Here is a 53,674-nt window from a genome sequence, read left to right as displayed (position 1 = left end):
CTGGTGGTGGTTGGGGTGGGTGCAATGTTGATGTTCCAAATACTGGTCAACATCTTCATGACGATTGGCCTGGGCCCCGTAACTGGCATTCCCCTGCCCTGGATGAGCTACGGGCGCTCGGCCATGCTAGTGAACTTCGCCGCCCTGGGCTTTTGCTCCTCCGTGGCCCGGCGCGGCAGGGCCAACACAGAGCCATGGTGAACCCAAACGGGTCAAACCCAAGCAAGGTAAACACCGAGCTCAGCCTGGCCGCCCTGCGCCGCAGCCTGGCCGATGGGGTGCCCGCCGGAACGGGTGATGAAGACAGCGTCAGGCGCCAGTGGTGGGCAGCCCTGGCCACCCTGCAGGACGACCTCCTCCAGCAGGAGGGCCTACAGGGGGTGTGGCTCGCCGCTCCCCTGCCAGCCCTCTATGAACCGGGCCTGCTGCAGCAGCTCCAGGGCTGGGTATGGGCCCCTTCCGAACTGGAGGATCTACTACCGGCAGCCTCCAGCCTCCTGCCCATCGGCCGCGGCCCAGCAACTGGCATGCCCTCAGGGGGCGGCTTCCAAAGGCTGCCCCTCGGCGATGACGACGGCACCGATCCCCTGCTGCTGGTCATTACCCCCAAGGTGCAAGTGGCCCTCTGCCTGGATGGCCCTGCCAAGGCCCGCCGACTGGTGGTGCGCTTTGACCCCCAGGTGCTCTCCTCCGCCCTGGGCCTGATCAACCGTCGTCTGCAGGCCAGCGATCCAGCGGCCGCGGAGATCCTGCGCAGCAACCTCCAAAAACTCGGCTCCCTGCAGAGCGATGAACAGTTGGTGCTGCGCTTCTGGCCCCGCCTAGCCGAACGCCTAGCCGCCATCGCCCCCAGTGTCACCCTCCAACCCCTGGTCCATGGCGGCGGCGACCCGGGCAAAGCAGCCAGCAGTGAACTGGCCCTGCTCGAGGCGCTCACCCATGAGGTGCGCACGCCGCTTGCCACGATTCGCACCCTGATTCGCTCCCTGCTCAAGCGCGGCGACATGCCCCCGATCGTTCGTCAACGGCTTGAGCAAATCGATGGGGAATGCAGTGAACAAATCGACCGCTTTGGCCTGATCTTCCTGGCCGCCGAGCTCCAGCGGCAGCCCGGCAGCGAAGTGCCCCTAGGCCCCGATGCCCTAGCCCGCACCGATCTCAGCGCCCTGCTGGGCCAACTCGAGGAGATTTGGCAAAAGCAACTAGCCCGTCGCGACCTCCAACTGGAGCTGGAGATTGCCGTGGACCTACCGCCCGTACTCAGTGATCCCACCCGCCTGGAGACGATGCTGGGTGGCCTGATCGATCGATTCAGCCGCAGCCTTCCCTCCGGCAGCACGGTAAAGGTGGCGCTTCAACCGGCCGGGGCAAAGTTGAAATTGCACTTGAGCAGCACCGATTCCCCCAGCGGCGGCAACCCTCCTGGCGGCAGCCCCACCAGCGGCACCTCCAGGGAGCTGGTGGGGCCCGTTCTGAGCTGGAACCCGGCCACCGGCAGCTTGCAACTGAGCCGTCAGGCCACCCAACGGCTCTTCGAGCGCCTGGGCGGCCGTCTCACCGAGCGCAGCGGCAATGGCCTGACCGTTTTCTTCCCGATTTGTTGACGGGTGTGAAGACTCAGCCGCCAGGGGCCAGGAGCCCAAAAACACGGTGCTAGCTTCAGTTTGAAACGATCCAAAGCAATGGCAGCTACTGCGCTGAGCGGTCAACTTCCCAAGTACATCGGCAGCACGGGTGGCCTGCTGAACGCTGCAGAAACAGAAGAGAAGTACGCCATCACCTGGTCCAGCTCCACTGAGCAGGTTTTTGAGCTGCCCACCGGCGGTGCCGCCCACATGAACGCCGGCGAGAACCTGATGTATTTCGCCCGCAAGGAGCAGTGCCTCGCCCTCGGCACCCAACTGCGCACAAAGTTCAAGCCCCGGATTGAGGACTACAAGATTTACCGGATCTTCCCCGGCGGCGACACCGAATTCCTCCATCCCAAGGACGGCGTCTTCCCTGAGAAGGTCAACGAAGGCCGCCCCATGGTGGGCCACAACCCCCGTCGGATTGGCGCCAACCCCAATCCTGCGAACCTCAAGTTCACCGGCAGAAACACCTTCGACGCCTGATCGTCAGGCCTCGCACCAACTAGCACCTATAAAGGCGGGGCCCAAAGCCCCGTTTTTTTTGCCCACCGGTTGCCCGATGTCCAGCTCCGTTGGCCTAGCCAAGCAAGCCTTCCTCGACCAAGTGGCGGCCGGCAAAAGCTTCATCCCCCTGTGGAAATGCTGGCCGGCCGACTTGGAAACACCCCTCAGCACCTGGCTGAAGGTGGGGGCTTCCAGTAGCCATGGGGCCCTGCTGGAATCGGTGGAAGGGGGCGAGCGCATCGGCCGCTGGAGCTTTGTGGTCAGCGATCCCCTCTGGACCCTCAAAAGCCGAGGTGGGGTGAGCGAGCGCCAATGGCGCGATGGCCGCTCTGAGCAGCTCGAGGGCAACCCCTTTGACCTGCTCCAGGAGTGCCTGGCCCCCCTGGCCACCGTGCCGGTGCCGGGCCTGCCGCCCGTGGGCCAGCTGTTTGGCTTTTGGGGCTACGAATTAATCCGCTGGATTGAACCGAGCGTGCCGGTGCACGCCAGCGACGGCGACTCCCCGCCCGACGGCTGCTGGATGCTGGCCGACAGCCTGCTGGTTTTCGACCAGGTCAAACGCCAGATCACGGCGGTTGCCTATGCAGACCTAAGCGGCGGCCAGGATCCAACCACGGCCCATGGCGCGGCGGCAGCCCGCATCGAGGCCCTGGAGCAGCGCATGCACCAACCCCTGTCCACGGGGATTGTTCCGCTCAAATGGCACGACGCCAGCGCCGCCGAGATCGCCAACAACCTAGTAACCAAGAGCAATGTGGGGCAGGAGGCCTTCGAGGCATCCGTGCGCAGTGGAGCCGCACACATCGAAGCTGGTGATGTGTTCCAGCTGGTGCTTAGCCAACGGCTGGAAACCACGATCAACCGCGATCCCTTTGACCTTTACCGCAGCCTGCGGATGGTCAACCCTTCGCCCTACATGGCCTTTTTCAACTTCGGCGGCTGGTATTTGATCGGCTCGAGCCCCGAGGTGATGGTCAAGGCCGAACCGGCCAGCGACGGAACGGGCGCAGTGCACGCTTCCCTTAGGCCCATTGCCGGCACCCGTCCAAGGGGGCAAAACGAGGCAGAAGACCTGCGGCTAGAGGCTGATCTGCTGGCGGATCCAAAGGAATGTGCCGAGCACGTGATGCTGGTGGACCTGGGCCGCAACGACCTGGGCCGCGTCTGCCGCGCAGGCAGCGTCAAAGTGGCTGAATTGATGGTGATCGAGCGCTATTCCCACGTGATGCACATCGTCAGCCAGGTGGAAGGGCTGCTGGCCCAGGGCAAAACTGTCTGGGACCTCCTGATGGCCTCCTTCCCTGCAGGCACCGTCAGCGGAGCACCGAAGATTCGCGCCATGCAACTAATCCACGACCTGGAGCCCGATGCCCGGGGTCCCTATTCCGGGGTCTACGGAGCCGTCGATCTCACCGGCGCCCTCAACACGGCGATCACCATCCGCACGATGGTGGTGCTGCCAAAAAGTGATGGGGAGTGGCGCGTGCAGGTGCAGGCCGGTGCCGGGGTGGTGGCCGATTCCAAGCCAGAGGCCGAATACCAAGAAACCCTCAACAAGGCCCGGGGCATGCTCAAGGCCCTGGCCTGCCTGCAATGAATATGTCCAATGGGTCAGACACTTTTGCCATGGGCACGACCCGTCTGCTGAAGGGCTTCGAGGTGGAGCTCTACACCGGTCGCCCCGATGGCACCGTGGTGGGCTGTGCGGCCGATGCGGCCCGGGAGCTGGAGGGTTTCGTCACCGAGCCCGACCAACGCAACCTCGAATACATCACCGCCCCCGACGCCAGCTACACCAGCCAAAGGAAGCTGCTGCTGGAGCCCCGCAGGCGCCTGCGCCAGTGGCTTGCCCCCAGGGGCCTAACCCTGCTGCCGGGCAGCACCTTGAGCCTGGGCGACAGCCACCGCTTTGAGCGCTCAGACCCCCTAAACGACTACCACGGCTACATCGAGAGCACCTATGGCACCAGGGTGGTCACCGCCAGCGTGCACATCAACCTGGGGGTCCCATCGATGGACGCCCTGTTTGCGGGCCTGCGCTTGCTGCGCTGTGAGGCGGCCCTGCTGCTTGCCCTAAGTGCCAGCTCCCCCTTCCTCGATGGGGCCCCCACCGGCGCCCATTCCCAGCGCTGGCTGCAATTTCCCCTAACTCCAGCCCAGGTGCCCCTGTTCAAGGACCAGGCCCACTACATCGAATGGATGGATGAACAGCTGGCGGCGGGCACGATGCAAAACGTGCGGCACCTCTGGACCTCCGTGCGGCCCAATGGCGACAACAGGCCCCATGACCTCAACCGCCTAGAGATTCGCATTTGCGATTTGGTCAGTGATCCCGACCTCCTGCTGGCCATCACGGCCTTTATTGAGCTGAGGCTCCAGCAGCTGTGGCAGGAGAGCGGGCGCTGGGATCCGCTCCTGGCCAGCAGCCTGGGCACCAGCGAATTGGCCGCCCTCGCCGATGCCAACGATCAAGCCGCGGCCCGCAGCAGCCTGGATGCCCAGCTGCAGCAGTGGAGCAATGGGGAGCCCATCGCTGCCCGCGACTGGCTGGCTTCCCTGCTGGCCTCAATGGCGCCCCTGGCCGAACAACTGGAGCTCACAGGCCGGCTCAGCCCCCTGCAAAATGTGCTGGAGCAGGGCAACCAGGCCATGCGTTGGCTCAGTCGCCATCAGGCCGGAGAAGGGATCGGCGCAATCTTGGCCAGCGAAGTCCGCTTGATGGACAGCCAGGAGAGAGATCCTTTGGGATGATCAGCTCCACGAGCACTGGCCTTCCGGCCCCCATGCCGCAGAAACTGCCCAACCCAACCCCGCCAGCCAGCGACCCATCCCCCCGGGTGACTCGTCTGCTGGGCGAGCGGCTCGAGCTGGTAGAAGACCTGTGGCAAACCGTGCTGCGCAGTGAATGTCCGCCTGAGCAGGCCGAGCGGCTACTGCGCCTCAAACAACTCAGCGAACCGGCGGAAGCCGCCGATGCGGCCGCGGCCATCGTGCAGCTGATCCGGGAGATGGATCTGGCCGAGGCGATCGCCGCCGCCAGGGCCTTTTCCCTTTACTTCCAGCTGGTCAACATCCTCGAGCAACACATCGAGGAAGACAGCTACCTCGACAGCCTGAAAACCCTGGTCGAGCCCGTTGACACCGATCCCTTTTTGCCGGCCCTGGCCAGCCAGAGCGATCCGGCCACCTTCCGCCAATTGTTTGAACGCCTACGGGCCCTGAATGTGCCGCCGGCCCAGCTGGAAAACCTGCTGCGCGACCTGGACCTACGCCTGGTGTTTACGGCCCACCCCACCGAAATCGTGCGCCACACCGTGCGGCACAAGCAAAGGCGGGTGGCAAACCTGATCCAAAAGCTGGAGCAGGACGAACTGCTCAACAGCCTGGAGCGCCGCAGCCTAAGGATGCAGCTGGAGGAGGAGATCCGCCTCTGGTGGCGCACCGATGAGCTGCACCAGTTCAAACCCACCGTGCTCGATGAGGTGGATTACGCCCTGCACTACTTCCAGCAGGTGCTGTTTGATGCGATGCCCCAGCTACGGCAGCGAATTCGCACGGCCCTGGGCGTCAGCTATCCGGATGTGGAGCCGCCCCGGGATGCCTTCTGCACCTTTGGCTCCTGGGTTGGTTCAGACCGCGATGGCAACCCCTCGGTAACCCCGGAGATCACCTGGCGTACGGCCTGTTATCAGCGGCAGCTGATGCTCGAGCGCTACATCAAATCGGTCGGTGAACTGCGCGACCAACTGAGCATTTCAATGCAGTGGAGCCAGGTGAGCCCGGCCCTGCTCGAATCGCTGGAGATGGACCGGCTGCGCTTTCCGGAGATTTACGAACAGCGCGCCGCCCGCTACCGCCTGGAGCCCTACCGGCTCAAGCTCAGCTACACCCTTGAGCGCCTAAGGCTCACCCACAGCCGCAACCAACACCTCGCCGAGGTGGGTTGGGAATCCCCCTGGGATGGCCAGGGCAACTCAAGCCAGGAGCTGCACTACAGCACCGTTGATGAATTCAGAAGTGATCTGGAGCTAATTCAGGGGAGCCTCGAGGGCACTGGCTTGAGCTGCGAAGCACTGCAGCATCTGATCAGCCAAGCCCAAATCTTTGCCTTCTGCCTGGCGAGCCTGGATATTCGCCAGGAGAGCACCCGCCACAGTGCCGCCCTAGATGAGCTGAGCCGCTACCTCCAACTGGCCGTGCCCTACGGCGAGATGGATGAGCAGCAGCGGGTTACCTGGCTGCTCTCGGAGCTGCAAACCCGCCGCCCCCTGATACCGGTGGCAGCCAGCTGGAGCGAAGCCACCTCAGAAACGATTGCCGTGTTCCGAATGCTGCAACGGCTGCAGCAGGAGTTTGGCCAGCGCATCTGCCGCACCTACGTGATCTCGATGAGTCACACGGTCTCCGACCTCCTGGAGGTGCTGCTGCTGGCCAAGGAGGCCGGCCTGGTGGATCCGATGGCCCAAATGGCCACACTGTTGGTGGTCCCCCTATTTGAAACGGTGGAAGACCTTCAGGGAGCGCCCGAGGTGATGGAGCAGCTATTCAGCCAGCCCTTCTACCGCCGCTTACTTACCAGCAACGAGGCCAACCAGCCCCTGCAGGAAGTGATGTTGGGCTACTCCGACAGCAACAAGGATTCCGGCTTCCTTTCCAGCAACTGGGAAATCCACAAGGCCCAGATCGCCCTGCAGGCCATCGCCATCGGCAATGGGGTGGCCCTGCGGATCTTCCACGGCCGGGGGGGCTCGGTGGGACGCGGCGGCGGCCCTGCCTACCAGGCAATTCTGGCCCAACCCGGCGGCACCCTGGGCGGCCGGATCAAGATCACCGAACAGGGGGAGGTGCTCGCCTCCAAGTACTCCCTGCCGGAGCTGGCCCTCTACAACCTCGAAACGGTCACCACCGCCGTGCTGCAAAACAGCTTGGTGAGTGCACCGGTCGATGGAAACCCCAGCTGGAACTCCCTGATGGGCCGCCTGGCCGCCCGCTCCCGCGACCACTACCGCGCCCTGGTCCACGACAATCCAGATCTGGTGGCCTTCTTTCAGCAGGTCACCCCGATCGAAGAGATCAGCAAACTGCAAATCTCCAGCCGGCCGGCCCGCCGCAAGGGGGGAGCCAAGGATCTCTCGAGCCTGCGGGCCATCCCCTGGGTATTCGGCTGGACCCAGAGTCGTTTCCTGTTGCCCAGCTGGTTTGGGGTGGGGGCCGCCCTGCAGGACGAGCTGGAGCAGGACGCCCAACAGCTGGAGCTATTGCGGCTGCTCTACCAGCGCTGGCCCTTCTTCCGGATGCTGATTTCCAAGGTGGAAATGACCCTGTCCAAGGTCGACATCGATCTGGCCCACCACTACGTGCAAGCCCTGGGTCGCCCCGAAAACAAAGAGGCCTTCGAGCAAATCTTCGAGACCATCGCCACTGAATTTGCCCTAACCCGCGACCTGGTGCTGCAGATTTCCGGCCACACCCGCCTGCTCGATGGGGATCCCGCCCTGCAGCTCTCCGTGGACCTGCGCAATCGCACGATCATTCCCCTGGGCTTTTTGCAGGTGGCCCTGCTGCGGCGCCTCCGCGATCAAAACCGCCAGCCCCCGATGAGTGAGGCGATTGGCAGCAGCGAAGACGGCCGCACCTACAGCCGCAGCGAGTTGCTGCGCGGTGCCCTGCTCACCATCAATGGCATTGCCGCTGGCATGCGCAATACCGGCTAGGCGAGGTGCTTCCCTTTCGCAGCCAGCCAGCTCCCCCCTCCCTGCCGGAGGGCTACAGCCTGGTATCCGACCCCTACCCCGATGCCGACGCCCTCAATGGCCTGCTGGTTGGCAGTGGCGACAGGCCCCGGGAAGCCCAGCGCTGGCAGCGGGTGCTCGAGCACAGCATCTGGCACCTCGCCATCTATCGACCCGGCGGCCAGTTGGTGGGCTTTGTGCGGGCCACCAGCGACCTGGCCCTAAACGCCAACCTCTGGGACCTCTGCTGCGACCAGGCTGAAGCCGACCAGGCCGGCCTCCTGGCCGTACTTGTGTATGCGGCCCTGGGCAAGCTGCGGCGGGAGCTCTCGGGCTGCAGCATCTCCCTTTCAGCGCCCCCAGCGGCGGTAAAGCCCCTGGAGCACTTTGGTTTTGTGGTGGATCCAAGTGGCATTAGGGCCATGGGGCTTGCCATAAAAAAAACTCCCCCTGCTGATGCAGAGGGAGCAAAACGAGCATGGAGAGACTCGAACTCCCGACCCTCAGAACCGGAATCTGATGCTCTATCCAACTGAGCTACATGCCCATGCGCTTCTAGGCTTTAGGGCAAGCCTTGAACTGGCAAGCCATAAGCGTTGAGGCCAACCAGGGCTTGGCCCCGATGGCCCTACCTTAACCGCTCATCGCATCAGCCCTATCCGCTTGCACCACCTGGAGCTGCGGCACTTCCGCAACCTGCAGCCCCTGAAGCTGGAGCTGGATGCCCCGCGCCTATTGGTGATTGGCTCCAATGGGGAAGGCAAATCCAACCTGCTGGAGGCGGTGGAATTGTTGGGCAGCCTGCGCTCCCACCGCACCAGCTCCGACCGCGACCTAATCGCCCATGGCGAGCCCAGCAGCCGCCTGGCGGCACTGACCAGTTCAGGCGACAGCTTGCAACTGGATTTGCGGCGCAGCGGCGGCCGCAGTGCAAACCGCAACGGCAAGCTGCTCGATCGCCAACTGGACCTCCTGGGATCGCTGCGCTGCGTGGGCTTTAGCGCCCTCGACCTCGACCTGGTACGGGGCGAGCCCGCCGGGCGGCGCCAGTGGCTAGATCGGGTGGTGCTGCAGCTGGAGCCGGTCTATGGCGAGCTGTTGAGCCGCTACGGCCGGCTGCTGAGGCAACGCAGCCAATTGCTGCGCCGCGGCCTGGGCGGCAGTGAAGTCGCGGCCCTGCTCGATGCCTTTGATCTGCAGATGGCCCTGGTCGGCACCCGCCTGCACCGGCGTCGGGCTAGGGCCCTGCGCCGGCTGGAACCCCTGGCCGCCGCCTGGCAGCAGCGGCTCAGCGGCGGCCGCGAGCAACTGCGGCTGGAATACCAAAGCGGCACCCTGCTAACGGGCGATGACGGCGAGGAAGGGCCCTGGCGTGAGGCCCTGGCGGCCCAAATGGCCGCCCAACGCCCAGAGGAATTGCGACTGGGTCAATGCGCGGTTGGCCCCCACCGCGATGAGGTTGGCCTACTGCTCAGCGAACAGACCGCCCGCCGCTACGGCTCGGCTGGCCAGCAACGCACCCTGGTCCTGGCCCTGAAATTGGCCGAGCTGGAACTGGTGCAAGAGGTGCTGGGCGAGCCCCCATTGCTGCTGCTCGATGACGTCCTGGGAGAACTCGATCCGGATCGCCAACAACTGCTGCTGGAGGCGGTGGGGGAGGGCCACCAATGCCTGGTTAGTGCCACCCATCTCGGCGCCTTTGAGGGGGGCTGGCAAGCCCAGAGTCAGGTGATCAAAATGCGCGCCGGCTGCCTGGAGATCGGCACTTGAGGTGGCCGGCCTGTCAGCTCGGATTCGATGACCAGGAGCCTGCCCTGCCTCCACCCCAACCCGGGATGGACCGGTGCTGCCTCCATGGCCCCTGCCGATTCTTCCCTTTCCGACACGGTTGGAAAACACTGCATTCTCGAGCTCTACAACTGCGATAGCGCCAAGCTCGACGACGAAGCCTTTCTCAGGACAGCGATCACCACGGCAGCCAAACAGGCTGGTGCGACGCTCCTAAATCTGATCACCCACCGGTTTGATCCCCAGGGTGTGACGGGTTTGGCCCTGCTGGCCGAATCCCACATCTCGATTCACACCTGGCCCGAATCGGGCTACGCGGCGGTTGATGTGTTCACCTGCGGTGACCACACCATGCCGGAAAAAGCCTGCCAGGTGTTGGCCGAAGAACTGGAATCGGGCCGCCACAAGCTGACCAGTTTCCGCAGGGAAACCCCCGGCTGGATCGCCGGCGCCGAAAGGGATCCAGCCAAAACCGCCAACCCCCTCTAGTCCGCTTGGGGGCCAGGGCCAGATGGGGGGCCAGGGCCAGATGGGGGACCAAAACTGGCCAGATCCCGGTTGAGCTTGCCGCTCACCAGGCCCTCCAGGTCCAGGGCAACGGCGCTGAAGCCGAGTTGGCGAAACTTTGTCACCAGCTCCTGGCGCGCCCCCTGTTCGGCCCAGCCCAGCAGCGCCGCCTCCAAACAGGCCTCGGGCAGCTCAATTCTTGCCGTACTCCCCTGGCTGCGCACCCGCAGTTGGGGCCAACCCCGCTGGAGCAGCCAAGCCTCAGCCGCCGCCACCCGCTCCAACCTTTGGGCCGTGATCGGCTCGCCGTAGGGAAAGCGTGAGGCCAGGCAAGGCTGGGCGGGCTTGTCCCACCAAGGCAGGCCCAGGGCCTTGGAAATCTGGCGCACAGAAGCCTTATCAATGCCCGCCTCTGCCAAGGGGGAGAACACCCCCTGCTCCCTTGCGGCCCGAATGCCGGGTCGATGGTCGCCCAGATCATCCAGGTTCACCCCATCCAGCACCCTGGCCCCAGACGCCGCTGCCGCGATGGGGGCCAGCTGCAGATGCAGGGTCTGCTTGCAGGCGTAGCAACGCTCCTCGGGGTTGCTGGCATAGGCGGGATCGGCCAATTCAGCGGTGGCAATTTCCCGGTGGGCGATCCCCAGCCAGGCCGCCTGTTGGCTTGCCTCCCGGCGCAGGTGGGGCGCCAGGGCAGGAGACACACCCGTAATTGCCACGGCGCGGCTGCCCAACTGCTCCAGGGCAATGGCCGCCACCAAGGAGCTATCCACCCCGCCGGAATAGGCCACCACCACGGAGCCCTCAGCAGCCACCAGCCCGCGGAGCTGGGCAAGGGCCGCCGCCGTGGGCTCCGGCAGGGTTTCAAGCAGGGTGAAGGGCTGGCTCAAGGGCCTGGCAATCGCCGGTAGCATCCAGTCTCACCCCAGCGCCCCCATGGCCCCCAGCAGCACCCAAACGCCGCAGAGGGGCACCGGCAAGGGGATCGGCATCCGCACCGCCGCCGGCAGCGATGAAAGGGCCCACGGCCAGCTGCATGTCTACGACGGTGATGGCAAGGGCAAAAGCCAGGCTGCCCTTGGCGTGGTGCTGCGCACCATTGGCCTGGGCATCTGCGAGCAGAAACGCACCAGGGTGCTGCTGCTGCGCTTCCTCAAGGGCCCCGGCCGCGCCTACGACGAAGACGCCGCCATCGAGGCCCTCCAGCAGGGTTTCCCCCACCTAATCGACCAAGTCCGCACGGGCCGTGGTGATTTTTTTACGGCCGAGGAGGCCACAAAATTTGATCGCCAAGAGGCCCAGCGCGGCTGGGATATCGCCAAGGGCGCCATCGCCAGCGACCTCTACTCGGTGGTGGTGCTCGACGAGCTCAACCCCGTGCTCGACCTGGGCCTATTGGATGCCGCCGAGGTGGCCAAAACCCTGGCCTCTAAACCTGCGGGGATGGAGGTGATCTGTACCGGCAGGGGCGCTCCGCGGGAGCTGGTCCAACTGGCGGATTTGCACTCGGAGATGCGGGCCCATCAACAGGCCGATCCAGGCATCACCGGCATCGAGATCTACACCGGTGAAGGCAAGGGCAAATCCACCAGTGCCCTGGGCAAGGGGCTCCAGGCCATTGGTCGGGGCATCAGCCAGGACAAAAGCCACCGGGTGCTGATCCTCCAGTGGCTAAAGGGGGGTTCCGGCTACACGGAAGATGCCGCCATTGCGGCCCTGCGCGAGAGCTATCCCCACCTGGTGGATCACCTGCGCTCTGGCCGCGATGCCATCGTCTGGCGGGGCCAGCAGCAACCAATCGACTACGTGGAAGCGGAGCGGGCCTGGGAGATAGCCCGGGCCGCAATCGCCAGCGGCCTCTACAAGACCGTGATCCTCGATGAGATCAACCCCACGGTGGACCTCGAACTGCTGCCGGTGGAACCGATTGTGCAAACCCTGCTGCGCAAACCGGCCGAAACGGAGGTGATCCTCACCGGCCGCTGCAAGAACCGCCTGGCCTACTTCGAATTGGCGAGCGTCTTTTCAGAAATGGTCTGCCACAAGCACTATGCCGAGAGGGGCATAGACCTCAAGCGCGGCGTGGACTACTGATCCGGTGATTAATAGCGGGGCACGCTCGAATCAACCTGCTGGCTCCAGGCGTCGATACCGCCCTCCACATTGATCCCTTCGATGCCATGGCGTTTCAGGGCAATTAGGGCCTTGGCGCTGCGGCCACCCAGCTTGCAATGGGCATAGAGCTGTTTGCCCTCCACCAGCTGCCTAATGCGCTCCACGGCCGTGCCGTTTTCAATCAGATCCAGGGGAATCAAGCTGGCCCCAGGGATCACCCCAATTTCCGCCTCCGGTGGATTGCGCACGTCGATCAGCACCAGGCCGCTGCTGTCGCCATCGAGCAGGGTTTTCAGCTCCGTAACCGAAATGCTTTCCACGGCTCCCGCCTCCTCCTGGCCTGGAGCGCTGCCGCCCACTCCACAAAACTCCTGGTAATCCACCAGCCTGTCGATCACCGGCCGCTCGGGGTTAGGGCGCAGCTTTAACTCCCTGAACTTCATCCCCAATGCATCGAACAGCAGCAGCCGGCCGCTGAGGGTGGTGCCGATGCCCGTGATGATCTTCAAGGCCTCGGTGGCCTGGATCACGCCGATGATCCCCGGCAATACCCCCACCACGCCGCCCTCTGCGCAGGAGGGCACCATCCCAGGCGGTGGCGGCTCGGGAAATAGATCGCGGTAATTGGGGCTCTCCGCATCCAGGTTGAACACCGTGGCCTGGCCCTCAAAGCGGAAGATCGAACCGTACACATTCGGCTTGCCCAGCAGCACACAGGCGTCGTTCACCAGGTAGCGGGTGGGGAAGTTGTCGGTGCCGTCGCAGACGATGTCGTATGGGCGAATTATTTCTAGGGCGTTGTCGCTGGTGAGGGCGGTTTCGTAGAGATCCACTTGGCAGTAGGGGTTGATCTCCAGGATCCGGGCCTTGGCCGATTCGATCTTGGGCTTGCCCACCCAGCTGGTGCCGTGGATCACCTGGCGCTGCAGGTTGGAGTGGTCGACCACATCAAAATCGACAATCCCGATCCGGCCCACTCCCGCCGCGGCCAAATAGAGAAGCAATGGTGAGCCCAACCCGCCCGTGCCCACGCAGAGCACGGCGGAGGCCTTAAGGCGCTTTTGGCCCTCCATTCCCACCTCGGGAAGGATCAGGTGCCGGGCAAAGCGAGCCACCTCATCGGGGCTGAGCTGAACGCCGCTGGTGTCGGGAGGAAGCATGGCTACAGGATCAGCTCCCCATTCTCCATGGCAGGGGCTGGGGCTGAACACCATTGTCCTCAATCCACCAGCAGCGCAATACCGGCGGACCACCCCCTGCAGCCAGCCCCTGAATCACCATCAACACTGGTGCCACCGCCAGTTCCAGGTCGGTGGCCGATGGATCCGGGCCAGCCTGGGGATGGCTGTGGGCAAATCCCAATACCGCCTGTTTGTGCAGCCGTGCCCATTTTTGAGCCAGCAATTGTTCGCGCGGATCCACCGCAAACCTGCTGCCCCGTTCAGCCGCCTCTGGCCAGCGGTTACAACAGGGCCAAATCGACCGCAGCACAAGGGCATCGCCCTGTCTTTGCCCCAGCAATAGGGCGCAGCCCTCCTGGGGGTTTGCCGCAGCCAGGATCCGCTCGAGCACCCCAACCAGACGGAGATCCGCCATAACCAGAGCTGGCGTTTGGGGGTGCATACCGATACCTTATGAAGCAATATCCTTTCTCTGTGCGAACTTCGGTCCATGAGTGACTTCCCTACCGACGTGCAGGAGCAGGGCACCGAAGCCAACAGCAACCTTTTTGGTGAAGGCGACGCTGGCACCTCCTTTACAGAGAAATACAGCGATGTGCTGGGCAAAGTCAACGATGCCCTCGACCAGGTCGACTGGAATCAAATGGGTCGGATTGGCAAAGCCACCGGCGTCATCGTGGCCGTTTGTGTGGTGCAGATCCTGATCAAGGGTGTGCTCGACACGATCAATTTGATGCCGATTCTGCCCGGCCTACTAGAACTTCTGGGCCTGGTAATCGTGGGTCAGTGGAGCTGGAAAAACCTCACCACCAGCCAGAAACGTGATGCCGTGGTGGCCAATCTCCAAAATCTGCGCAAGGAGTATTTGGGCTAGGCCCCCAGCAGAGAGTCGATGCTGGCCTGCACCTGGCCCCAGTAGCCCCCTCCAAAAAGGTTGGCGTGGTTCAACAGGTGGTACAGGTTGTAGAGCTCAATGCGAGCTCCTGCTCCGGCTTCTAGGGGCCAAACCTCCCCGTAACCAGAGAAAAACGCCGGCGAAAAGCCCCCAAACAATTTGGCCATGGCCAGGTCCACCTCCCGGTCGCCCCAATAGACCGCCGGGTCAAACAGCGCCGCTTCCCCGTTTTGCAGCAAGGCCCCGTTACCGCTCCAGAGATCCCCATGCACCAGGGCGGGCAGCACCGCATGCTGCAGCCGTAGGGGCACCTGCTCCAGGAGTTGCTCTGAACCCCTGGGGCGATGGCCCTGGCGGGCCGCCCAGTCCAGTTGGGGGGCAAGGCGACACTCCCTAAAAAACACCCCCCAATCGGAGCGCCATTCGTTGGCCTGGGGTGCCGCACCAATGAAGTTGGCGGAGGGCCAGCCAAAGCGCTCTTGGGCTGCGCTACTGGCCAGGTGCAACTCGGCTAGGGCCGCCCCAAAGGCCCGCCAGCCCAGGCTGTTTTCCCCTGGCCTGGCGCTTTGTAAATCGAGCCAAGGCAGCAGCAGTAAAGCCCGATCCCCAGCTGCTCCGAGGTCAGCTACACCCATCGCCAGGGGCTGGGGCACCCGGATAGGCGGCGGCGCCCACCGGGCCAAAGCCTGCAGCCCGGCAGCCTCGGCCTCCAGCAAAGGCAGGGCGGTGGGGTCGTTGCTCTTCAGGAAAAAGCGGCGGCCATCGCCCAGCTGCAAACGCCAGGCCCTGTGGATGCTGCCGCCACCCACCTGGGCTATGGCTGCCAACTCCAGGGGGCCTGGGGCCGCCAGCTGCTGACCAAGCCACTGGGCCAATTCAGGCTTGGGTAAAAGCGCCAACCACGCGCCCGGTATCTAGCTGCCAGCATGCCGCCTGAGCTTTAAACCTGCCGCCATGGAGCACCGGGTTGACGTGGCCGTCGTTGGGGCAGGCATCGCCGGGCTGACGGCAGCAGCCCTTTTGGCCCGGGCTGGCCTCAAGGTGGAATTACTGGAAGCCCACAGCCAATCCGGTGGCTGCGCAGGCACCTTCCGCCGCGGGCCCTATACCTTCGACGTCGGAGCAACCCAGGTGGCCGGCCTCGAAGCCGAGGGTATCCACAGCCGCCTATTTGCCCACTTGGGGGTACCTGCCCCAGAAGCCACCCCCCTTGACCCTGGCTGTGTGGTGGATCTGGGGGATGGCAGCGCGCCGATCCACCTCTGGCGCGATCCAGAGCGCTGGCGCCTGGAGCGGCAGCGCCAATTTCCCGGCAGCGAGCGCTTTTGGCAGCTCTGCGCCGCAATCCATCGGGCCAACTGGCACTTTGCCGCCAAGGATCCAGTCCTGCCGGCGCGGAACTGGTGGGATTGGGGCCAACTGCTGGGTTCCCTAGGCCCCGGCAACCTGGCCAGCGGCCTCCTGACCGGCGCCACCATCGCCAACCTGCAGGACCTCTGCGGCTGCGGCCAGGACCAGCGGCTACGCCGCTTTTTGGACCTACAGCTCAAGCTCTATTCCCAGGAGCCGGCTGATCGCACGGCGGCCCTATACGGGGCCACGGTTTTGGCCATGGCCCAGGCACCTTTGGGCCTATTTCACCTCCAGGGTTCCATGCAGAGCCTCTGCGATGCCCTCGAAAGCGCCTTAGCAAGCGGCAGCGGTGGCGGCGACGGCGGCGTCCTAAGGCTGCGCCATCAAGTTGGCCAGCTGGAGGCAGCCAACGCAGGCCAGGGCTGGCGGGTGCGGGGCAAAGTTCTCGCTGGCAAAGGTTTGGCTAACGGCAAAGCAACCAAGACCAACTTGGAAAGCTTTGAGCTGGAGGCGGCCGATGTGGTGATTGCCATCCCGCCCCAGGCCCTCCCGCCCCTGCTCGGTGACGCCTTGAAGGTCAACTACAAGCAATGCCTCGAAGGGCTGGGGGAGCCCTCGGGTGCCCTGGTGCTCTATGGCGCCGTGGATCGATCGGCCCTGCCGCCGGATTGCGCCAGCCATCTCCAGCTGGCCTGGGAGGAGCCAGGTTCGCTGTTTGTCTCCATTAGCCAGGAGGGCGATGGGCGGGCTCCTGCGGGCCAGGCCACGGTGATTGCCAGTGTCTTTACCCCAGCCAAGCAATGGTTTGGCCTTGAGCCCCAGGCCTATGCCGCCAAAAAAGCGGCGGCCCAATTGGGCATCAACCGCGGCCTCTCGGCCCTATTGCAGCTGGAGCCTGGCGACTGGCGCCACCAGGAACTGGCCACCCCCAGGGGCTTTGCCGGTTGGACCGGCAGGCCCTGGGGCTATGTGGGGGGATTGGGGCAGCACCCGAGTCGGTTTGGGCCCTTTGGCCTGCCTAGCCGCACGCCTCTGCCGGGCCTATGGCTCTGCGGTGATGCCATCTACCCCGGAGAGGGCACCGCCGGGGTAAGCATTTCCGCCCTAACGGCCTGCCGCCAGCTGCTCCAGGCCCGGGGCATCAGCCTGGCGCTGGAGCGTTAGTCGGGCGCTGGAGCGTTAGGGCTGGCAGCCACAAATTGCGGCCGCAGGGCCTGGGCCTGGGCGAGGGTGGCCTGCAGATCCTGCCAATGGCCCTCCTGCAGTTGCTGCTCCAGGGCCTCGATCCCCTCGCGATAACGGCCCAAGGCGGTGAGCAGGGCCGCCCGGTTGGTGCGCGCCATCAGGCTGCCCAGCTCAGGGTTGCCCCCACCCACCCGGGTCGTGTCGGCAAAGCCCGTGGAGGCAAGGGCCCGCACCAAAGCAGGCAATTCAACGCCGCCCTCCCGGGCTCCCCCATCGGCCGCCTGCAACAGGGCCGCACCGGCCAAAACGGGCAGATGGGAGATCAGGGCCACAGCTTGGTCGTGCAGGCGGGGATCGCAGGTAAGCCACTGGGCCCCGAGGGCCAATGCCAAATCCCGCACGGCAGCGAGGGCCTCCGGGTCCGTGGAGAGATTGGGGGTGGCCACCCAAGGGCGACCGGCAAACAAGCCCGGCAACCCCGCTTCCACCCCCGCCTCAGCGGTACCCGCCATCGGATGGCTGGCAACAAAGCGATCCACCAGCCTTTGCCAACGCTCCAAAACGGAGCCCTTCACCGAACCCACATCCGTAACCACGGCGGCCTGGGGAATGGCCGCCAACCATTCGGGCGCCGGATCCAGCAAACGGTCTAAAGGCACGGCCAAAATCACCAGGCCGCAGCCCTCCAAGACCGCCGGATCGGTGCTGACCGTGCCGGCCAAGCCCCTGGCCAAAGCCCTTTGGGCAGTGACTGGGCGATGCACCAGGGCCCGCACCTCTGCGCCGAGGCGACCCAGATCAAGCCCGATGGAACCGCCGATCAGGCCCATGCCGACGATGCCAACGGGCTGGCTACGCCATAGGGGGGAGGGGGCGTCTGTCATCCCTGCTGCAGTGCGATGACGCCAGCTTCCTACGCTTTTGGTCCGATGGCCGATCGCGGATGCTCGAAGCCCGCGCCCACCACCAACTCAAGGCCCTGCTGCAAAGGGAGGGAGCCCATGGCTGGCCCCACCACCTGAGCATGGGCCGGCTGGTGGCCCGCAGCCTGCGAAGGCAGGACCACACCCTGCTGCGCCTGGCCCCTGGCAGCGAAGAAAACTGGTGGATCAGCCTGCTGGTGCCCCTGGCCCTGGCCGAAGAACGGCTGGCCTTGGTGCTTAGTGAGTCAGCCCGCCAGCGTCTCCAACAGGTGGAGTTGCCCCGGCTGGCGGCAGCCGACGCCTGCCTCGCCCTGCCCTGGTTTGAAGGGCCCACAGCACCTAGGGAGGCGCGGGTTTGGGTACTTAGCCACCGCCAACTGGTTGAGGCCTGGCAAGCCGGACTCCTGGACAACCGCCAACTGGTGATCCCCGAAGCAGAAAAACTGGACAACCAGCTGCGCCAAGCCCTTGCGGTGGTTATCCAGCCGGGGCACTGGGACCAACTGCGGCGCGCCCAGCCCAGGGCGGAAGCGGGCGTACTGGCCCTCCATGAACGGCTCAGCCGCCAACTGCTCGCCCAGCCGCGCAATCCCCAAAAGCAGGTAGCCATAGCCCCCGAAGACGAAGCCCCCCTGCGCCACCTGCTCCAGGTGCTTGGCCCCTTGCCCCAGCCATGGCCGGCCTGGCTAGCTGCCGCGGGCCAGGGCTGGACCAGCTGGGCCCAGGTGGATCCAAACCAGCTGCAATGGGAGCTACATCGCCAGCCCCTGGAGCCGGAAAATGCCTTGCCAGGGATCCTGGAGGCACGGGGCTGCATCCTGCTCGGCCTGGGCCTGGCCCCAGAACAAGGGGGCGCCCAACAGCTGGGCCTGGAGCCAAATGTGGTGGTCGACCTTGGAGACCCGCCGCTGGCGGACCCACTACCCCTGTTTGCGCCCCTGCGCCAACCCCTGCCAAACAGCCCTCACTACGGCGAACATCTTCTTGACCAATGCCGGCGGCTAGTGCTGGGCCAAAAGCAATTGAGCGTGGTGCTGCTCGACGACCAGGCCCTCAGACTCCAGCTCACCAGCGGCCTGGCCGCGGAATTTGGCAGTCGGGTTAGCCACCAGAGCACGGCCCCCGATAGCAATGGGGTGATCTGCGCCAGCTGGGGTTGGTGGATCGAACACCAGGCGCGCCTGCCCCTGCCCGGCCAGCTGGTCGCCGCCCTGCTGCCCCTGGCCAGCCTGGAAGATCCCCTCACCGCCGCCAGGGTTGGGGCGCTGCGCCAGGAGGGCCGCGACTGGTTCCGCGAACGGCTCCTTCCCGACGCCCTAATCCAAATCCAATTGGCCAGCGCCGGTGTAAGGCGCAACGGCGGCCGCCTGGCCGTGCTCGACGGGCGCCTACGGGGCCGCAGTTGGGGACAAAACGTTTTTAGGTGCCTGGAGCCCTGGGTGGCCTTAAGCCGGTTGCTGCCTCATTAGCCTGGACCTATCAGTAAGTCCCTAACCCAGTTCCGATGGGGGAAGCCAAGCGTCGCAGCAGCCAGGGGCTGCCACCGAAATCGCCCAAACGCAACCAGCCGGACACCTCGCCGCGCCTGGTGGAGTGGTTTCCCCTGACCCGTAACCAGGCGGATCAATTCGTGAAGGTGAGCACCAAGGGTGCCTGGGTTGGCATAGCGGCCCTGGTGTTGTTTTGGGTGATCGTGCGCTTCATCGGGCCGGCAGCTGGCTGGTGGTCGCTAGCCGACGGCTAAGGGCCACACCATCAAGGGGAAAATGGTTAGTCGCATCGACGACAACCGCAAATCTGAAGAAAACCCTAAAATCAATCCATCTGAGCGGATGGCCCATGTTCCCCCGGCTGGCTGAGCAATACCGATCTGTGGTTCAAGACCTGGTGATGAGCCTCCAGGCCCTGGCGATCAGCCTGCAGGATCGGGAAATCGCTGCTAGCTGCTACATCTGCGGCGATGGCCTTGACGGCAAAGGAGCCTCCTTTGTGGCCAACCTCGGCGAAAATCACATGGTGCGCTTTTTGGTTTCCGATTTCGGCATTAGCTGGGTCGAATCCCGCAATGGCCTCGAGCTGGTGAAGCTAGAAGGGGCAGAGGCCATCCAGGAACTGCAGCGGATAGCCCAGGCACTGCAACACCCAGCCAAGACCAGCAAGACACAAAAAGGCGCCGTCACCGGCGCCTAATCGTTCAGATTCAGCCCGCCACTGGCAGCTCCTCTAGGGCCTCCATGGGTGTTGCGGCGGCAGCCTTAGCGGCAGCAGCTAAGGGCTTCATTGAATTGGCACTGACCTCGGAGCCCTCGGTGAGCTTCTTCCGGGTCAGCTGCTCAATCACCTCCTTTTGCTCAGGGTTTTGCTCCAACCAGGTGATGGTGTTGTCGCGGCCCTGACCAATGTTGTCGCCGTCGTAGCTGTACCAGGCGCCCTTGCGGGTCACCACGCCGGTCTCCTCAGCCAAGTCGAGGAGGCAACCCAGGATGCTGATGCCGCGGCCAAACAGGATGTCGAACTCGGCAATGCGGAATGGGGGCGCCACCTTGTTTTTGGCCACCTTGACCTTGGCGCGGATGCCGTATTCCTCGGTGCCACGCTTGAGGGTCTGAATGCGCCGAATATCCAGACGTACAGACGCATAGAACTTCAGGGCGTTACCGCCGGTGGTGGTCTCGGGGTTGCCGTAGGTAACTCCGATCTTTTGACGCAACTGGTTCAGGAAGATCACGGTGCAACCCGATTTGCCGATGTTGCCGGTGATCTTGCGCATGGCCTGGCTCATGAGCCGGGCCTGGGCCCCCACGGCCAAATCCCCCATCTCACCCTCAATCTCAGCCCGGGGGGTGAGGGCCGCCACGGAGTCGACCACCACGATGTCTACGGCCGCAGAACGCACCAGCTGGTCGACGATCTCCAGGGCCATCTCACCGGTATCCGGCTGGGAAACCAACAGGTTTTCAATGTCCACACCGAGGGCGGCGGCATAGACCGGATCCAGGGCATGTTCCGCGTCCACAAAGGCCGCCACCCCGCCACGCTTTTGCACTTCGGCAATGGCGTGCAGGGTGAGGGTTGTTTTGCCAGAGCTCTCGGGCCCATAGACCTCCACCACCCGGCCCTTCGGATAGCCGCCACCGAGGGCCAGATCCAGGGTCAGGGCACCAGTGGAGAAGGTCTCCACCCGCATGCGGGAGGCATCCCCGAGGCGCATGATCGAGCCCTTGCCGAAGTTGCGCTCGATGTGGTTCAGCACAAGGCCTAGGGCCTTGTCCCGCTCTGCCGCAGCGCGGGAATCTGCTGCTGCGGCAGAGCGGGAATCTGCTGCGCTGGAAGCTCCCCCAGATGCGGGCGAAGCGCCTTGGGCGGCCTTGGAATCAACGGGCATGGCAATCAAACAGAAAGATGGAACAGGCCGCAGGTATCGCGCAGTAGCCGTGCAAGACCAGCCCGAGGGGGCCATCCTGCGACCTCTAAGCAGCAAGTGCCACCTGAAGGGGCCGGCGTATCAATTGCGCATAGTACGGACGTACTCTAACGGATTAGGGCCATTGCGCCAGGGGGGCTGCAAAAATCTCCGGCTCCAACCAATGGATCCCGTCGGGCAATTGCTGGCGATCTCCGGGAGCTAGGTAGCCCCAACTGACCAAAAAACAACGCACGGCCCCAAGCTCGGCCTGGGAGCGCACCAGCTCGAGGGTCGGCCGGCGGTCTTCGACAAACCAAATCGGCCGGTTTTGGCTGGCCAGCAACTGGGCCAACACCTCACTCTTACTGCCCTGTTCGTGGCCAAATAGGGCCCAGGGCTCAAGCCCGGCGGCCCGCAGGATTTGGCGGGCAAACTCACCGCCCTTGGTGGTGAGCACAGCCCAGGGCGAGCCTGCGCAAGCCAATTGCTGGAGCCGCTCCACCACGCCGGGATAAAAGCGATGCAGCGCCAGCCAGCCAGGCAAATCCTCGGCAATTGCCTCCGAGCGCACCCGCTCGAGGGACCGCTGGAGCTGGTCGGGGCTGAGGCCCCAGCGGAGCAAGGCCTGCTCCAGCTGAGCTGGATAGGAGGCCAGCAGGGCCGCCAACTCCAGATCGGGGCGGCCCAATTCCGCCGCCATCAGCACCATCTCCCACCCCTTGTGGATCTGGGGTCGCAGCTGGGCAAAACCTGGCGGTGCCTGCTCCGGCAGGGAAAGGTCCGGCACCAGGGCCAGGGCCGCCCTACGGGCCGACCACCAGTACTCAGCCATGCCATCCACCAGCACGCCGTCGAAATCAAAGACCAGCAGGGGAACCGATTGCTCAGTCATTGATTGCTCAGGCACTGATGAGTCAGGCACCGATGGAGGCTCCTGAAACACTTAAAAGGACCGTAAAAACTGGGTCGCTAGGATTCGAACCTAGGAATGTCGGGACCAAAACCCGATGCCTTACCGCTTGGCGACGACCCAAAGCCCCGGCAACTACCGGTGCCTAGATAGTTACCCATAGCGCCCGGTCGTTCGTCAACCGAGACCCGCCACGACGGACCCCAATGCCCGCCACTTCAGGCTGGAAATACCCGCAGTCGCTGGGCCTGGCCCCGGCCAAGCACGGCCGTACGCAGCTGGTAGTGGCCGGCAAATTCGGCCTGCAACTGGCGCACCCTGGCGCTGCGGGGCAATAGGTCCACCGGCTGGCCCTGGGGCAAAACCACCCCCTCAACCGCCAGGCGACATTCCTCCAGCCCCCCCAGGTCGTCGTCGAAATCGGGTCCTAGGGAATCGGCAAGGGCCTCGGAAGCCGGAATTGCCTGGTTGGCCAGCAGCCGCTCCAAGCCCCGTTGAATCTGGGGCAGGGCAGAACTTTTGATCACCAAAATCGGAATTCCCAACTCCTGGGCCTGGCGACGTACGTGGGGATCTCTACCCAGCTGCTGGCGCACGCTCAACACCACATCCGCCAGCTCCACGCTGCCTGCGGGCTCAACCGGCATTTGCCGTCCACGCACCACCTGCTCCAGCTCGCGCCTACTGATCCCAGCCCCGTAGACCCGCAACAGCGGCCGAACAGGCGGGATGAGCCGCAATGGGGAAACTGGGCGCAGGGTTGGGCCTGGCCGCAAGTTTGGGCCTGGCCTAAGCGCTAGGGGGGCCGGCAAAACAGGCTCCTGCACTTGCAGTTGGCCATCGGCGCCCAGCTCCCGCACCTGGGGCCTGGCCAGCTGCCCCCGCAACAGCAGGTCAACGGTGCCGGCCACGTCCTGGTGAACCAACCAGCGCTGGCGGCTGTGCATCTCCACCGCCAGGGGGAAGGTGGGGTCGGCCGCCCTCTCCAAGACTGTCTTCTGGCTACGGCGCCGGCGGGCTTCCTCATCGCCCAAGGTGACCGTCTGGATACCACCGATCAAATCCGCAAGGGTCGGATTTTTAATCAGGTTTGCCAGCTCGTTGCCATGGGCGGTGGCCACCAACATCACCCCCCGCTCCGCAATCGTGCGGGCTGCCTGGGCCTCCAACTCGGTGCCGATTTCATCGATAACGATGACCTCAGGCATGTGGTTTTCCACGGCCTCAATCATCACCTGGTGCTGCAGCTCAGGCCTGGCCACCTGCATGCGGCGGGCCCGACCAATGCCGGGGTGGGGGATGTCGCCATCGCCGGCAATTTCATTACTGGTGTCAATCACGACCACTCGGCGGCCAAAGTCGTCTGCCAAAACCCGGGCGATTTCCCTAAGGGCCGTGGTTTTGCCCACCCCGGGCCGCCCCATCAACAGCAGGGATTGGCCCGAATCGAGCAGATCACGCACCATCGCCACGGTGCCAAACACCGCTCGACCCACCCGGCAGGTGAGTCCCACGACGGTTCCGCTGCGGTTGCGAATGGCGCTGATGCGGTGCAGGGTGCGCTCAATGCCAGAGCGGTTATCTCCGCCAAAGCTGCCGAGTTGATCAACCACCAACGCCAGATCAGCCCGGCTCACCGCTTCCGTGCCTAGGTCCCTAACCCGATCTGGATAGCGGGCCTCCGGCACCCGACCCAAATCCATCACCACCTCAATCAGTTGATCGCGGGCCTGGGCAGACGCCAGGGCCCTCCTGATCGCTAGGGGCAACACCGTGAGCAGGCGATCGAGATCGTCCGTAATCCGCTGGTGGGTGATCGGTTGGGAGCTCAGCACCGCTGGCCTGGGAATGGCTGCCGTTCTAGCCAAGGCTGCACCAAAGACCGGGCCTCCCCCAGGGCCTGGGGCCACAGCTCGGCATCGGCGAGCAGGCCCTGGCCCCGCTCCTGGGCGGCCAGTAGCCAGGGTTGGAGCAGGCGGCGCGCCACCCCGCCAAAGGCCACTCCAGCCACAAAGGGGGCGAGTTTTGGCCTTAGCTGCAGCTGCACCAGGGTTTGGCCATTGGTACCGCCCGCCAATTGCAGGGGGCCCGGCGGGGCAAGGGGTAGGCGTGCGGCCAGCAACTTCACTGCGGCATGGGCCATGCCACCCCCCACATCACCGCTCATCGGCCGGCCATCCAACTGCCAAAGCGGCGCCAAGCCGAGATCGCGCAGCAGGCGATAACGCTGCCAAAGCTCCGCAGGCTGCACATCGATGGCCGCACTCACCGCCAGACGCCCCAAGCTGATGCCACTGGCAACCACCTGGCCAAGGCGCTCGGCAAAAGCATCTAGCCGGCCCGGCTGGGTATGGATCTCAACCGCATCGGGCCGGATCGACGCCAGCAGGGGGGGCACGGCAGCCGGTGCCAGCACCTGGGAGTGCTCCCCAATCAGGCCATGGGGGCAGGCCGGCAGGCAGCGGCCACAGCCATAGCAACGCTCGGCCAGCACGCCCATTGAGCCGGTAGCCGCCTGGCCAATCGCCAGGGCCGGACAAACCCTTTCACAGGGCCTGGGGCAGCCGGTTGGGCAGCGCCCGGGATCAAACCAGGCCTTGCGGAAGTGGGGATCAGCCCCATCACTGAGGCTCACCATCAGCCAGGGCCTGGTTGCACCGCGCGCCTGTGCCCAGGCGATTCCCCTTTCGATCGCCGCCGCCACGGCCAGATCAGCCGCGCCGTCGATGCAATGCACGCCTGCAAGGGCATAGATGCCGCAGAGATCCTCAATCGCGGCCAAATCCTGGTTGCTCGCCCCACAGATCAACTTGACCCAACGCCCCTGGGCCAGGGCCTGCTCAGCCACCAAATCCCTCAGACCAGAAGTTGCTCGAGGGGCTGCCAACGCAGGGAACGGGAGCCGCCCATTTCCACCACGAGCTTCAGGCGGGGCTCCCGGCGACACAGCGCCACCAGCGAACCCAACTCCGCCGTTGAGAGCACCTGGCCCTCCAAAAGCCAAAGCAGGATCGGCTGGCTGCCCTCCAGCAGGGCCCCCAACTGGGGCATCACCATCTGCACCTCTCCGACCGCTGCTCCCCGGCCCACGCTTTGATGACCGAGGTGGGGGGGGCGCACGCCATGGAGACCGAGGAGATAGGCCTCCGGGTCACCGAGGCCCCGGGCCGAGGCCATCTGGGCCCGGTAGCCGGCCGCCCGCAGGCGACGCATCAAGCGGGTTTCGGCACCCCCTTCAAGGGGGGCGTACAAAGCCAGGGCGCCGGACCGCTCAAGGTCCTGGCGAAAACCGCGTCCTGAAAGCAGGAGAGGCATGACAAGCAGTCGCGGAGCTGGGCGCCATTCTGACAGCCAACTTCTCCAGTGCAGGGCAGACCGTGGGGTATGTTGGCCAACTGTGCAACTAATTTGTGCCCGTCCGCTAGCCGGGCCTCCAAATCACTGCACAAGGTCACCAGTGGTGGTGACCTATCTAGGCCAGTACGGAAAAAGCCGTTTGCTGTGTAAACAGCATTTCTGCAAAACCGTCGGGAAACTGCCAGAACGCACCCAATCCACTGCGATTGGGCCCGGTTCAGACAAGTCCCAGCCCGCTGATCAGAGCCCTGATCTGTCTCGCTAGCCCCTTGGTTATCGCCCCAGTTGTTGCCCGAGGCTCCGCCTTGGCCAATTGAGGCGTCCCCTTCGAGCTCTAGTCCCACAGTTCAAACGGCCCGATTCAGCTTTCATCGGCCCCACCTTTGCCTCTTGGCATGGATGGTCGATGGTCCAGCTGGCGTTGTACCTCTTCCTATGTCTATCGGCATTCTTGGGAAGAAATTGGGCATGTCCCAATTCTTCGACGACGAGGGCAGATCCATCCCGGTCACATTGATCGAGGCCGGTCCCTGCCGCATCACCCAACTCAAATCCACCAGCACCGACGGCTACGCCGCCGTGCAACTTGGTTTTGGCGACGTTCGCGAAAAGCTCGTGAACAAGCCCGCCAAGGGGCACCTGGCCAAGTCAGGCTCTGAAGTGCTGCGTCACCTGAAGGAATATCGGGTCGACAACGTGGATGGCCTAGAGCTGGGTGCCTCCATCACCGTGTCTGCCTTTGAGGCTGGCCAGAAGGTCGACGTGAGTGGCGACACCATGGGTCGCGGCTTCGCCGGTCTCCAAAAGCGCCACGGCTTCAGCCGCGGCCCCATGACCCACGGTTCCAAAAACCACCGCGAACCCGGATCGATCGGCGCAGGCACCACCCCTGGCCGCGTCTATCCAGGCAAGCGCATGGCTGGTCGCTACGGCGGCAAGCAAATCACCACCCGGGGCCTCGTGATCCTGAAAGTGGACACCGTGCACAACCTGCTGGTGGTTAAAGGTTCAGTGCCCGGCAAGCCCGGCGCCCTGCTGAACATCCGCCCGGCGAACCGGGTGGGCGCCAAAGCTGGGAACTGAGGAAAACACCTATGGCTAACTGTGTAATCCGCGACTGGCAGGGCAAAGAAGCCGGCAAGGCTGCCCTCGACCTCAAGGTCGCCAAAGAAACGTCTGCCCACGACCTGGTGCACCGCGCCGTCGTGCGTCAGCTGGCCCACGCCCGCCAGGGCACGGCCAGCACCCTGACCCGTGCCGAAGTGGCCGGTGGTGGCCGCAAGCCCTACAAACAGAAGGGCACCGGTCGGGCTCGCCAGGGCTCGATCCGCACCCCGCTCCGCCCAGGTGGTGGCGTGGTGTTCGGGCCCAAACCCCGCAGCTACAACCTGGCGATGAACCGCAAGGAACGTCGTTCGGCCCTGCGCACCGCCCTGATGAGCCGCATCGGCGACATCACCGTGGTCAAGGGCTTTGGAGCTGGGATTGAAACCCCCAAAACCAAGGAAATCACCGCCGCCCTCCAGCGTTTAGGCATTGATGCCGGCGCCAAGGTGCTGGTGGTGCTCGATGGCGCCTCCGATGCGATTCGTCGCTCGGTCCGCAACCTCGAAAAGGTCAAGTTGATCGCCGCCGATCAACTCAACGTGTTCGACCTTCTCAACGCCAACAAGTTGGTGCTGAGCGAAGAAGCACTCACGAAGATCCAGGAGGTCTACGGAGATGACTGAACGTTTTGCAGGTCGGCTCGCGGATGTGATCCGCCGGCCGCTGATCACCGAGAAGGCCACCCGCGCCCTCGAGCTCAACCAGTACACCTTTGAGGTGGATCACCGGGCTGCCAAGCCCGACATCAAGGCCGCCGTTGAACAGCTGTTCGACGTCCGCGTGGTGGGTGTGAGCACCATGAACCCCCCGCGCCGTTCGCGCCGCGTGGGCCGCTTCGCCGGCAAACGCGCCCAGGTGAAGAAAGCAGTGGTGCGCCTGGCCGAGGGCAACGCCATCCAGCTATTCCCTGAGTCCTGAGGCGTCTGAAAAACCATGGCAATCCGTAACTACCGCCCCATCACCCCCGGCACACGCACCCGCGTCGCCAGTGACTTCTCTGAGGTCACCGGCCGTGGTCGCGAGCGGGGCCTGGTGGTGGCCAAACACCGCAGCAAGGGCCGCAACAACCGCGGCGTGATCACCTGCCGCCACCGCGGCGGTGGCCACAAGCGCCTGTATCGCATCGTCGACTTCCGTCGCGACAAAGTCGGCGTGGTGGCCAAGGTGGCCGCCATCCACTACGACCCCCATCGCAACGCCCGCCTGGCCCTGCTCTTCTACACCGATGGTGAGAAGCGCTACATCCTGGCTCCGGCAGGCATTGAGATCGGTCAACAGTTGGTGTCGGGCCCCGATTCCCCGATCGAAACCGGCAACGCCCTGCCCCTTTCGGCCATCCCCCTCGGCTCGAGCGTTCACAACGTGGAGCTCTATGCCGGCAGGGGTGGCCAAATGGTTCGCACCGCTGGTGCCAGCGCCCAGGTGATGGCAAAAGAGGGCGATTACGTCGCCCTCAAGCTGCCCTCCACCGAGGTGCGTCTGGTCCGCCGTGAGTGCTACGCCACCATCGGCGAAGTGGGCAACGCCGAGGTGCGCAACACCAGCCTCGGCAAAGCTGGCCGCAAGCGCTGGCTGGGTCGCCGTCCGGAAGTCCGCGGCAGCGTCATGAACCCTTGCGATCACCCCCACGGTGGTGGCGAAGGTCGCGCTCCGATCGGCCGGTCCGGCCCTGTGACACCCTGGGGCAAGCCGGCCCTAGGCCTCAAAACCCGTAAGCGGAACAAACCCAGCAATCGGTTTGTGCTCCGGAAACGTCGCCGCACCTCCAAGCGGAGCCGTGGCGGACGCGATTCCTGATGAACCACACCGCTTTGCTTTCTGCTTAAACCGCCATGGGACGTTCACTCAAAAAAGGTCCGTTTGTTGCCGACAGCCTGCTCCGCAAGCTGGAGAGACAAAACGCCGCCGACGACAAGTCCGTGATCAAAACCTGGTCACGTGCTTCCACCATCCTGCCGATGATGATTGGCCACACGATTGCCGTGCACAACGGCAAATCCCATGTGCCGGTCTACGTGACAGAACAAATGGTGGGCCACAAGCTCGGGGAATTCGCCCCCACCCGCACCTTCCGGGGCCACATCAAGGACAAGAAAGGAGGTCGCTGACGCTATGGCAAACACATCAACCAACCAAGCCCTCGCCCACGGCCGCTTCATCCGCGGTTCCGTGTCCAAAGTGCGCAGGGTTCTCGACCAGATCCGCGGCCGCACCTATCGCGAGGCGCTGATCATGCTCGAGTTCATGCCTTACCGCTCCACCGGCCCCATCACCAAGGTGTTGCGGTCGGCCGTGGCTAACGCAGAACACAACATGGGCCTTGACCCATCAACCCTGGTCATCAGCCAGGCGATCGCCGACATGGGTCCGTCCCTGAAGCGTTTTCGCCCCCGCGCCCAGGGTCGCGCCTACGCGATCAAGAAACAGACCTGCCACATCAGCATTGCTGTGGCTCCTTCCGCCTGACCCCCGAGGACACCGACTGATGGGACACAAGATCCATCCAACCGGCCTGCGCCTGGGGATCACCCAGGAACACCGCTCGCGTTGGTACGCCCCCAGCAAGACCTATCCGACCCTCCTCCAGGAGGACGACCGGATTCGTAAGTTCGTACACAAGAAGTACGGCGCCGCAGGCATCAGCGATGTGCTGATTGCCCGCAAGGCCGACCAATTGGAAGTCGAACTCAAAACCGCTCGCCCCGGCGTGCTCGTTGGCCGTCAGGGCAGCGGCATTGAGGAGCTGCGCACCGGCATCCAAAAAACCCTCGGTGATGCGACCCGCCAGGTGCGCATCAACGTGGTGGAAGTGGAGCGGGTAGATGCCGACGCCTTCCTGCTGGCCGAATACATCGCCCAGCAACTGGAAAAGCGCGTGGCATTCCGTCGCGTGATGCGGATGACCGTGCAGCGGGCCCAACGGGCCGGCGTGCTCGGCCTAAAGATCCAGGTGAGCGGCCGCCTTAACGGCGCCGAAATCGCCCGGACCGAATGGACCCGCGAAGGTCGTGTGCCCCTGCACACCCTCCGCGCCGACATCGACTACGCCACCAAGCTGGCCAGCACCACCTATGGGGTGTTGGGCATCAAGGTGTGGGTGTTCAAAGGCGAGGTTCTTCCTGGCCAAAAAGAGCAGCTGCCCGTGGGTGCAGCTCCCCGTCGGCGGACCAGCCGGCAGCCCCAACAGTTCGAAGACCGCTCCAATAAGGAGTGATCAGGAAGCCGAATCATGCTGAGTCCTAGACGCGTCAAATTCCGTAAGCAACAGCGGGGCCGCATGCGCGGTGTCGCTACTCGCGGAAACACCATTGCCTTCGGGGAATTTGCCCTGCAGGCCCAAGAGTGCGGGTGGATCACCTCCCGCCAAATCGAAGCGAGCCGGCGGGCCATGACCCGCTACGTCAAGCGGGGGGGGCAAATCTGGATACGGATTTTCCCCGACAAGCCCGTCACGATGCGCCCCGCCGAAACCCGCATGGGTTCCGGCAAGGGCAACCCAGAGTTCTGGGTGGCCGTGATCAAGCCAGGTCGCATCCTGTTCGAGATAGGGGGTCCCGACATCACCCCCGAAATCGCCAAGGAAGCCATGCGCCTGGCCCAATACAAGCTGCCTTTAAAGACCAAGTTCCTCACCCTGGCTGACCAGGAAGCGGAAGCTCTGGCCACCTCTGGCAAACCCGCCGCAGTGGAGTCCTGACCATGGCCCGACCCAACATCACCGAGGTTCGCAAGCTCTCGGGCGAAGAGATCAACGAACAGATCAATGCCACCCGGCGTGAACTGTTCACTCTGCGCTTCGAGCAAGCCACCCGCAGGCTCGAAAAGCCCCACCGTTTCAAGGAAGCTCGCATCAAGCTGGCCCATCTGATGACGGTTCAGCAGGAGCAGAAACGCTCCGCCGCCACTGCTGACTCCCCCTCCTGATTCCCCCCCTAATTCCCATGGCAACCAAGGAAAGGGTCGGCACCGTCGTCAGCGACAAGATGGACAAAACGGTGGTGGTGGCGGTCGAAAACCGCTTCCCCCACCCCATCTATCAAAAGACGGTCAGCCGGACCACCCGTTACAAAGCCCACGACGAGGCAAACAACTGCCGCGTCGGCGACCGGGTTCGCATCACTGAGACCCGACCGCTCAGCCGCACTAAGCGCTGGACTGTGGCCGAGGTTCTCAACAGCACCAACGCCGGTTGAGAAGAGCACCCCAATGATTCAACAAGAGACATACCTGAACGTCGCTGACAACAGTGGCGCCAAGCGCATCCAGTGCATCCGGGTGCTCGGTACCAACCGGCGCTACGCCCACGTGGGCGACGTAATCGTGGCTGCCGTCAAGGACGCAATGCCCAACATGGGCGTCAAGAAATCGGATGTGGTCAAAGCCGTGGTGGTCCGCACCAAGGCGACCCTGCGCCGGGAAACCGGCAACTCGATTCGCTTCGACGACAACGCTGCCGTGATCCTTGGTGGCGACAACAACCCCAAGGGCACCAGGGTTTTCGGCCCTGTGGCCCGGGAACTGCGCGAACGCAATTTCACCAAGATTGTGTCGCTCGCCCCGGAGGTGATCTGAAATGGCCACCGCAACCCCCAAGGCCAAGCCCCAGGTGCGCATCAAGATGCGCATCAAAAAAGGTGACACCGTCCAGGTGATTGCCGGCAAAGACAAGGGCAAAACCGGTGAAGTGATCCGCACTCTGCCGATCGAAAACCGGGTGGTTGTGCAGGGAATCAACCTGCGCACCCGCCACGTCAAGCCCACCCAGGAAGGCGAAACCGGCCGCATCGTGACCGAGGAAGCATCCGTGCATGCCTCCAACGTGATGCTCTATTCCACGACCAAAAACGTGGCCTGCCGCGTTGAGATCACGGTCGACAAGGACGGCACCAAAAAGCGCCGCCTTAAAAAGACTGGAGAAATCCTGGATTGAGTTGCCAGGCCCTCTGGGCCCAACTCCCACCCCACTCCTTTCCCGCCCCATCCACTCCTTCTGACCCAGACCAGAAGCGCTTTCCCCTCCCCGTCATGTCACTCAAAAAGAACTATCGGGAGAAGATCCAGCCCAAGTTGCTGAAAGATCTCAATCTCTCCAATATTCACGAAGTCCCCAAGGTGGTGAAAATCACCGTCAACAGGGGCCTCGGTGAAGCCGCCCAAAATGCCAAGGCCCTTGAGGCCTCGATCGTGGAGCTGGCCAACATCACCGGTCAAAAGGTGATGGTGACCCGCGCCAAGAAGGCTATTGCCGCCTTCAAGATCCGCCAGGGCATGCCAATTGGCGTGGCTGTGACACTGCGCGGTGAGCGGATGTATGCGTTCCTGGAGCGCCTGATTCACCTGGCTCTGCCCCGCATCCGCGATTTTCGCGGTGTGAGCCCCAAGAGCTTTGATGGCCGCGGAAATTACACCCTGGGGATCCGCGAACAGATCATTTTTCCCGAGATCGCCTTCGACAAGATCGATGCGATCCGGGGGATGGACGTCACCATCGTGACCAGCGCCCGTAGCGACGAAGAGGGCCGGGCCCTCCTCCGCGAGATGGGAATGCCGTTCCGCAGCAATTAGCCCTCTTCGGACCCGACCTATGGCCAATCACGACCCCATTTCTGACATGCTCACCCGCATTCGCAATGCGAGTGAGAAGCGTCACGAGACCACAAAGATTCCAGCTTCACGGCAGGTGCGCAACGTTGCCAACGTGCTGCAGCAGGAGGGCTTCATTGCCGCCATCACCGAAGAGGGTGAAGGCGTCCTGAGGCACCTGGTGCTAGAGCTGAAATACAGCGGCAAACACCGCCAGCCCACCATCCGCTCAGTGCAAAGGGTTAGCAAGCCTGGCCTGCGCGTTTACAAGAACAATCGTCAGCTGCCCAAGGTTTTGGGCGGCCTCGGTGTGGCCATCATCTCCACCTCTAAAGGAGTGATGAGCGACCGCGACGCCCGCAAGCAGGGCGTCGGTGGCGAAGTGCTCTGCTACGTCTACTGATCCTGGGAATTTGATCCATGTCTCGTATTGGTAAAGCACCGATTCCCCTCCCCGAAAAGGTGAGTGTCAGCCTCAATGGCCTGGCAGTCACCGTGAAGGGCCCCAAGGGTGAACTTTCTCGCACCCTCCCCGATGGGGTGCAAATCTCCCAGGACGGCAACACTCTGGTGGTGAGCCCCAGCACGGAAACCCGGCGCTCCCGCGAGCGCCATGGCCTGTGCCGGACCCTCGTCGCCAACATGGTGGAAGGCGTCAGCCAGGGCTACACCAAAAAGCTCGAAATCGTTGGCGTGGGCTACCGCGCCGCCGTGCAGGGCAAAAAACTCGTGGTGAGCGCCGGCTACAGCCACCAGGTGGAAATGCTGCCCCCCGATGGAGTCACCTTCACCGTGGAAGGCAACACCACCGTTTTTGTCTCTGGTGCCAACAAGGAACTTGTGGGCAATGAGGCCGCCAAGGTCCGCGCCATTCGTCCGCCGGAGCCCTACAAGGGCAAGGGCATCAAATACGAGGGTGAGCGCATCCTGCGCAAGGCCGGTAAGACCGGTAAGAAATGAGGTCTGCCTGAGAGCCGTTACCCTGTATCCCTATGTCTTCCATTTCCCGCAAACAGCAGACCCAGAAGCGTCACCGCCGCCTGCGTCGCCTTCTCTCCGGCACTGCCCAACGTCCGCGTTTGGCCGTGTTCCGCTCCAACAATCACATCTACGCCCAGGTCATCGACGACGCCGCCCAGAACACCCTCTGTGCAGCGTCGACCCTCGACAAAGATCTGCGCACCAGTCTTGAAACCAGTGCCACCTGCGATGCCTCCGTGGCCGTTGGTGCCTTGGTCGCCAAGCGTGCCCTGGCTAAGGGCATCCAGCAGGTGGTCTTCGATCGCGGCGGCAACCTGTACCACGGCCGGGTGAAAGCCCTGGCTGACGCCGCCCGGGAAGCGGGCCTTCAGTTCTGATCCCTGCTCTCACCATGACCGAATCCAACGACCAGATCCAAACCAACGCCATTCCGGGAGCGGCGGATGTTCCTGCAGCGGCCGATGGCCAGCAGGAGCGCCGCGGTGGCCGCGGTGAAGGCCGTGGCGGCGGCGGCGACCGCCGTGGCGGCGGCGGCGGCCGGGGCCGCGACAACCGCAGGGGCCAGGAGCGTGACTCCGAATGGCAGGAGCGCGTGGTGCAAATCCGCCGTGTCTCCAAAACCGTCAAGGGCGGCAAGAAGATGAGCTTCAGGGCCATCATTGTTGTCGGCAACGAACGGGGCCAGGTCGGCGTTGGCGTCGGCAAGGCCGGTGATGTGATCGGCGCCGTCCGCAAGGGCGTGGCCGATGGCAAGAAGCACCTGGTGAAGGTGCCCCTCACCCGCCACAGCTCCATCCCCACCCTCAGCAATGGCCGCGATGGCGCCGCCAGTGTCTTGATTCGGCCGGCCGCCCCAGGTACCGGTGTTATCGCGGGTGGTTCGATCCGCACGGTGCTGGAACTCGCCGGCATCAAAAACGTGCTCGCCAAGCGCCTGGGTTCAAAAACCCCCCTCAACAACGCCCGCGCTGCCATCGAAGCCCTGGCTGGCCTCCGCACCCACAAGGAGACCGCCAAGGAGCGGGGCATCTCCCTCGAGCAGATTTACTCCTGAGGTTCCCCATGTCTTTCACTCTTCAAACCCTTAAGTCCAATCCCGGTGCAAGGCGCCGCAAACTGCGCAAGGGCCGTGGCATCGCCGCCGGCCAAGGTGCTAGCTGCGGTTTCGGCATGCGTGGTCAAAAGTCCCGCTCGGGTAGCCCCACCCGGCCTGGCTTCGAAGGTGGCCAAATGCCCCTTTACCGTCGCATCCCCAAGCTCAAGCACTTCGAACTGGTGAACCGCAAGGAATTCACCGTGATCAACGTGGCCAAGCTTGCCGAGATCAAGGCCGGCAGCACGGTGAGCCTCGATTCCCTCGTCAAAGATGGAATTGTCACTAGCCCCAAGCATCCTCTCAAGATCCTCGGGAATGGTGATTTGGCCGTCAAGCTCACCGTCCAGGCGACTGCCTTTACGGCCAGCGCCCGCACCAAAATCGAAGCAGCCGGCGGCAGCTGCGAACTGGTCTGATCACCTCCTTTCTCTGGTCGCTCAATAGCCTGTGGGGTTGGTCGGTCTAAGGTCTGAGCCGTCTGCTTGAGCCCCTGGCCAGCAGGGGGCTTTTGTTTGGCTAGTCACCGCCCCGGGCCCACCCCAGGCATGCTGCCAGCTGGTTCCCATCCCTCTCCCGCCCAGATTCACCATGCTGCTTAGCCGGGGCCGAAACCCCAGTGCCGGGGAAATCCTCAGCCAGTTGATCCAATCGAAGGGCCTGCGCGACCGGGTGCTCACCACCCTGGCCCTGCTGCTTGTGGTGCGGCTGGGGATCTACATCCCCATGCCGGGCATTGATCGGGTGGCCTTTGCCGACTTCCTTTCAAAAGGCGGGCAGCTGATCGGCTTCCTCGACATCTTCACCGGCGGCGGACTCTCCACCCTGGGGGTATTTGCCCTGGGGATCCTGCCCTTCATTAACGCCTCGATCATCATCCAGCTGCTCACGGCAGCCCTTCCCCAGCTCGAGGATCTTCAAAAAAACGAAGGTGAAGCTGGTCGACGCAAAATCGCCCAAATCACCCGCTATGTGGCACTGGGTTGGGGGATCCTGCAAAGCACGGTCTTTGCCCTGATCCTGAGGCAATACGCCACGGAGGGCCTCTCGGAGCCGGTGTTTGTGATCCAAACGGCCCTGGCGCTGGTCACAGGCTCGATGGTGGTGATGTGGATATCTGAGGTGATCACTGAAAGGGGAATTGGCCAAGGCGCATCCCTGGTGATCTTCGTAAACATCGTGGCCACCCTGCCCAAGGCCCTGGGCTCCACCGTTGAATTGGCCCAAAGCGGCGACCGCAGCACCGTGGGGGGAATTGTGGTGCTGGTGGTTGTTTTCCTGCTCACCATCGTGGGCATCATCTTTGTACAAGAGGGCAACCGCCGCATCCCCATCGTCAGCGCCAAACGCCAGGTGGGCGGAGCCAATCTGCTGGCCGCACGCCAGAGCTACCTGCCGCTCAAGCTCAATGCCGGAGGCGTGATGCCGATCATTTTTGCCTCGGCAGTTGTGTTCCTGCCCCTAACCATCGCCAACCTGACCCGCAACCCATTGCTGATCCAGGTGGCGGGATACCTCAATCCCAACAGCAATACGCCCTGGGTTTACGCCCTGGTGTTCTTCGGCCTGATCTGCGGCTTTGGCTTTTTCTATGCCTCGCTCACGGTCAATCCGGTCGACATCGCCACCAACCTAAAGCGGGGCGGCGTAGCGATCCCAGGCATCCGGCCAGGCTCGGCAACCGCCACCTACTTGAGCGGAGTGCAAAACCGTCTCACCCTTCTAGGCGGCGTGTTCCTCGGGGCGGTGGCGATCATCCCCTCCGCTGTTGAAGGCGCCACCCAGGTGCGGACCTTTCAAGGCCTGGGGGCCACCTCCCTGCTGATCCTGGTGGGCGTCGCCATCGACACGGCCAAGCAGGTCCAGACCTACGTGATCTCCCAGCGCTACGAAGGGATGGTGCGCCAATAGGCCCGGGGGCGGCCAGGGCAAATTCCTGCCAAACCCGCCAGCTGTTTTCCGTTTATTTGCATTGCAAGCCATGAAACAACGCCTTCTTTTCCTCGGTCCCCCCGGGGCCGGCAAGGGCACCCAGGCCCAACAACTGGCCGTGGCCAAGGACCTGGTGCACCTCTCCACCGGCGACCTGCTGCGGGCGGAGGTCCAGGCCGGCAGTGCCTTGGGGCAAGAGGCCGAGGCCGTCATGGCCAGGGGCGAGCTCGTTAGCGATGCCCTGGTGCTGGCGATCGTGCGGGGCCGGCTAGAGAGCCATCAGGGCGGCTGGCTGCTCGATGGCTTTCCCCGCAACCTGGCCCAGGCCGAAGCCCTGGGCCAGCTCCTTGATGACCTGGGCCAACAGATCGAATTGGTTGTGCTGATGGAGCTCGACGACGACCTCCTGATCCAACGCCTGCTGAGCCGGGGCCGCACCGATGACAACGAAGCAGTGATTCGCCACCGCCTCGAGGTCTACCGCGAACAGACCGCACCGCTGATCAGCCACTACCGCAGCAGGGGCCTGCTGGAGGCGGTCGAGGCCGCTGGCAGCGTCGAAACGATTGCCGATCGCATCACAGAGCTGCTGGGCTGAGGCCAGTTGACCTGTGTGATAGGTTGCTCGTTTGCAATTTCGGAGAGCACTACTCCCATGAAGGTGCGTGCCTCAGTGAAAAAAATGTGTGAGAAGTGCCGGGTGATTCGTCGCCACGGCAGGGTAATGGTCATCTGCACCAACCCCAAGCACAAGCAGCGCCAGGGCTGACCAGCCCCATGGCCGCCCTCCGGGGCAGCTGCTCCAGCCCGTTTACGCCAATTTGGCCCGGGCTGAGCTCCATTTGTTCCAACTGAATCGTTTTCCCACGTGGCTCGGATTGCCGGCGTTGATATCCCTCGCGACAAGCGAGTCGAGATCGCTCTCACCTATGTGTATGGCATTGGCTTGACCCGTGCCCACAAGATCCTGGCCAAAACCGGGGTCAACCCTGACACCCGGGTGAAGGATCTCAGCGACGCCGACGTGCAAAAGCTGCGCGGCGCTGCTGAGGGCTTCACCCTCGAAGGGGACCTGCGGCGCCAGGAGGGCATGGCCCTCAAGCGTTTGCAGGACATCGGCTGCGTCCGCGGCCGTCGCCACCGCATGGGCCTGCCCGTGCGCGGTCAACGCACCCGGACCAATGCCCGTACCCGCCGTGGTGCGCGCAAAACCGTGGCCGGCAAGAAGAAATAGGCCCCAGCGGCCCCTTCTTCACCCCAGTCCGACTCCCTGTCTTAAGGCTCCATTCCCCAAGCAGCCCTGCCGCCAACCTCCCCGTAAGCCTGATTTTTCAGGCCTGCCCAAGGGTCACCGGCGTCACCAGGGCGCTCCCCAGACGTTTCCTGATCACCTCCTGCTCCTGCAGGCCTACCAACCATGGCAAAGCCAGCCAAAAAATCGGGCCCCAAAAAGGCCAAACGCAATGTGCCCAACGGCGTTGCGCACATCCAAAGCACCTTCAACAACACGATCGTGTCGATTACCGACACGGCCGGTGAGGTGATTTCCTGGAGCTCCGCCGGAGCCAGTGGCTTCAAGGGCGCCCGCAAAGGCACCCCCTTTGCCGCCCAAACCGCTGCTGAAGCAGCTGGTCGCCGGGCCATGGAACAGGGGATGCGCCAAATTGAAGTGCTGGTGAGGGGCCCCGGTTCCGGTCGGGAAACCGCGATTCGTGCCCTTCAAGTTGCGGGTCTGGAAATCACCCTGATCCGCGATGTCACCCCCCTGCCCCACAACGGCTGCCGTCGCTCCAAGCGTCGTCGCGTCTGATTTGTCGTTGACCTAGCCCCTCGGGCGCAACTTTCCAACCTTTAGACCCTTCAGACCGTGTTGCATTACCAAATTGACCGGATTGAGCACCAGATCTCTGAAGATCGCTCCCAAATGGGCGTCTTCCTGATCGGCCCCCTCGATCGCGGCCAAGCCACCACCCTGGGGAACGCCCTGCGCCGGGTCCTGATTGGCAGCCTCGAGGGCAGTGCCATCACCGCCGTCCGCATCTCCGGCGTTAACCACGAGTACGCCACGGTCCCCGGGGTGCGCGAAGACGTGCTCGACATCCTGCTCAACTGCAAACAGATCTCGGTCAACAGCCGCAACCGGGAGCTCGAGATCGGCCGCCTGACGGTCAACGGTCCCGCCACCGTGACCGCCTCAGATCTGCAGTTTTCTTCCCAGGTGCAGGTAATCGACGGCAACCGCCTGATTGCCACCGTGGCCGAGGGCCACAACCTGGAGTTGGAAGTGCATGTGGAGCGCGGCGTTGGCTACAGGCCTGTCAATCGCCACAGCGAAGACACCAGCGCCATCGACCTGCTCCAAATTGATGCGGTCTTCAAACCCGTCAAACGGGTCAACTACACGGTGGATGAAACCGCCGTGGGTGAGGGTGGTTCGGCCCGGGAGCGCCTGCGCCTGGAAATTGAAACCAACGGCAGCGTCACCCCCGACGACGCCATGGCCCAAGCAGCCAACCAGCTGATCGCCCTATTCCAGCCCCTGGCGAGCCTTTCGCTGGTGGAGGAGCCAGGCCTGGAGCCCGAGCCCTCGGCCGAGGCCCAAATCCCCCTCGAGGAGCTCAACCTCTCGGTGCGGGCTTACAACTGCCTGAAGCGGGCCCAGGTCAACTCCGTTTCCGACCTGATGGGCTTCAGCTACGAAGACCTGCTCGAGATCAAAAACTTCGGCTCCAAGTCGGCCGATGAAGTTATCGAAGCGCTAGAGCGCATCGGTATCATCCTCCCCCAAAGCCGCACCAGCGCCTGATCGGCGGCCCCGCCCCCTACCTAACCAGACCCATGAGACACCAATGCCGAGTCCCCATGTTGGGACGCCCCGCCGACCAACGCAAAGCGATGCTGCGGGGTCTTACCACCCAGCTAATCCGCGAGGGCCGGGTAACCACCACCAAGGCACGGGCCAAGGCCCTGCGCGATGAAGCCGAGCGGATGATCAGCCTGGCCAAGGACGGCAGCCTGCCTGCCCGCAGGCGGGCGATTGGCTACATCTATGACAAACAGCTGGTTCACGCCCTGTTTGACAAGGCCCAGGACCGCTACGGCGATCGCAATGGCGGCTACACCCGCATCATTCGCACCGTGCCCCGCCGGGGTGACAACGCCGAAATGGCAATCATCGAGCTGGTTTGAACCGGAACCGATCTAATCCAGGCCGCGGCGAGCCCAGGTTCACCGCGGTTTTTTAATGGCTTCACTTACCCCCAATTTCTGCGAAAACCCCCAGGGCCAGCTCCAAAGGATTGCCCTCTGCCTTCAATACGACGGCTCTTCCTACTGCGGCTGGCAAAAGCAGCGCAACGCCCCCAGCGTTCAAGAACGGCTGGAGAAGGCGATTGCCGAGCTGGATCCCCACAGGCCGGTCCGTAGCGTGGCGGCGGGACGCACCGACACAGGTGTGCATGCGGCAGGCCAAGTGGTGCACTTTGATGCGGCCGGGCCCATACCTCCAGAACGGTGGGCCAAGGCCCTCAATGGCCGCCTACCGGCCACGATCCGGGTGCGCTCCGCAACGGTGGTGAAAAACGATTGGCACGCCTGCTTCGCTGCCAACTACCGGCGCTATCGCTACACCATTTACAACGGCCGCACCCCCAACCTATTTCTGGCGCCCTGGTCGTGGCACCGCTACCGGCGGCGACTGGATGAAAGGGCCATGGCCGAGGTTCTGAATGAAATGCTCGGGGAGCACGATTTCTCCGCCTTTCAGCGGGCCGGCAGCCGCCGTGCCAACGCCCGCACAACCCTGCAAGAGGTGCTAATCGAGCGCCAGGGCGATCTGGTAACTACGGAACTGCAGGCCAGCGGCTTTCTCTACGGCATGGTCAGGCTGGTGATGGGCCAATTGGTGGCCATCGGCGAGGGCAGCCTGGGGACGGCGGCCTTCAGGGAACGCTGGCGCAATCTGCGCCGCAGTGAAATCAGGGATTCCGCTCCCCCGCAAGGGCTTTGCCTGCTACGGGTGGGCTATCCCCAGGAGATATTCCAAAAAGCTGCCTGGTATGATTCACAACCGCGGTATTCGTTGGAATGCCCCGATTCACCTCCGTCGTGCTAGCCCCGTATCCCTTCCAAGGGCGACGACAGGCCAAGCGGTAAGGTCATTGAATCCGGTTGAAACCCTGTCTCGGCAGTTCAACCCATCTCCCAACGCACCCATTCCCAGCATTTGCGTTGGGGCCCTCCTATCCGGCTCGCCGGTGTTTGATCAGGCGACATGAACAAGACCCCCCTCCCTTCCATTGATTCCCTAGAGCGCCAGTGGTATCTGGTGGATGCGGAGAATCAAACCCTCGGTCGCCTGGCGAGCGAAGTGGCCCAGGTGCTGCGCGGCAAGAACAAGCCCTGCTACACCCCCCACCTGGACACAGGTGATTTTGTGGTCATCATCAACGCCGACAAGGTGAGGGTGAGCGGCAACAAGGCCAACCAAAAGATCTACCGCCGCCATTCCGGCCGTCCCGGCGGCATGAAGACCGAAACCTTTGAGCACCTGCAAGCTCGCCTGCCCGAGCGGATCGTCGAGAAGGCGATCAAGGGCATGCTTCCCCACAACGCCCTGGGCCGTCAGCTGTTCCGCAAACTGAAGGTTTATAAGGGTGCCGAGCACCCCCACGGCGCCCAGCAGCCCCAAGCCCTCGCCCTCGATCCCGCCACCGCCGCCAACCAATGAGCACCTCCAACAAAGTCGTCTATTGGGGTACAGGTCGTCGCAAGACCGCGGTGGCCCGTGTGCGCGTAGTTCCCGGCAGTGGCACCGTGACCATCAACGGCCGCCCCGGTGACAACTACCTGAACTACAACCCGGTTTACCTGGCGGCAGTCCAAGCTCCCCTCAAAACCCTGGGCCTGGCCAAGGAGTACGACATCCTTGTCAATGTGCGTGGCGGCGGCCTGACCGGCCAAGCCGATGCCATTAAGCAAGGTGCGGCCCGCGCCCTTTGCGAGCTTTCCCCCGACAACCGCAAGCCGCTGAAAACCGAAGGTCACCTCAGCCGCGACCCCCGCGCCAAGGAGCGCCGCAAGTACGGCCTGAAGAAAGCCCGTAAGGCTCCTCAGTTCTCCAAGCGCTGATTTTCTTTTTTCCCTTTCAGCAGCATTCTTTCCCAGCCATGGCCAAGGCAGACATCCATCCCACCTGGTACCCCGATGCCAAGGTGATTTGCAACGGAGAAGTGGTTATGACCACCGGCTCCACCTCACCTGAGATCAACGTTGATGTGTGGAGTGGCAACCACCCCTTCTACACAGGCACCCAAAAAATCCTCGATACCGAGGGTCGGGTGGACCGCTTCATGCGCAAGTACGGCATGGGCGGTGGTGAAGCCGCTGCCCCCGCCGACAAGAAGGCTGCGCCAGTCGAAGCAGCTCCAGCCCAGCCAGCGGCGAGCGCGATGGAACCAACCGCTGAAGCACCCGCTGAAGCAGACGCCTGATTGGGTCAGGGCGTTTGACGCCCAAACCCCATCGCCATGGACCTAAACCTGCTCCACGGGCGTCTGGAAACGGCCCGTCGCACCTTTGAAACCCTGGAACGGCAGCTGGCCGATCCAGCTGTGGCCTCCAATCCCACCCAACTGCAAGCCATTGCCCGGGAGCGTTCCCGGCTAGAACCCCTGGTGCTCGACCACCAGCAGCTGCAAAAGCTGGAGCAGGAAGAAAGTGATGCCAGGGCCCTGCTCAAGGAACACCGGGGCGACCCGGCGATGGAGCAACTTGCCAACGAGGAGCTCGCCTGCCTTGCAGAAGCCATGGCCGGCCTGCGCCAGAAGCTCACCCTTGCCCTGCTGCCTAGGGATCCCCGCGACGAACGCAGCGTGATGCTGGAAATAAGGGCCGGTGCCGGTGGAGACGAGGCGGCCATCTGGGCAGGGGATCTGGCCCGAATGTATGAGCGCTATGCCCAAACCATCGGCTGGAAGGTCGATCCGGTCAGTGCCTCAGAAGCCGAACTGGGCGGCTATAAAGAGTTGATCCTGGCCATCAAGGGAGAAGGGGTTTTTAGCCAGCTCAAATTTGAGGCGGGGGTCCATCGGGTACAAAGGGTGCCGGCCACCGAATCCCAGGGGCGGGTGCACACCTCAACGGCCACCGTGGCGGTAATGCCCGAGGCAGACCCCGTGGAGGTGCAAATTGACCCCACCGAAATTGAACTGAGCACGGCCCGTTCCGGTGGCGCTGGCGGTCAAAACGTCAACAAGGTGGAAACGGCCGTCGACCTGCTGCACAAACCGACAGGCATCAGGGTCTTCTGCACCCAGGAGCGCTCCCAGCTACAGAACAGGGAACGGGCCATGGAGATCCTGCGGGCCAAGCTCTACGAGCGCAAGCTGGCTGAGGCAAATGCCGAGGAGCGCTCCATTCGGCTAGCCCAGGTCGGCAGCGGCGACCGCAGTGAAAAAATCCGCACCTACAACTACAAGGACAGCCGCACCACCGACCACCGCCTAGGCCGCAACTTCAGCCTGGAGCCGGTGCTTAATGGGCAGCTGCAGGACCTAATTGGGGCGTGCATTGCCGCCGATCAAAGCCGCCAACTGGAGGAACTGGCCGCCGAAGTAGCCGGCTAGGCAGCCCTTTCATCGCAGCTGCCAATCACGTACTTGGCCCACTCCAGGTGCTGGCCAGCATGGATTTGGCGGCGGGCCTCAAAACTGAGACTGCCCATGGGCCGATGGGGGCTGCGGGCCAGGGGCATGCCCGCCTCCTTCGGGGTGCGGTTGCCCTTGCGCACATTGCAGGGCAAACAGGCCGTGGTCACGTTCTCCCAGGTGTCGCCGCCGCCCCGGCTGCGGGGGAAAACATGGTCTACGGAGAGACGCTCTCCGCTGCAGCCGCAGTATTGGCAACGGTGGCCATCGCGCTGAAAAAGATTGCGTCGAGTCAGGGGCAACTGCCTATAGGGCACCCGCACAAATTGACGCAGGCGAATCACGGTAGGCAGGAGATAATCCTCCCTAATTACGTGGGCTGGATCATGCTCAAGCCCCACCGCCTTGCCCTTGAGCAACATCACCATGGCCCGCCGCCACGTGGTGATATTCAAAGGTTCGTAGGACGCGTTCAGAACGAGAACGTGGCCCATGCCAGCACCCGTATTACGCGGCATGCTAGTGCCAATAATCCGCGACGATGGTGACCCAGGCCACCAATCCACCTTGGCCCCAGGCCAATTTCCCAAGCGCTGAGGGGCTGGAGCGCCAGCGCGCCTGGGTGGAGGTGGATTGCTCCGCCATTGCCGCCAATGCCCGAAGCATTCGGCTGCAACTGGCCGAATCCACCCAACTAATGGCAGTGGTCAAGGCCGATGGTTACGGCCATGGCGCTGTAGCCGTGGCCCAGGCCGCCCTTTCTGGAGGTGCCAGTTCGTTTGGGGTGGCGACCCTGGCTGAAGGCATTGAATTACGCCAGGCCGGCATCCGGGCCCCAGTGCTGGTGCTGGGGAACCTCAACAGCGTTGAGGAGTTGCGCAATTGCCTGCACTGGGAGCTGATGCCCACCATCAGCGGCATGCGCGAAGCCCTGCTCTGTCAAAACCTGGCCCAAAGCAGTGGCCGGCGCATGGCCCTGCAGCTCAAGCTGGATACGGGCATGGCCCGCCTCGGGGCCGACTGGCAGGAGGGCCCCAGGATTGTGGCCGCCATCGCCGACCTAGACGCCGTAAACCTGGCGGGGGTCTATTCCCACCTGGCCAGTGCCGATGCCCCGCCCAACTCCGACGATGGCATTACGGATGAACAGCAGCGGCGCTTCGAGGCGGTGCTTGGGGCCCTCCAGACGCAAGGCCTGGATTCGGGTTGTCGCCACCTGGCCAATTCGGCGGGCACCCTGCGCCACCAAAATCTCCACTACGACCTGGTGAGGGTTGGACTGGCCCTCTACGGCCACAGGCCCGCCGCCCATTTAGGCAATGGGATGCCCCTGAAAAGCGCCATGCGCATCCATGCGCGGGTGAGCCTGATCCGGGAGGTGGCAGCCGGGGTTGGCGTCAGCTATGGCCACCGCTTCCGCACCAGCCGGGCCAGCCGTCTGGCGGTGGTGGGGATCGGCTACGCCGATGGCGTGCCACGCCAGCTCTCAAACCAAATGGAGGTGCTGTTTGGCCAGCAGCGCCTGCCCCAGGTGGGCGCCATCACCATGGACCAGCTGGTGGTCGATGCCAGCGACTGCCCAGGCCTGGAGGTGGGTTCGGTACTGACCCTGCTGGGCGAGGAGGGCGGCCAAGAAATCACCCCAGCCGACTGGAGTGGGCGCTGCCAAACAATCCCCTGGGAAATCCTCTGTGGCTTCAAGCACCGACTACCCAGGCTTGATGCCAAGGGCTGACGGCTCCCAAGCAAGCGTCAGTGCACTGATAAGCTCATCGGGCCACTGGAGAGGTGGCTGAGTGGTTGAAAGCGGCTCCCTGCTAAGGAGTTATAGGAGGTAACTTCTATCGAGGGTTCGAATCCCTCCCTCTCCGTTGTCTAAGCCAATCCACCTGCCACGGCTTTAACTGCGGCAGGTGGAAGTTAGGCGTGCGGCCAACTCCGGCAGCAGTTGGACATCGCGGGCACAGCCCTCGCCCTCACTGAAGACCACCAGCAGCATGGGCCTGTGGCCTGGCGCTTCCACGTAGGCGGCGTCATGGCGAGCCTGGCTCATCCAGCCGGCCTTGCTCCACAGCCGAGCTCCCTGGGGCAGACCAGCCCCTAAAAAACCATCCACCTGGTTTTCCGGATCGGCAGCCCGCAGCTCCCGATCCAAACTGCGCTCCAGCAGCCCGCGCATGCGGCCGCAGGCGGGCGGCGAGACCAGGGCCGAAGCCATAATCCCTTGGAGCAGGCGGGCCGTTAGATCGGTGCTGAGGCGGTTACGGTTTTCCAGCTGGGCCCCGTAAAAATCCCGCTCGCGGCCAAAGGGTCCATCCCCCCAGGTTTTCTGGCAGACATTGGAGCTCAACCATTCCGGCCAAGCCAGCTGGCCATACCACTGGTTCACCAGCTGGCGCTGGCCAATCCAGGCTGCCATCGCTTCAGGCGCCAGCTCCGGGCCACTGGTGGTCCCGCTGAGGCGATCTACCACCAGGGAAGTGGCATCGTTGCTGGAATCTCGGATCATGGCGGCCATGGCCCGGCGCAATTCGTCCGATTCCTTGAGCCAATCGGCCTGGAGCCAGGCCTCAGCGGCCACTAAATAAAAAGCCTTGACCACGCTGGCGGGATAGCGAGGCCGATCTCCCGCCCAGCTGGCCCCCTGCACTGGCCTGGACCAAAACTCTGCCCCACCCAGATCGGCTGCCTGCCCCACCAGGGAAGACTCGTAACTCAACCAGGTGATCGAGAGTTGCTGGGCCAGGCCGGGGCGGCCCTCCAGCTCCAGGGCGCGGACCAAATCGGCCAGGGTCTGGCCCATGGCCGGATCAGGGTTGTAGAACGCCATCACTGCCGGCAAGCGCTGTGGCGACATTAGGCACCAGGAACCCTGCCGTTTTAAGCCCCGTGCCTTTGGGTTCACCGGCGGCCCCCGAATGGTTACGGGCAGGCACTATCTGGCGGCTGCTGGGGCCGATCAACCTCTTCAGCCGTCCGAGGGGTTCCTCCCTGGCAACCCAGGCCTGGGCCGGTCGCCACCTGCTGGTACTCGAGGGGCCAGCGCCCCAAGCCATGGCGACGGCTGCGATCTCCCGCAGATTGCCAGTGCGCCTGCTGGATGATGGCTATCCGGGCTGGATTGAAGTAGATGCCCTGCTGGGCCAGGCCATTAGCGCCCAACGCCCGAAGAACCAGCTACTGGATCGCAGCGCCATTGCCAAGCGGCTTGATGGGGTTGTGGCGTGGGCCCTTGCCGCCCAGCAGAAGGCCAACAGCTACCTCTGGGGCGGCAGCCTCGGGCCTGATTTCGACTGCTCGGGCCTACTGCAAAGTGCCTATGCATCCCAGGGCATCTGGATACCCAGGGACGCCTACCTGCAGGAGCGCTTCTGCCAGCCGGTGGCCGTACGGCCTGGGGTGAGCCAGCTGATGTTGCCTGGAGATTTGATCTTTTTTGGCACTCCCCATCACTGCACCCATGTGGGCCTCCATTTGGGCCAAGGCGCCTACCTGCACAGCTCCGGGTCAAGCAACGGCCACAACGGTCTGGCCATCGACAACCTGGCCCCCCAGAACAGCAACCCCGTGGCCTGCCACTACCGGGAAAGCCTTCGGGGCGCCGGCAGGGTAATGCGCTGCCATGACGGCACTGCTCTGCCATGAAGACCCTGCCCGCCTAGTTTCGAGGCCTGGAGCATCCACCCCATGTCTGCTGTTCAGCTCTCCGTAGTGGTGCCCCTCTACAACGAGCAGGAGAGCCTCAGGCCCCTGATGGGCCAACTGCTCGGCGCCCTAAGGCCCCTGGGTTTGGGCTTTGAAATAGTGCTGGTGGATGACGGCTCCAAGGATCAAAGCGCTGCCGTGCTGGCCGAGCTGGGCGGGGAGGTGCCAGAGCTGGTGGCGGTGCTGTTGCGGCGCAACTACGGCCAAACAGCTGCCATGGCCGCAGGCTTCGATGCCAGCAGCGGCGCCGTGATTGTGACCCTCGATGGGGACCTCCAAAACGATCCCGCCGACATTCCCCTGCTCCTCAACCGACTGGAAGAGGGTTACGACCTGGTCAGCGGCTGGCGACATCGGCGAAAAGACGCAGCCATCAGCCGGTTGCTGCCATCCCTGCTGGCCAATTTGCTGATCGCCCGAGTTACAGGCGTGCGCCTACACGACTACGGCTGCTCCCTAAAGGCCTACCGCCGGGAGGTGCTGGAAGACCTCAACCTCTACGGCGAACTCCATCGCTTCCTGCCCGCATTGGCCTTCATCGAGGGCGCCAGGATCAGCGAAGTGAAGGTGAACCACCAACCGCGCCGCTTCGGCGAAAGCAAATACGGAATAGATCGCACCTTCCGGGTGCTGATGGATCTGCTGACGGTGTGGTTCATGAAGCGCTTTCTGACCCGACCGATGCATGTCTTTGGCCTCTGGGGCCTCGGATCGATCGGGCTGGGAATGGTGCTCAGCTTCTATCTCCTGGGGGAAAAGGTGTTTGCCCAGGCCGACATCGGCAACCGGCCGCTGCTGATGGTGGCGTTTCTAGCCCTGATTACCGGTGTACAGCTCTTCTGCTTTGGCCTGCTGGCAGAGGTACAAATGCGCACATATCACGAAAGTCAAGGCCGACCCATCTACCGGGTCAGGGCGGCATTGCGGGGCAAACGCCCCTGAGGCTTGGCGCTGGCCAAGGCCCCTGGACTGCCCCTGAAAAGATCCATGGCCCGAGCCGCCTCATGGGCCACCTGGGGGCTGACATCGCGCAGGCCACGCTTCAGCAAAGGCAGGGTGCTGCGGTGGCCCCAGGCCCGAGCGGCCTGGATGGCAGCCAAGCGCGAGCCCGTATCTCCCTGGAGTTGATGTTGCAAAAGGCGAAGCAAGTCAGCTCGCTCGCGGGCCCCTGCAGGGGCAACAAAAGCTGAGGCAGTGCCGCCAGCCACGGCAGCAGCCTCCTGGACCAGCTCAATTTGGGTCCTGTTCAACAGGGCAACGGCGGCGGCATCGAGACCGACCAGCGGCGAAGGACGACGCCGGCTGCTTAACCACAACAGGACGGCCAAAACCGCTGCAGCTGCACCAAGGGTTTGGGGGTTCATGGATTGAACTTTTATGTCGCCGGATCGGGCCCAGGAAGGTGGCCCCGGGGGACCTCTTTACAGTACCAACGGTTGTTATTGGTCCCTGCCATGACTGGAGAATTTGCTGCAGCCTGGCTGCCCTCGGTGTTCGTGCCCCTAGTAGGGATCCTTGGACCAGCGGTGGCCATGGCCCTGTTGTTCAACGTGATCGAAGCCCGCAACTGAGCTGCGCCCTGAGCCCAATGCCCTTCCTTCTGCCGACCTACCTATCGCCACCATGACCGTGACCCCCGTGGCCGACCCCTGCGTCGGCAATTTGGCCACTCCCGTTAACAGCAGCTATTTCAGCCGGGCATTTTTGGGTGCTCTGCCGGCCTACCGCCCTTCCCTGTCCCCGAATCGCCGCGGCTTGGAAGTTGGTATGGCCCATGGCTTCTTTCTCTACGGCCCCTTTGCCATCTGCGGCCCCCTGCGCCTCACCGAGTACGCAAGCACCGCAGGCCTCCTGGCCACCATTGGCCTGGTCTCGATCCTGACGGTTTGCCTGTCGATCTATGGCACCGCGGGCAATGGTCCGAACGTCCAGCCGGCCGATGCCACGATCGACAATCCCCCCTCCGACCTTTTCACCAAGGCTGGTTGGGCTGAATTTGCCAGTGGCTTCTGGCTTGGTGGTTGCGGTGGTGCCGCCTTCGCCTGGTTCCTGGTGGGCACCTCAATCGTTGCCCCCCTGGTCAATATCGCCGGTGGCGTCTGGAGCGTTAACTAAACCAGGCCCCAAGCCCTACAAGCTCAACAAGCCCTGCCAAATCGGCGGGGCTTTTTTAATGGGCAGGCACTAGGCAAATCAACAAGCAGCCGCCCAATCAAGATGGCAGCAGCCAAGTCACACACCCCTATGACTATCCGCCCCCTGCTGCTGACTGGTTTCAGCCTGGCAGCAGCATTGCTCTTGGCTGGCTGCCAGAACTTTTGCCCCAAGGCCGAGCCAGCTGCTGCGGGCCATCAGGCCACCATCACCTGTCTGCGCAGCGAGCGCGCCCAGACCGATGGCATTGAGCTGAAGTGCGAAGACTGGAGCTACGTGCAAAAGAACTACCCAACTGCCTCTGGCCATAAAAAACCCCCGGGGTGAACCGGGGGTGAGGTCGTCCCTCGAGGTGGAGCAAGGGGCTGAAATCAGCCAAACTTGCCAGAAGTAGATGCGATCAGGAAGGCTGCGTACGTGAGTATGTAGCCTATCGTGAAGTGGGCAAGACCCACCACACGGGCCTGAACGATCGAGAGAGCCACAGGCTTATCGCGCCAGCCCACCAAGTTGGCGAGCGGAGTGCGCTGATGGGCCCAGACAATCGTCTCAATCAGTTCCTGCCAATAACCGCGCCAGGAGATCAGGAACATGAAGCCGGTGGCCCACACCAGGTGACCGAACAGGAACATCCAGGACCAGACGGCCAGGTTGTTACTGCCAAACGGGTTGTAACCGTTGATCAGCTGGGAGCTGTTGAGCCACAGGTAGTCGCGTAACCAACCCATCAGATAGGTGCTGGATTCGTTGAACTGGGCCACGTTGCCCTGCCAAATAGCAAGGTGCTTCCAGTGCCAGTAGAAGGTGACCCAACCCACGGTGTTCAGAGCCCAGAAAACCGACAGATAGAAGGAATCCCAAGCTGAGATGTCACAGGTACCGCCGCGGCCGGGGCCGTCGCAGGGGAAGGAGTAGCCGAAGTCCTTTTTGTCGGGCATCAGCTTGGAACCCCGGGCGTCCAAGGCGCCCTTCACCAGGATCAAGGTGGTGGTGTGCAGTCCCAACGCGATGGCGTGGTGCACGAGGAAGTCGCCAGGGCCAATCGGCAGGAAGAGATCGCTGCTGCCGTTGATGGCATCCATCCAACCGGGCATGTAGGCAGCACCGGCGGTGCTGGCTGCGCTGCCGGCGTTGGACAGGAGCACATCCATGCCATACATCGCCTTACCGCTAGCGGCTTGAACGAATTGGGCAAAGACAGGCTCTACCAGGATCTGCTTCTCGGGGGTACCGAAGGCAACTACTACGTCGTTGTGGACGTAAAGACCCAGGGTGTGGAAACCGAGGAACAGGGAAACCCAGCTCAGGTGGCTGATGATTGCTTCCTTGTGCTCAAGCATCCGACCAAGGACGTTGTCCTTGTTCGCTTCCGGGTCGTAGTCGCGGATGAAGAAGATCGCACCGTGGGCGAAGGCACCGCACATCAGGAAGATGGCGATGTACTGGTGGTGGGTATAGAGGGCAGCCTGGGTGGTGTAGTCCTTTGCGATAAACGCATAGGACGGCATCGCATACATGTGCTGCGCCACCAAACTCGTCACCACACCAAGGCTGGCCAGGGCCAAACCAAGTTGGAAGTGGAGAGAATTGTTGATGGTGTCGTAAAGACCCTTGTGGCCAGCTCCAAGTGCGCCGCCAAAGGGGGTGCCCTTAGGGGGGTTGTGGGCATCAAGGATCTCCCGGATCGAATGCCCAATACCGAAGTTGGTCCGGTACATGTGGCCGGCGATCACAAAGAGACAGCCAATCGCCAGGTGGTGATGGGCAATGTCGGTGAGCCAGAGAGCTTCGGTTTGGGGGTGGAAACCACCAAGGAAGGTGAGGATGGCGGTGCCTGAACCCTCAGTCGTACCAAAGATTTGGTAGGCGGTGTCAGGGTTCTGGGCATACACACCCCAGTTACCGGTGAAGAACGGCGCCAGGCCGGCGGGGTGGGGCAGAACGGAAAGGAAGTTGTCCCAACCGACGTGCTGACCACGGGCCTCAGGGATGGCGACGTGCACCAGGTGACCGGCCCAAGCAATCGAGCTGAAGCCGAACAGAACAGCCAGGTGGTGGTTCAGGCGGGATTCAGCGTTCTTGAACCAGGCCAAGGAAGGCCGGAACTTGGGCTGGAGGTGTAACCAACCGGCGAACAGGGCCCAAGCCGACAGGATCATCATGAAGATGGAACCCTGGTAAAGCTCGGCGTTGGTGGTCATACCGATCGTGTACCACCAGTGGTACAGACCGGAATAGGCAATGTTCACCGGAGAAGAAGCACCCGCTTGGGTAAAGGCCGCAATTGCGCCCTCGCCAAAGTGGGGATCCCAGATCGCGTGAGCGATGGGACGGACATGCAGCGGATCGGCGACCCACTGCTCAAAGTTGCCCTGCCAGGCGATATGGAACAGGTTGCCCGAAACCCAGAGGCCAATGATGGCCAGGTGACCGAAGTGGGTGGAGAACAGCTTTTGGTAAAGCCGCTCCTCGGTCATTCCGTCATGGCTCTCGAAATCGTGAGCCGTGGCGATGCCGTACCAAATACGGCGGGTTGTCGGGTCCTGTGCCAGACCCTGGCTAAACGAAGGAAATTTCGTTGCCATGAGGAAAGGTCAGGAGGAGGTCAGCCGACCGCGACAATGCGGGCCAGGAAGAATGCCCAGGTCGTAGCAATACCGCCCAACAGATAGTGGGCGACACCGACGGCACGGCCTTGGGTGATGGAGAGCGCCCGCGGTTGAATCGCAGGAGCCACCCTCAGCTTGTTGTGAGCCCAGACGATGGACTCAATCAGTTCTTGCCAGTAGCCGCGGCCACTGAACAGGAACATCAGGCTGAAGGCCCAGATGAAGTGGGCACCTAGGAACATCAGGCCGTAGGCACTGGAGCTCGAGCCGTAGCTGTTGATCACTTGTGCGGCCTGGGCCCAGAGGAAGTCCCGCAGCCAACCATTAATGGTGATGGCGCTTTGGGCAAAGTTGCCGTTGGTGATGTGCTGGACGCTGCCGTCGGCATTGACGGTGCCCCACACGTCGCTCTGCATCTTCCAGGAGAAGTGGAAAATGACGATCGACAGGGAGTTGTACATCCAGAACAGGCCGAGGAACACGTGGTCCCAAGCCGACACCTGACAGGTACCGCCACGGCCAGGGCCGTCGCAGGGGAAGCGGAAGCCCAGGTTTGCCTTGTCGGGCACAAGCCTGGAGCTGCGCGCATAGAGCACACCCTTCAGCAGGATCAACACGGTGACGTGGATCGTGAAGGCGTGGATGTGGTGCACCATGAAGTCGGCCGTTCCCAAGGGGATCGGACCGGCGGCGACCTTGCCACCCACGGCCACAACCGTGCCGTTGAACACTTCGCTAACGCTGGCCAGGGCGTTGGGCGCGGTGCTGCCGGCGGCGGCGGCGTGGAGGCCTTGGATCCATTGCGCGAAGATGGGCTTCAGGGCAATGGCGGAGTCGCTGAACATGTCCTGGGGACGGCCCAGGGCACGCATGGTGTCGTTGTGGATATAGAGGCCGAAGCTGTGGAAGCCCAGCCAAATGCACACCCAGTTGAGGTGGCTGATGATGGCGTCACGGGCCTTGAGCACCCGGTCGAGCACGTTGTCTACGTGCTTGGCGGGGTCGTAATCGCGAATCATCGCGATGGCGGCGTGGGCCCCAGCACCAACGATCAAGAATCCGCCAATCCAGGTGTGATGGGTAAAGATCGACAGCTGGGTGGGGTAATCGATCCCGATGTAGGGATAGGGAGGCATCGCATACATGTGCTGGGCCACGATGATGCTCAGGGATCCGAGCAGCGCGAGGTTCACAGCCAGTTGGGCGTGCCAAGAAGTGGTCATGAACTCAAAGAGTCCGTCATGACCATTGGGGGCAGGGAACAGGAGAGGATCACCCTTCTGGCCTTCCAGAATCTCCTTAATACTGTGGCCAATGCCCCAGTTGGTCCGGTACATGTGACCGGCCACGATGAACAGCACCGCAATCGCCAAGTGGTGATGGGCGATGTCAGTCATCCAGAGACTTCCGGTAACGGGATTCAGACCACCCTTAAAGGTGAGGAAATCGCCGTAGGCGGCCCAGTTACCCGAGAAAAAGGCTGAAACACCAGCCCCGAAACCGGGATAAATCTGGGAAATCAGATCCTGATTCAGGAACTCGTGGGGCAGGGGAATGTCTGCATAGGTGGCGATGGTCTTGCCGTTGAGCACCAGCGGGTTGCCGGCGTCGATGGCATCCATCAGCGCAGTGGTGGGAAGGGACACATGCAAGAGGTGCCCAGTCCAGGAAAGGGAGCCCAAGCCGAGGAGGCCCGCCAGATGGTGGTTGAGCATCGACTCAACGTTCTGGAACCACTCGAGCTTTGGAGCTGCCTTGTGATAGTGAAAAACGCCGGCATTGAGCATCAAGCCGGCCATCACCAGAGCACCGATGGCCAGGGCCAACAGCTGGGTTTCGTTGGTGATGCCCCAAGCCCTCCACACGTGGAAAAGACCTGAGGTGATCTGAATGCCGTGGAAGCCGGCACCCACATCGCCATTGAGAATCTCCTGGCCAAAAATTGGCCAGACAACCTGCGCGGAAGGCTTTACGTGCAGGGGATCTACCAACCAACCGGAGTAGTTGGAGAAGCGGGCTCCATGGAAGAAGGCGCCGCTAAGCCAGATGAAAATGACGGCCAGGTGGCCGAAGTGAGCCGAAAAAATCTTGCGAGAAACCTCTTCGAGGTCGCTCGTGTGGCTATCGAAATCGTGAGCGTTGGCGTGGAGGTTCCAAACCCAGGTTGTGGTTTTGGGACCCTTGGCAAGGCTGCGGTCGAAGTGGCCGGGCTTTTCGAAAAGCTCGAACGACACCGGAACTGGGTTCCGGTCGACCATGTCCTTTGCCTTGTTCCCACGCTCTGGTGGGCTGATGGTCATCGAGAGGTTCCTCGAGGGACGGAATCGAGGTGGAAGGTCCACCCCTGGAGGCGGATGCACCGGTAGAGCTGCAAAA

The 53,674-nt window shown here is 63.3% G+C and carries 65 protein-coding genes and 3 tRNA genes (1 of these 68 cut by a window edge); 51 read left to right on the top strand and 17 right to left on the bottom strand.

Annotated features, from left to right (window positions below; translation table 11 throughout):
• The 6 genes from rodA to ppc all read left to right on the top strand — a co-directional run.
• Nucleotides 1-201, top strand: the 3' portion of a protein-coding gene (rodA, locus tag KBY58_RS02625) for a rod shape-determining protein RodA (protein ID WP_255002701.1). Its footprint begins 1,077 nt before the window's first position; the window shows 201 of its 1,278 coding nt (coding positions 1,078-1,278); the start codon falls outside the window, past its left edge; its stop codon occupies nt 199-201.
• On the top strand, nt 195-1,604 hold the full coding sequence (locus KBY58_RS02620) for a sensor histidine kinase (RefSeq protein ID WP_255002700.1): 1,410 nt from the start codon (nt 195-197) through the stop codon (nt 1,602-1,604). Before rodA ends, KBY58_RS02620 begins: the two co-directional genes overlap by 7 nt.
• Nucleotides 1,605-1,682: 78 nt before the next feature.
• Nucleotides 1,683-2,114, top strand: coding sequence for a photosystem I reaction center subunit II PsaD (locus KBY58_RS02615; protein WP_254934783.1), 432 nt, complete (start codon nt 1,683-1,685; stop codon nt 2,112-2,114).
• Between the two features lie 76 nt (nt 2,115-2,190).
• Complete coding sequence (locus tag KBY58_RS02610) at nt 2,191-3,732, top strand: anthranilate synthase component I family protein (protein WP_255002699.1); 1,542 nt, start codon at nt 2,191-2,193, stop codon at nt 3,730-3,732.
• A 29-nt stretch (nt 3,733-3,761) separates the two neighbouring features.
• Complete coding sequence (gene gshA, locus KBY58_RS02605; RefSeq protein ID WP_255002698.1) at nt 3,762-4,886, top strand: glutamate--cysteine ligase; 1,125 nt, start codon at nt 3,762-3,764, stop codon at nt 4,884-4,886.
• Between the two features lie 32 nt (nt 4,887-4,918).
• Nucleotides 4,919-7,849 (top strand): phosphoenolpyruvate carboxylase, encoded by a 2,931-nt coding sequence (ppc, locus tag KBY58_RS02600; protein WP_255002697.1) that lies wholly within the window; start codon nt 4,919-4,921, stop codon nt 7,847-7,849.
• Between the two features lie 491 nt (nt 7,850-8,340).
• Here ppc and KBY58_RS02590 read toward each other — a convergent pair.
• Nucleotides 8,341-8,414: transfer RNA gene (locus KBY58_RS02590), tRNA-Arg, on the bottom strand.
• A 110-nt stretch (nt 8,415-8,524) separates the two neighbouring features.
• Here KBY58_RS02590 and recF point away from each other — a divergent pair.
• Together recF and speD are read left to right on the top strand one after the other, a co-directional pair.
• Nucleotides 8,525-9,637 (top strand): DNA replication/repair protein RecF, encoded by a 1,113-nt coding sequence (gene recF / locus KBY58_RS02585; protein ID WP_255002708.1) that lies wholly within the window; start codon nt 8,525-8,527, stop codon nt 9,635-9,637.
• 27 nt (nt 9,638-9,664) lie between these two features.
• Entirely contained in the window at nt 9,665-10,144 is a 480-nt protein-coding gene (gene speD / locus KBY58_RS02580) for an adenosylmethionine decarboxylase (protein WP_255002696.1), read from the top strand.
• Here speD and larE read toward each other — a convergent pair.
• Nucleotides 10,141-11,052, bottom strand: a complete 912-nt coding sequence (gene larE / locus KBY58_RS02575; RefSeq protein ID WP_409995705.1) for an ATP-dependent sacrificial sulfur transferase LarE — start codon at nt 11,050-11,052, stop codon at nt 10,141-10,143. The genes speD and larE overlap by 4 nt on opposite strands.
• A gap of 46 nt (nt 11,053-11,098) precedes the next feature.
• Between larE and KBY58_RS02570 the strand changes: the two genes are divergently transcribed.
• A complete protein-coding gene (locus tag KBY58_RS02570; protein WP_254934789.1) occupies nt 11,099-12,256 on the top strand; it encodes a cob(I)yrinic acid a,c-diamide adenosyltransferase in 1,158 nt (385 codons plus the stop codon).
• Between the two features lie 8 nt (nt 12,257-12,264).
• On the opposite strand, the gene moeB is transcribed toward KBY58_RS02570, so the two are convergent.
• Together moeB and KBY58_RS02560 are read right to left on the bottom strand one after the other, a co-directional pair.
• Nucleotides 12,265-13,437, bottom strand: a complete 1,173-nt coding sequence (moeB, locus tag KBY58_RS02565) for a molybdopterin-synthase adenylyltransferase MoeB (protein WP_255002694.1) — start codon at nt 13,435-13,437, stop codon at nt 12,265-12,267.
• Nucleotides 13,438-13,447: 10 nt separating this feature from the next.
• Nucleotides 13,448-13,900 (bottom strand): M67 family metallopeptidase, encoded by a 453-nt coding sequence (locus KBY58_RS02560; protein ID WP_255002692.1) that lies wholly within the window; start codon nt 13,898-13,900, stop codon nt 13,448-13,450.
• 48 nt (nt 13,901-13,948) lie between these two features.
• On the opposite strand from KBY58_RS02560, the gene KBY58_RS02555 reads away from it, so the two are divergent.
• Nucleotides 13,949-14,332, top strand: a complete 384-nt coding sequence (locus tag KBY58_RS02555) for a CAAD domain-containing protein (protein ID WP_254934792.1) — start codon at nt 13,949-13,951, stop codon at nt 14,330-14,332.
• On the opposite strand, the gene KBY58_RS02550 is transcribed toward KBY58_RS02555, so the two are convergent.
• On the bottom strand, nt 14,329-15,252 hold the full coding sequence (locus tag KBY58_RS02550; protein WP_255002691.1) for a fructosamine kinase family protein: 924 nt from the start codon (nt 15,250-15,252) through the stop codon (nt 14,329-14,331). The genes KBY58_RS02555 and KBY58_RS02550 overlap by 4 nt on opposite strands.
• Nucleotides 15,253-15,307: 55 nt before the next feature.
• On the opposite strand from KBY58_RS02550, the gene crtD reads away from it, so the two are divergent.
• Complete coding sequence (gene crtD / locus KBY58_RS02545) at nt 15,308-16,870, top strand: C-3',4' desaturase CrtD (RefSeq protein ID WP_255002690.1); 1,563 nt, start codon at nt 15,308-15,310, stop codon at nt 16,868-16,870.
• On the opposite strand, the gene KBY58_RS02540 is transcribed toward crtD, so the two are convergent.
• The gene (locus tag KBY58_RS02540; RefSeq protein ID WP_255002689.1) at nt 16,867-17,775 is read right to left on the bottom strand and encodes a prephenate/arogenate dehydrogenase; all 909 of its coding nucleotides are present in this window, start codon (nt 17,773-17,775) and stop codon (nt 16,867-16,869) included. The genes crtD and KBY58_RS02540 overlap by 4 nt on opposite strands.
• A gap of 59 nt (nt 17,776-17,834) precedes the next feature.
• On the opposite strand from KBY58_RS02540, the gene KBY58_RS02535 reads away from it, so the two are divergent.
• The 3 genes from KBY58_RS02535 to KBY58_RS02525 all read left to right on the top strand — a co-directional run bounded on the left by KBY58_RS02535 (nt 17,835) and on the right by KBY58_RS02525 (nt 20,004).
• On the top strand, nt 17,835-19,283 hold the full coding sequence (locus tag KBY58_RS02535) for a helicase (protein WP_255002688.1): 1,449 nt from the start codon (nt 17,835-17,837) through the stop codon (nt 19,281-19,283).
• Between the two features lie 35 nt (nt 19,284-19,318).
• A complete protein-coding gene (locus tag KBY58_RS02530) occupies nt 19,319-19,558 on the top strand; it encodes a DUF2839 domain-containing protein (protein WP_254934797.1) in 240 nt (79 codons plus the stop codon).
• A 95-nt stretch (nt 19,559-19,653) separates the two neighbouring features.
• Nucleotides 19,654-20,004, top strand: a complete 351-nt coding sequence (locus KBY58_RS02525; protein WP_254934798.1) for a DUF1815 family protein — start codon at nt 19,654-19,656, stop codon at nt 20,002-20,004.
• Between the two features lie 10 nt (nt 20,005-20,014).
• Here the strand turns inward: KBY58_RS02525 and recA are convergent, their stop codons facing one another.
• From recA to KBY58_RS02495, 6 genes are all read right to left on the bottom strand, one after another.
• Nucleotides 20,015-21,199 (bottom strand): recombinase RecA, encoded by a 1,185-nt coding sequence (recA, locus tag KBY58_RS02520; protein WP_255002687.1) that lies wholly within the window; start codon nt 21,197-21,199, stop codon nt 20,015-20,017.
• A 154-nt stretch (nt 21,200-21,353) separates the two neighbouring features.
• Nucleotides 21,354-22,112: an HAD family hydrolase gene (locus tag KBY58_RS02515; RefSeq protein ID WP_255002686.1), complete on the bottom strand. Its 759-nt coding sequence runs from the start codon at nt 22,110-22,112 to the stop codon at nt 21,354-21,356.
• Between the two features lie 69 nt (nt 22,113-22,181).
• Nucleotides 22,182-22,253: transfer RNA gene (locus tag KBY58_RS02510), tRNA-Gln, on the bottom strand.
• A gap of 95 nt (nt 22,254-22,348) precedes the next feature.
• Complete coding sequence (locus tag KBY58_RS02505) at nt 22,349-23,947, bottom strand: AAA family ATPase (protein ID WP_255002707.1); 1,599 nt, start codon at nt 23,945-23,947, stop codon at nt 22,349-22,351.
• An 11-nt stretch (nt 23,948-23,958) separates the two neighbouring features.
• Complete coding sequence (locus KBY58_RS02500) at nt 23,959-24,981, bottom strand: LdpA C-terminal domain-containing domain (RefSeq protein ID WP_254934873.1); 1,023 nt, start codon at nt 24,979-24,981, stop codon at nt 23,959-23,961.
• A 5-nt stretch (nt 24,982-24,986) separates the two neighbouring features.
• On the bottom strand, nt 24,987-25,445 hold the full coding sequence (locus tag KBY58_RS02495; protein WP_254934801.1) for an NAD(P)H-quinone oxidoreductase subunit N: 459 nt from the start codon (nt 25,443-25,445) through the stop codon (nt 24,987-24,989).
• A 477-nt stretch (nt 25,446-25,922) separates the two neighbouring features.
• Here KBY58_RS02495 and rplC point away from each other — a divergent pair, with 477 nt between their 5' ends.
• From rplC to prfA, 30 genes are all read left to right on the top strand, one after another.
• Nucleotides 25,923-26,570: a 50S ribosomal protein L3 gene (rplC, locus tag KBY58_RS02490; RefSeq protein ID WP_254934802.1), complete on the top strand. Its 648-nt coding sequence runs from the start codon at nt 25,923-25,925 to the stop codon at nt 26,568-26,570.
• 11 nt (nt 26,571-26,581) lie between these two features.
• Nucleotides 26,582-27,217, top strand: a complete 636-nt coding sequence (rplD, locus tag KBY58_RS02485) for a 50S ribosomal protein L4 (protein WP_254934803.1) — start codon at nt 26,582-26,584, stop codon at nt 27,215-27,217.
• Nucleotides 27,210-27,512, top strand: a complete 303-nt coding sequence (locus KBY58_RS02480; protein ID WP_254934804.1) for a 50S ribosomal protein L23 — start codon at nt 27,210-27,212, stop codon at nt 27,510-27,512. The genes rplD and KBY58_RS02480 overlap by 8 nt, the downstream gene beginning before the upstream one ends.
• Nucleotides 27,513-27,527: 15 nt before the next feature.
• Nucleotides 27,528-28,391, top strand: a complete 864-nt coding sequence (rplB, locus tag KBY58_RS02475) for a 50S ribosomal protein L2 (protein WP_254934805.1) — start codon at nt 27,528-27,530, stop codon at nt 28,389-28,391.
• A gap of 35 nt (nt 28,392-28,426) precedes the next feature.
• Nucleotides 28,427-28,702, top strand: a complete 276-nt coding sequence (rpsS, locus tag KBY58_RS02470) for a 30S ribosomal protein S19 (protein WP_254934806.1) — start codon at nt 28,427-28,429, stop codon at nt 28,700-28,702.
• A gap of 4 nt (nt 28,703-28,706) precedes the next feature.
• Complete coding sequence (rplV, locus tag KBY58_RS02465) at nt 28,707-29,060, top strand: 50S ribosomal protein L22 (protein WP_254934807.1); 354 nt, start codon at nt 28,707-28,709, stop codon at nt 29,058-29,060.
• A gap of 19 nt (nt 29,061-29,079) precedes the next feature.
• Complete coding sequence (gene rpsC / locus KBY58_RS02460; RefSeq protein ID WP_254934808.1) at nt 29,080-29,808, top strand: 30S ribosomal protein S3; 729 nt, start codon at nt 29,080-29,082, stop codon at nt 29,806-29,808.
• A 15-nt stretch (nt 29,809-29,823) separates the two neighbouring features.
• On the top strand, nt 29,824-30,291 hold the full coding sequence (gene rplP / locus KBY58_RS02455; protein WP_254934809.1) for a 50S ribosomal protein L16: 468 nt from the start codon (nt 29,824-29,826) through the stop codon (nt 30,289-30,291).
• A gap of 2 nt (nt 30,292-30,293) precedes the next feature.
• Nucleotides 30,294-30,518, top strand: coding sequence for a 50S ribosomal protein L29 (gene rpmC, locus KBY58_RS02450; RefSeq protein WP_254934810.1), 225 nt, complete (start codon nt 30,294-30,296; stop codon nt 30,516-30,518).
• 17 nt (nt 30,519-30,535) lie between these two features.
• Nucleotides 30,536-30,787: a 30S ribosomal protein S17 gene (rpsQ, locus tag KBY58_RS02445; protein ID WP_254934811.1), complete on the top strand. Its 252-nt coding sequence runs from the start codon at nt 30,536-30,538 to the stop codon at nt 30,785-30,787.
• Nucleotides 30,788-30,800: 13 nt separating this feature from the next.
• The gene (gene rplN, locus KBY58_RS02440; RefSeq protein ID WP_254934812.1) at nt 30,801-31,166 is read left to right on the top strand and encodes a 50S ribosomal protein L14; all 366 of its coding nucleotides are present in this window, start codon (nt 30,801-30,803) and stop codon (nt 31,164-31,166) included.
• A 1-nt stretch (nt 31,167) separates the two neighbouring features.
• Nucleotides 31,168-31,524: a 50S ribosomal protein L24 gene (rplX, locus tag KBY58_RS02435; protein ID WP_255002685.1), complete on the top strand. Its 357-nt coding sequence runs from the start codon at nt 31,168-31,170 to the stop codon at nt 31,522-31,524.
• Between the two features lie 95 nt (nt 31,525-31,619).
• Nucleotides 31,620-32,159, top strand: coding sequence for a 50S ribosomal protein L5 (rplE, locus tag KBY58_RS02430; protein ID WP_254934814.1), 540 nt, complete (start codon nt 31,620-31,622; stop codon nt 32,157-32,159).
• Between the two features lie 19 nt (nt 32,160-32,178).
• Nucleotides 32,179-32,580: a 30S ribosomal protein S8 gene (gene rpsH / locus KBY58_RS02425; RefSeq protein WP_254934815.1), complete on the top strand. Its 402-nt coding sequence runs from the start codon at nt 32,179-32,181 to the stop codon at nt 32,578-32,580.
• 17 nt (nt 32,581-32,597) lie between these two features.
• Nucleotides 32,598-33,137 (top strand): 50S ribosomal protein L6, encoded by a 540-nt coding sequence (gene rplF / locus KBY58_RS02420; protein WP_254934816.1) that lies wholly within the window; start codon nt 32,598-32,600, stop codon nt 33,135-33,137.
• Nucleotides 33,138-33,169: 32 nt separating this feature from the next.
• Nucleotides 33,170-33,535, top strand: a complete 366-nt coding sequence (rplR, locus tag KBY58_RS02415) for a 50S ribosomal protein L18 (protein ID WP_255002684.1) — start codon at nt 33,170-33,172, stop codon at nt 33,533-33,535.
• Between the two features lie 14 nt (nt 33,536-33,549).
• Entirely contained in the window at nt 33,550-34,212 is a 663-nt protein-coding gene (gene rpsE, locus KBY58_RS02410; protein WP_255002683.1) for a 30S ribosomal protein S5, read from the top strand.
• A gap of 8 nt (nt 34,213-34,220) precedes the next feature.
• Entirely contained in the window at nt 34,221-34,670 is a 450-nt protein-coding gene (rplO, locus tag KBY58_RS02405; RefSeq protein ID WP_255002681.1) for a 50S ribosomal protein L15, read from the top strand.
• Between the two features lie 172 nt (nt 34,671-34,842).
• Nucleotides 34,843-36,162, top strand: coding sequence for a preprotein translocase subunit SecY (secY, locus tag KBY58_RS02400; RefSeq protein WP_255002680.1), 1,320 nt, complete (start codon nt 34,843-34,845; stop codon nt 36,160-36,162).
• Nucleotides 36,163-36,232: 70 nt separating this feature from the next.
• Nucleotides 36,233-36,781, top strand: a complete 549-nt coding sequence (locus KBY58_RS02395) for an adenylate kinase (RefSeq protein WP_255002679.1) — start codon at nt 36,233-36,235, stop codon at nt 36,779-36,781.
• Nucleotides 36,782-36,838: 57 nt separating this feature from the next.
• Entirely contained in the window at nt 36,839-36,952 is a 114-nt protein-coding gene (rpmJ, locus tag KBY58_RS02390) for a 50S ribosomal protein L36 (RefSeq protein WP_007100636.1), read from the top strand.
• A gap of 99 nt (nt 36,953-37,051) precedes the next feature.
• Complete coding sequence (gene rpsM / locus KBY58_RS02385) at nt 37,052-37,417, top strand: 30S ribosomal protein S13 (RefSeq protein ID WP_255002678.1); 366 nt, start codon at nt 37,052-37,054, stop codon at nt 37,415-37,417.
• Between the two features lie 183 nt (nt 37,418-37,600).
• Complete coding sequence (gene rpsK, locus KBY58_RS02380; protein ID WP_254934823.1) at nt 37,601-37,993, top strand: 30S ribosomal protein S11; 393 nt, start codon at nt 37,601-37,603, stop codon at nt 37,991-37,993.
• A 57-nt stretch (nt 37,994-38,050) separates the two neighbouring features.
• Nucleotides 38,051-38,989, top strand: coding sequence for a DNA-directed RNA polymerase subunit alpha (locus KBY58_RS02375; protein WP_254934824.1), 939 nt, complete (start codon nt 38,051-38,053; stop codon nt 38,987-38,989).
• A gap of 32 nt (nt 38,990-39,021) precedes the next feature.
• Nucleotides 39,022-39,372, top strand: coding sequence for a 50S ribosomal protein L17 (gene rplQ / locus KBY58_RS02370; protein ID WP_254934825.1), 351 nt, complete (start codon nt 39,022-39,024; stop codon nt 39,370-39,372).
• A gap of 55 nt (nt 39,373-39,427) precedes the next feature.
• Nucleotides 39,428-40,297, top strand: a complete 870-nt coding sequence (truA, locus tag KBY58_RS02365; protein WP_255002677.1) for a tRNA pseudouridine(38-40) synthase TruA — start codon at nt 39,428-39,430, stop codon at nt 40,295-40,297.
• Nucleotides 40,298-40,456: 159 nt separating this feature from the next.
• Nucleotides 40,457-40,912, top strand: a complete 456-nt coding sequence (rplM, locus tag KBY58_RS02360; RefSeq protein ID WP_254934827.1) for a 50S ribosomal protein L13 — start codon at nt 40,457-40,459, stop codon at nt 40,910-40,912.
• Nucleotides 40,909-41,313, top strand: coding sequence for a 30S ribosomal protein S9 (gene rpsI / locus KBY58_RS02355; RefSeq protein WP_254934828.1), 405 nt, complete (start codon nt 40,909-40,911; stop codon nt 41,311-41,313). Before rplM ends, rpsI begins: the two co-directional genes overlap by 4 nt.
• Before the next feature lie 38 nt (nt 41,314-41,351).
• The gene (gene rpmE, locus KBY58_RS02350; RefSeq protein WP_255002676.1) at nt 41,352-41,675 is read left to right on the top strand and encodes a 50S ribosomal protein L31; all 324 of its coding nucleotides are present in this window, start codon (nt 41,352-41,354) and stop codon (nt 41,673-41,675) included.
• Between the two features lie 36 nt (nt 41,676-41,711).
• Entirely contained in the window at nt 41,712-42,809 is a 1,098-nt protein-coding gene (gene prfA / locus KBY58_RS02345) for a peptide chain release factor 1 (RefSeq protein WP_254934830.1), read from the top strand.
• Here the strand turns inward: prfA and KBY58_RS02340 are convergent.
• Nucleotides 42,806-43,324, bottom strand: coding sequence for an HNH endonuclease (locus tag KBY58_RS02340; protein ID WP_255002675.1), 519 nt, complete (start codon nt 43,322-43,324; stop codon nt 42,806-42,808). The two genes, prfA and KBY58_RS02340, sit on opposite strands and share 4 nt — an antisense overlap.
• 107 nt (nt 43,325-43,431) lie before the next feature.
• Here KBY58_RS02340 and alr point away from each other — a divergent pair, with 107 nt between their 5' ends.
• Together alr and KBY58_RS02330 are read left to right on the top strand one after the other, a co-directional pair.
• Nucleotides 43,432-44,565 (top strand): alanine racemase, encoded by a 1,134-nt coding sequence (alr, locus tag KBY58_RS02335; protein WP_255002706.1) that lies wholly within the window; start codon nt 43,432-43,434, stop codon nt 44,563-44,565.
• A 47-nt stretch (nt 44,566-44,612) separates the two neighbouring features.
• Nucleotides 44,613-44,701 (top strand) — tRNA-Ser (locus KBY58_RS02330).
• A gap of 29 nt (nt 44,702-44,730) precedes the next feature.
• Here the strand turns inward: KBY58_RS02330 and KBY58_RS02325 are convergent.
• Nucleotides 44,731-45,660 (bottom strand): serine hydrolase, encoded by a 930-nt coding sequence (locus KBY58_RS02325; protein WP_255002674.1) that lies wholly within the window; start codon nt 45,658-45,660, stop codon nt 44,731-44,733.
• A 59-nt stretch (nt 45,661-45,719) separates the two neighbouring features.
• Between KBY58_RS02325 and KBY58_RS02320 the strand changes: the two genes are divergently transcribed.
• On the top strand, nt 45,720-46,475 hold the full coding sequence (locus KBY58_RS02320; protein WP_255002672.1) for a C40 family peptidase: 756 nt from the start codon (nt 45,720-45,722) through the stop codon (nt 46,473-46,475).
• A gap of 42 nt (nt 46,476-46,517) precedes the next feature.
• On the top strand, nt 46,518-47,477 hold the full coding sequence (locus tag KBY58_RS02315; protein ID WP_255002671.1) for a glycosyltransferase family 2 protein: 960 nt from the start codon (nt 46,518-46,520) through the stop codon (nt 47,475-47,477).
• Here KBY58_RS02315 and KBY58_RS02310 read toward each other — a convergent pair.
• A complete protein-coding gene (locus KBY58_RS02310; protein ID WP_255002670.1) occupies nt 47,438-47,899 on the bottom strand; it encodes a HEAT repeat domain-containing protein in 462 nt (153 codons plus the stop codon). The genes KBY58_RS02315 and KBY58_RS02310 overlap by 40 nt on opposite strands.
• 90 nt (nt 47,900-47,989) lie before the next feature.
• Here KBY58_RS02310 and KBY58_RS02305 point away from each other — a divergent pair, with 90 nt between their 5' ends.
• From KBY58_RS02305 to KBY58_RS02295, 3 genes are all read left to right on the top strand, one after another.
• Nucleotides 47,990-48,106 (top strand): photosystem I reaction center subunit VIII, encoded by a 117-nt coding sequence (locus KBY58_RS02305; protein WP_254934834.1) that lies wholly within the window; start codon nt 47,990-47,992, stop codon nt 48,104-48,106.
• Nucleotides 48,107-48,158: 52 nt separating this feature from the next.
• Complete coding sequence (locus KBY58_RS02300; RefSeq protein ID WP_254934835.1) at nt 48,159-48,650, top strand: photosystem I reaction center subunit XI; 492 nt, start codon at nt 48,159-48,161, stop codon at nt 48,648-48,650.
• Nucleotides 48,651-48,779: 129 nt separating this feature from the next.
• Nucleotides 48,780-49,016 carry a hypothetical protein gene (locus tag KBY58_RS02295; RefSeq protein ID WP_254934836.1) on the top strand — a complete coding sequence of 79 codons (237 nt, stop codon included), beginning with the start codon at nt 48,780-48,782 and terminating at the stop codon, nt 49,014-49,016.
• Nucleotides 49,017-49,060: 44 nt separating this feature from the next.
• Here KBY58_RS02295 and psaB read toward each other — a convergent pair whose 3' ends face one another.
• On the bottom strand, nt 49,061-51,274 hold the full coding sequence (psaB, locus tag KBY58_RS02290; protein ID WP_255002669.1) for a photosystem I core protein PsaB: 2,214 nt from the start codon (nt 51,272-51,274) through the stop codon (nt 49,061-49,063).
• Between the two features lie 20 nt (nt 51,275-51,294).
• Nucleotides 51,295-53,598 (bottom strand): photosystem I core protein PsaA, encoded by a 2,304-nt coding sequence (gene psaA / locus KBY58_RS02285; RefSeq protein WP_255002705.1) that lies wholly within the window; start codon nt 53,596-53,598, stop codon nt 51,295-51,297.
• Between the last annotated feature and the right edge of the window lie 76 nt (nt 53,599-53,674).

This window comes from Cyanobium sp. HWJ4-Hawea (genome assembly GCF_024345815.1).
Lineage (GTDB): Bacteria > Cyanobacteriota > Cyanobacteriia > PCC-6307 > Cyanobiaceae > Cyanobium_A.
This window is presented reverse-complemented; position numbering and strand designations above follow the sequence as displayed.

Bases quoted from the DNA above. Each gene is read 5' to 3' on its own strand.
- KBY58_RS02535 (WP_255002688.1), top strand. From the start codon at position 17,835: ATGCTCGAAGCCCGCGCCCACCACCAACTCAAGGCCCTGCTGCAAAGG.
- KBY58_RS02325 (WP_255002674.1), bottom strand. From the start codon at position 45,660: ATGGCGTTCTACAACCCTGATCCGGCCATGGGCCAGACCCTGGCCGAT.
- rplB (WP_254934805.1), top strand. From the start codon at position 27,528: ATGGCAATCCGTAACTACCGCCCCATCACCCCCGGCACACGCACCCGC.
- KBY58_RS02515 (WP_255002686.1), bottom strand. From the start codon at position 22,112: ATGACTGAGCAATCGGTTCCCCTGCTGGTCTTTGATTTCGACGGCGTG.
- rpsS (WP_254934806.1), top strand. From the start codon at position 28,427: ATGGGACGTTCACTCAAAAAAGGTCCGTTTGTTGCCGACAGCCTGCTC.
- rplN (WP_254934812.1), top strand. From the start codon at position 30,801: ATGATTCAACAAGAGACATACCTGAACGTCGCTGACAACAGTGGCGCC.
- rplX (WP_255002685.1), top strand. From the start codon at position 31,168: ATGGCCACCGCAACCCCCAAGGCCAAGCCCCAGGTGCGCATCAAGATG.
- rpmJ (WP_007100636.1), top strand. From the start codon at position 36,839: ATGAAGGTGCGTGCCTCAGTGAAAAAAATGTGTGAGAAGTGCCGGGTG.
- rplD (WP_254934803.1), top strand. From the start codon at position 26,582: ATGGCTAACTGTGTAATCCGCGACTGGCAGGGCAAAGAAGCCGGCAAG.
- rplC (WP_254934802.1), top strand. From the start codon at position 25,923: ATGTCTATCGGCATTCTTGGGAAGAAATTGGGCATGTCCCAATTCTTC.
- KBY58_RS02315 (WP_255002671.1), top strand. From the start codon at position 46,518: ATGTCTGCTGTTCAGCTCTCCGTAGTGGTGCCCCTCTACAACGAGCAG.
- rplV (WP_254934807.1), top strand. From the start codon at position 28,707: ATGGCAAACACATCAACCAACCAAGCCCTCGCCCACGGCCGCTTCATC.
- KBY58_RS02540 (WP_255002689.1), bottom strand. From the start codon at position 17,775: ATGACAGACGCCCCCTCCCCCCTATGGCGTAGCCAGCCCGTTGGCATC.
- psaA (WP_255002705.1), bottom strand. From the start codon at position 53,598: ATGACCATCAGCCCACCAGAGCGTGGGAACAAGGCAAAGGACATGGTC.
- ppc (WP_255002697.1), top strand. From the start codon at position 4,919: ATGCCGCAGAAACTGCCCAACCCAACCCCGCCAGCCAGCGACCCATCC.
- KBY58_RS02570 (WP_254934789.1), top strand. From the start codon at position 11,099: ATGGCCCCCAGCAGCACCCAAACGCCGCAGAGGGGCACCGGCAAGGGG.
- KBY58_RS02620 (WP_255002700.1), top strand. From the start codon at position 195: ATGGTGAACCCAAACGGGTCAAACCCAAGCAAGGTAAACACCGAGCTC.
- rpsK (WP_254934823.1), top strand. From the start codon at position 37,601: ATGGCAAAGCCAGCCAAAAAATCGGGCCCCAAAAAGGCCAAACGCAAT.
- rplE (WP_254934814.1), top strand. From the start codon at position 31,620: ATGTCACTCAAAAAGAACTATCGGGAGAAGATCCAGCCCAAGTTGCTG.
- moeB (WP_255002694.1), bottom strand. From the start codon at position 13,437: ATGCTTCCTCCCGACACCAGCGGCGTTCAGCTCAGCCCCGATGAGGTG.
- KBY58_RS02560 (WP_255002692.1), bottom strand. From the start codon at position 13,900: ATGCACCCCCAAACGCCAGCTCTGGTTATGGCGGATCTCCGTCTGGTT.
- rpsQ (WP_254934811.1), top strand. From the start codon at position 30,536: ATGGCAACCAAGGAAAGGGTCGGCACCGTCGTCAGCGACAAGATGGAC.
- KBY58_RS02300 (WP_254934835.1), top strand. From the start codon at position 48,159: ATGACCGTGACCCCCGTGGCCGACCCCTGCGTCGGCAATTTGGCCACT.
- KBY58_RS02340 (WP_255002675.1), bottom strand. From the start codon at position 43,324: ATGGGCCACGTTCTCGTTCTGAACGCGTCCTACGAACCTTTGAATATC.
- secY (WP_255002680.1), top strand. From the start codon at position 34,843: ATGCTGCTTAGCCGGGGCCGAAACCCCAGTGCCGGGGAAATCCTCAGC.
- rplO (WP_255002681.1), top strand. From the start codon at position 34,221: ATGTCTTTCACTCTTCAAACCCTTAAGTCCAATCCCGGTGCAAGGCGC.
- KBY58_RS02555 (WP_254934792.1), top strand. From the start codon at position 13,949: ATGAGTGACTTCCCTACCGACGTGCAGGAGCAGGGCACCGAAGCCAAC.
- rpmC (WP_254934810.1), top strand. From the start codon at position 30,294: ATGGCCCGACCCAACATCACCGAGGTTCGCAAGCTCTCGGGCGAAGAG.
- rplQ (WP_254934825.1), top strand. From the start codon at position 39,022: ATGAGACACCAATGCCGAGTCCCCATGTTGGGACGCCCCGCCGACCAA.
- speD (WP_255002696.1), top strand. From the start codon at position 9,665: ATGACCAGGAGCCTGCCCTGCCTCCACCCCAACCCGGGATGGACCGGT.
- crtD (WP_255002690.1), top strand. From the start codon at position 15,308: ATGGAGCACCGGGTTGACGTGGCCGTCGTTGGGGCAGGCATCGCCGGG.
- KBY58_RS02305 (WP_254934834.1), top strand. From the start codon at position 47,990: ATGACTGGAGAATTTGCTGCAGCCTGGCTGCCCTCGGTGTTCGTGCCC.
- KBY58_RS02610 (WP_255002699.1), top strand. From the start codon at position 2,191: ATGTCCAGCTCCGTTGGCCTAGCCAAGCAAGCCTTCCTCGACCAAGTG.
- rpsE (WP_255002683.1), top strand. From the start codon at position 33,550: ATGACCGAATCCAACGACCAGATCCAAACCAACGCCATTCCGGGAGCG.
- rpsI (WP_254934828.1), top strand. From the start codon at position 40,909: ATGAGCACCTCCAACAAAGTCGTCTATTGGGGTACAGGTCGTCGCAAG.
- KBY58_RS02615 (WP_254934783.1), top strand. From the start codon at position 1,683: ATGGCAGCTACTGCGCTGAGCGGTCAACTTCCCAAGTACATCGGCAGC.
- KBY58_RS02295 (WP_254934836.1), top strand. From the start codon at position 48,780: ATGACTATCCGCCCCCTGCTGCTGACTGGTTTCAGCCTGGCAGCAGCA.
- truA (WP_255002677.1), top strand. From the start codon at position 39,428: ATGGCTTCACTTACCCCCAATTTCTGCGAAAACCCCCAGGGCCAGCTC.
- recA (WP_255002687.1), bottom strand. From the start codon at position 21,199: ATGCCCGTTGATTCCAAGGCCGCCCAAGGCGCTTCGCCCGCATCTGGG.
- rplP (WP_254934809.1), top strand. From the start codon at position 29,824: ATGCTGAGTCCTAGACGCGTCAAATTCCGTAAGCAACAGCGGGGCCGC.
- KBY58_RS02480 (WP_254934804.1), top strand. From the start codon at position 27,210: ATGACTGAACGTTTTGCAGGTCGGCTCGCGGATGTGATCCGCCGGCCG.
- KBY58_RS02525 (WP_254934798.1), top strand. From the start codon at position 19,654: ATGTTCCCCCGGCTGGCTGAGCAATACCGATCTGTGGTTCAAGACCTG.
- psaB (WP_255002669.1), bottom strand. From the start codon at position 51,274: ATGGCAACGAAATTTCCTTCGTTTAGCCAGGGTCTGGCACAGGACCCG.
- rplF (WP_254934816.1), top strand. From the start codon at position 32,598: ATGTCTCGTATTGGTAAAGCACCGATTCCCCTCCCCGAAAAGGTGAGT.
- KBY58_RS02395 (WP_255002679.1), top strand. From the start codon at position 36,233: ATGAAACAACGCCTTCTTTTCCTCGGTCCCCCCGGGGCCGGCAAGGGC.
- rpsH (WP_254934815.1), top strand. From the start codon at position 32,179: ATGGCCAATCACGACCCCATTTCTGACATGCTCACCCGCATTCGCAAT.
- KBY58_RS02530 (WP_254934797.1), top strand. From the start codon at position 19,319: ATGGGGGAAGCCAAGCGTCGCAGCAGCCAGGGGCTGCCACCGAAATCG.
- rplR (WP_255002684.1), top strand. From the start codon at position 33,170: ATGTCTTCCATTTCCCGCAAACAGCAGACCCAGAAGCGTCACCGCCGC.
- rplM (WP_254934827.1), top strand. From the start codon at position 40,457: ATGAACAAGACCCCCCTCCCTTCCATTGATTCCCTAGAGCGCCAGTGG.
- KBY58_RS02310 (WP_255002670.1), bottom strand. From the start codon at position 47,899: ATGAACCCCCAAACCCTTGGTGCAGCTGCAGCGGTTTTGGCCGTCCTG.
- rpsC (WP_254934808.1), top strand. From the start codon at position 29,080: ATGGGACACAAGATCCATCCAACCGGCCTGCGCCTGGGGATCACCCAG.
- prfA (WP_254934830.1), top strand. From the start codon at position 41,712: ATGGACCTAAACCTGCTCCACGGGCGTCTGGAAACGGCCCGTCGCACC.
- KBY58_RS02495 (WP_254934801.1), bottom strand. From the start codon at position 25,445: ATGCCTCTCCTGCTTTCAGGACGCGGTTTTCGCCAGGACCTTGAGCGG.
- gshA (WP_255002698.1), top strand. From the start codon at position 3,762: ATGGGCACGACCCGTCTGCTGAAGGGCTTCGAGGTGGAGCTCTACACC.
- rpmE (WP_255002676.1), top strand. From the start codon at position 41,352: ATGGCCAAGGCAGACATCCATCCCACCTGGTACCCCGATGCCAAGGTG.